The 56,468-nt window shown below is 72.5% G+C and carries 57 protein-coding genes; 27 read left to right on the top strand and 30 right to left on the bottom strand.

The annotated features are described in order from the left end of the window. Positions 1-296 precede the first annotated feature (296 nt). Positions 297-1,112 (bottom strand): NAD(P)H-binding protein, encoded by an 816-nt coding sequence (locus L2C96_RS30825; protein WP_237338700.1) that lies wholly within the window; start codon positions 1,110-1,112, stop codon positions 297-299. Positions 1,113-1,154: 42 nt separating this feature from the next. Between L2C96_RS30825 and L2C96_RS30830 the strand changes: the two genes are divergently transcribed. Together L2C96_RS30830 and L2C96_RS30835 are read left to right on the top strand one after the other, a co-directional pair. Beyond that, positions 1,155-2,162: an LLM class flavin-dependent oxidoreductase gene (locus tag L2C96_RS30830; RefSeq protein ID WP_237338701.1), complete on the top strand. Its 1,008-nt coding sequence runs from the start codon at positions 1,155-1,157 to the stop codon at positions 2,160-2,162. 53 nt (positions 2,163-2,215) lie between these two features. After that, entirely contained in the window at positions 2,216-3,034 is an 819-nt protein-coding gene (locus L2C96_RS30835) for an endonuclease/exonuclease/phosphatase family protein (RefSeq protein WP_237338702.1), read from the top strand. A gap of 793 nt (positions 3,035-3,827) precedes the next feature. Here the strand turns inward: L2C96_RS30835 and L2C96_RS30840 are convergent. Then, on the bottom strand, positions 3,828-4,568 hold the full coding sequence (locus tag L2C96_RS30840; protein ID WP_237338703.1) for a GAF and ANTAR domain-containing protein: 741 nt from the start codon (positions 4,566-4,568) through the stop codon (positions 3,828-3,830). Positions 4,569-4,744: 176 nt separating this feature from the next. On the opposite strand from L2C96_RS30840, the gene L2C96_RS30845 reads away from it, so the two are divergent. After that, positions 4,745-5,095, top strand: a complete 351-nt coding sequence (locus L2C96_RS30845; RefSeq protein ID WP_237338704.1) for an STAS domain-containing protein — start codon at positions 4,745-4,747, stop codon at positions 5,093-5,095. Positions 5,096-5,099: 4 nt separating this feature from the next. Here L2C96_RS30845 and L2C96_RS30850 read toward each other — a convergent pair whose 3' ends face one another. After that, positions 5,100-5,855, bottom strand: coding sequence for a GAF and ANTAR domain-containing protein (locus tag L2C96_RS30850; RefSeq protein WP_020422193.1), 756 nt, complete (start codon positions 5,853-5,855; stop codon positions 5,100-5,102). Positions 5,856-5,993: 138 nt separating this feature from the next. Next, a complete protein-coding gene (locus L2C96_RS30855) occupies positions 5,994-6,719 on the bottom strand; it encodes a class I SAM-dependent methyltransferase (protein ID WP_237338705.1) in 726 nt (241 codons plus the stop codon). A 101-nt stretch (positions 6,720-6,820) separates the two neighbouring features. Here L2C96_RS30855 and L2C96_RS30860 point away from each other — a divergent pair, with 101 nt between their 5' ends. After that, positions 6,821-7,243: a MarR family winged helix-turn-helix transcriptional regulator gene (locus L2C96_RS30860; protein ID WP_237338706.1), complete on the top strand. Its 423-nt coding sequence runs from the start codon at positions 6,821-6,823 to the stop codon at positions 7,241-7,243. Between the two features lie 176 nt (positions 7,244-7,419). Here L2C96_RS30860 and L2C96_RS30865 read toward each other — a convergent pair whose 3' ends face one another. The 4 genes from L2C96_RS30865 to L2C96_RS30880 form a co-directional block, all read right to left on the bottom strand. Further along, positions 7,420-8,412, bottom strand: coding sequence for an LLM class flavin-dependent oxidoreductase (locus L2C96_RS30865; RefSeq protein WP_237338707.1), 993 nt, complete (start codon positions 8,410-8,412; stop codon positions 7,420-7,422). Positions 8,413-8,433: 21 nt separating this feature from the next. Beyond that, the gene (locus L2C96_RS30870; RefSeq protein WP_020422191.1) at positions 8,434-8,724 is read right to left on the bottom strand and encodes an ArsR/SmtB family transcription factor; all 291 of its coding nucleotides are present in this window, start codon (positions 8,722-8,724) and stop codon (positions 8,434-8,436) included. Positions 8,725-9,098: 374 nt separating this feature from the next. Further along, a complete protein-coding gene (gene fgd, locus L2C96_RS30875; RefSeq protein WP_020422190.1) occupies positions 9,099-10,103 on the bottom strand; it encodes a glucose-6-phosphate dehydrogenase (coenzyme-F420) in 1,005 nt (334 codons plus the stop codon). A 59-nt stretch (positions 10,104-10,162) separates the two neighbouring features. Continuing rightward, complete coding sequence (locus L2C96_RS30880; protein WP_237338708.1) at positions 10,163-11,857, bottom strand: AMP-binding protein; 1,695 nt, start codon at positions 11,855-11,857, stop codon at positions 10,163-10,165. Positions 11,858-11,998: 141 nt separating this feature from the next. Between L2C96_RS30880 and L2C96_RS30885 the strand changes: the two genes are divergently transcribed. Then, positions 11,999-13,330 carry an MFS transporter gene (locus tag L2C96_RS30885; protein WP_237338709.1) on the top strand — a complete coding sequence of 444 codons (1,332 nt, stop codon included), beginning with the start codon at positions 11,999-12,001 and terminating at the stop codon, positions 13,328-13,330. Positions 13,331-13,366: 36 nt separating this feature from the next. On the opposite strand, the gene L2C96_RS30890 is transcribed toward L2C96_RS30885, so the two are convergent. The 8 genes from L2C96_RS30890 to L2C96_RS30925 all read right to left on the bottom strand — a co-directional run bounded on the left by L2C96_RS30890 (position 13,367) and on the right by L2C96_RS30925 (position 20,696). Further along, positions 13,367-14,176 (bottom strand): LuxR C-terminal-related transcriptional regulator, encoded by an 810-nt coding sequence (locus L2C96_RS30890; RefSeq protein WP_020422187.1) that lies wholly within the window; start codon positions 14,174-14,176, stop codon positions 13,367-13,369. Between the two features lie 159 nt (positions 14,177-14,335). Beyond that, positions 14,336-15,322, bottom strand: a complete 987-nt coding sequence (locus tag L2C96_RS30895; protein ID WP_027931236.1) for a transketolase family protein — start codon at positions 15,320-15,322, stop codon at positions 14,336-14,338. Continuing rightward, positions 15,319-16,179 carry a transketolase gene (locus L2C96_RS30900; protein WP_020422185.1) on the bottom strand — a complete coding sequence of 287 codons (861 nt, stop codon included), beginning with the start codon at positions 16,177-16,179 and terminating at the stop codon, positions 15,319-15,321. Before L2C96_RS30900 ends, L2C96_RS30895 begins: the two co-directional genes overlap by 4 nt. A 51-nt stretch (positions 16,180-16,230) precedes the next feature. After that, positions 16,231-16,914, bottom strand: a complete 684-nt coding sequence (locus L2C96_RS30905; protein WP_020422184.1) for a GntR family transcriptional regulator — start codon at positions 16,912-16,914, stop codon at positions 16,231-16,233. A gap of 23 nt (positions 16,915-16,937) precedes the next feature. Beyond that, a complete protein-coding gene (locus L2C96_RS30910) occupies positions 16,938-17,402 on the bottom strand; it encodes a ribose-5-phosphate isomerase (protein ID WP_237338710.1) in 465 nt (154 codons plus the stop codon). After that, positions 17,399-19,072 carry a dihydroxyacetone kinase family protein gene (locus L2C96_RS30915; protein ID WP_237338711.1) on the bottom strand — a complete coding sequence of 558 codons (1,674 nt, stop codon included), beginning with the start codon at positions 19,070-19,072 and terminating at the stop codon, positions 17,399-17,401. The genes L2C96_RS30910 and L2C96_RS30915 overlap by 4 nt, the downstream gene beginning before the upstream one ends. A gap of 14 nt (positions 19,073-19,086) precedes the next feature. After that, entirely contained in the window at positions 19,087-19,860 is a 774-nt protein-coding gene (locus L2C96_RS30920) for an SDR family NAD(P)-dependent oxidoreductase (RefSeq protein WP_237338712.1), read from the bottom strand. 23 nt (positions 19,861-19,883) lie between these two features. Then, a complete protein-coding gene (locus L2C96_RS30925; protein WP_237338713.1) occupies positions 19,884-20,696 on the bottom strand; it encodes a sugar phosphate isomerase/epimerase family protein in 813 nt (270 codons plus the stop codon). Positions 20,697-20,882: 186 nt separating this feature from the next. On the opposite strand from L2C96_RS30925, the gene L2C96_RS30930 reads away from it, so the two are divergent. Genes L2C96_RS30930 through L2C96_RS30940 form a run of 3 tightly spaced genes read left to right on the top strand, consistent with a single transcriptional unit; the run spans position 20,883 to position 22,841 of the window. Further along, entirely contained in the window at positions 20,883-22,226 is a 1,344-nt protein-coding gene (locus L2C96_RS30930; protein WP_237338714.1) for an MFS transporter, read from the top strand. A gap of 60 nt (positions 22,227-22,286) precedes the next feature. After that, entirely contained in the window at positions 22,287-22,478 is a 192-nt protein-coding gene (locus L2C96_RS30935) for a tautomerase family protein (protein WP_237338715.1), read from the top strand. Positions 22,479-22,529: 51 nt separating this feature from the next. Then, positions 22,530-22,841, top strand: a complete 312-nt coding sequence (locus L2C96_RS30940; RefSeq protein WP_237338716.1) for a hypothetical protein — start codon at positions 22,530-22,532, stop codon at positions 22,839-22,841. Here L2C96_RS30940 and L2C96_RS44770 read toward each other — a convergent pair whose 3' ends face one another. Then, complete coding sequence (locus tag L2C96_RS44770) at positions 22,842-23,450, bottom strand: TetR/AcrR family transcriptional regulator (protein WP_308191196.1); 609 nt, start codon at positions 23,448-23,450, stop codon at positions 22,842-22,844. Between the two features lie 52 nt (positions 23,451-23,502). Between L2C96_RS44770 and L2C96_RS30955 the strand changes: the two genes are divergently transcribed. Continuing rightward, positions 23,503-25,659, top strand: a complete 2,157-nt coding sequence (locus L2C96_RS30955; RefSeq protein ID WP_237338717.1) for a glycoside hydrolase family 3 C-terminal domain-containing protein — start codon at positions 23,503-23,505, stop codon at positions 25,657-25,659. 47 nt (positions 25,660-25,706) lie between these two features. Here the strand turns inward: L2C96_RS30955 and L2C96_RS30960 are convergent, their stop codons facing one another. The 6 genes from L2C96_RS30960 to L2C96_RS30980 form a co-directional block, all read right to left on the bottom strand. Further along, positions 25,707-26,831: an NDMA-dependent alcohol dehydrogenase gene (locus tag L2C96_RS30960; RefSeq protein WP_237338718.1), complete on the bottom strand. Its 1,125-nt coding sequence runs from the start codon at positions 26,829-26,831 to the stop codon at positions 25,707-25,709. 25 nt (positions 26,832-26,856) lie between these two features. Continuing rightward, positions 26,857-28,311 (bottom strand): phenylacetaldehyde dehydrogenase StyD, encoded by a 1,455-nt coding sequence (styD, locus tag L2C96_RS30965; protein ID WP_237338719.1) that lies wholly within the window; start codon positions 28,309-28,311, stop codon positions 26,857-26,859. Positions 28,312-28,437: 126 nt separating this feature from the next. Next, the gene (locus L2C96_RS44775; RefSeq protein WP_272883479.1) at positions 28,438-28,560 is read right to left on the bottom strand and encodes a hypothetical protein; all 123 of its coding nucleotides are present in this window, start codon (positions 28,558-28,560) and stop codon (positions 28,438-28,440) included. 105 nt (positions 28,561-28,665) lie between these two features. Beyond that, positions 28,666-28,977: an AAA family ATPase gene (locus L2C96_RS45230; RefSeq protein ID WP_237338720.1), complete on the bottom strand. Its 312-nt coding sequence runs from the start codon at positions 28,975-28,977 to the stop codon at positions 28,666-28,668. 9 nt (positions 28,978-28,986) lie between these two features. Beyond that, on the bottom strand, positions 28,987-29,901 hold the full coding sequence (locus tag L2C96_RS30975) for an AraC-like ligand-binding domain-containing protein (RefSeq protein WP_027936482.1): 915 nt from the start codon (positions 29,899-29,901) through the stop codon (positions 28,987-28,989). Positions 29,902-29,989: 88 nt separating this feature from the next. Beyond that, the gene (locus L2C96_RS30980; protein ID WP_237338721.1) at positions 29,990-31,297 is read right to left on the bottom strand and encodes an MFS transporter; all 1,308 of its coding nucleotides are present in this window, start codon (positions 31,295-31,297) and stop codon (positions 29,990-29,992) included. 110 nt (positions 31,298-31,407) lie between these two features. Between L2C96_RS30980 and L2C96_RS30985 the strand changes: the two genes are divergently transcribed. The 5 genes from L2C96_RS30985 to L2C96_RS31005 all read left to right on the top strand — a co-directional run bounded on the left by L2C96_RS30985 (position 31,408) and on the right by L2C96_RS31005 (position 36,415). Continuing rightward, entirely contained in the window at positions 31,408-32,313 is a 906-nt protein-coding gene (locus tag L2C96_RS30985; protein ID WP_017981535.1) for a DUF6772 family protein, read from the top strand. Continuing rightward, positions 32,310-32,645, top strand: coding sequence for a hypothetical protein (locus L2C96_RS30990; protein ID WP_237338722.1), 336 nt, complete (start codon positions 32,310-32,312; stop codon positions 32,643-32,645). Before L2C96_RS30985 ends, L2C96_RS30990 begins: the two co-directional genes overlap by 4 nt. A 16-nt stretch (positions 32,646-32,661) precedes the next feature. Then, positions 32,662-33,684, top strand: coding sequence for a LacI family DNA-binding transcriptional regulator (locus tag L2C96_RS30995; RefSeq protein ID WP_237338723.1), 1,023 nt, complete (start codon positions 32,662-32,664; stop codon positions 33,682-33,684). Positions 33,685-33,747: 63 nt separating this feature from the next. After that, the gene (locus L2C96_RS31000; RefSeq protein ID WP_237338724.1) at positions 33,748-35,559 is read left to right on the top strand and encodes a glycerophosphodiester phosphodiesterase; all 1,812 of its coding nucleotides are present in this window, start codon (positions 33,748-33,750) and stop codon (positions 35,557-35,559) included. Positions 35,560-35,617: 58 nt separating this feature from the next. Further along, entirely contained in the window at positions 35,618-36,415 is a 798-nt protein-coding gene (locus tag L2C96_RS31005; protein ID WP_237338725.1) for a crotonase/enoyl-CoA hydratase family protein, read from the top strand. A gap of 236 nt (positions 36,416-36,651) precedes the next feature. Here L2C96_RS31005 and L2C96_RS31010 read toward each other — a convergent pair whose 3' ends face one another. Continuing rightward, positions 36,652-37,572 (bottom strand): NAD-dependent epimerase/dehydratase family protein, encoded by a 921-nt coding sequence (locus L2C96_RS31010; RefSeq protein ID WP_237338726.1) that lies wholly within the window; start codon positions 37,570-37,572, stop codon positions 36,652-36,654. After that, positions 37,569-37,985, bottom strand: coding sequence for a MerR family transcriptional regulator (locus L2C96_RS31015; protein WP_237338727.1), 417 nt, complete (start codon positions 37,983-37,985; stop codon positions 37,569-37,571). Before L2C96_RS31015 ends, L2C96_RS31010 begins: the two co-directional genes overlap by 4 nt. Positions 37,986-38,036: 51 nt before the next feature. On the opposite strand from L2C96_RS31015, the gene L2C96_RS31020 reads away from it, so the two are divergent. The 5 genes from L2C96_RS31020 (at position 38,037) to L2C96_RS31040 (ending at position 43,350) form a co-directional block, all read left to right on the top strand. Next, entirely contained in the window at positions 38,037-39,113 is a 1,077-nt protein-coding gene (locus tag L2C96_RS31020) for an isocitrate/isopropylmalate dehydrogenase family protein (RefSeq protein ID WP_237338728.1), read from the top strand. A gap of 87 nt (positions 39,114-39,200) precedes the next feature. Continuing rightward, the gene (locus tag L2C96_RS31025; protein ID WP_237338729.1) at positions 39,201-40,793 is read left to right on the top strand and encodes a tannase/feruloyl esterase family alpha/beta hydrolase; all 1,593 of its coding nucleotides are present in this window, start codon (positions 39,201-39,203) and stop codon (positions 40,791-40,793) included. 858 nt (positions 40,794-41,651) lie between these two features. Further along, on the top strand, positions 41,652-42,107 hold the full coding sequence (locus L2C96_RS31030; RefSeq protein WP_039792033.1) for a nuclear transport factor 2 family protein: 456 nt from the start codon (positions 41,652-41,654) through the stop codon (positions 42,105-42,107). Next, entirely contained in the window at positions 42,104-42,910 is an 807-nt protein-coding gene (locus tag L2C96_RS31035) for a Rossmann-fold NAD(P)-binding domain-containing protein (protein ID WP_237338730.1), read from the top strand. Before L2C96_RS31030 ends, L2C96_RS31035 begins: the two co-directional genes overlap by 4 nt. Positions 42,911-42,933: 23 nt before the next feature. Then, positions 42,934-43,350 (top strand): DUF6292 family protein, encoded by a 417-nt coding sequence (locus tag L2C96_RS31040; protein WP_020422920.1) that lies wholly within the window; start codon positions 42,934-42,936, stop codon positions 43,348-43,350. Between the two features lie 114 nt (positions 43,351-43,464). Here L2C96_RS31040 and L2C96_RS31045 read toward each other — a convergent pair whose 3' ends face one another. Both L2C96_RS31045 and L2C96_RS31050 read right to left on the bottom strand, forming a co-directional pair. Beyond that, on the bottom strand, positions 43,465-43,842 hold the full coding sequence (locus L2C96_RS31045) for a DUF5994 family protein (protein ID WP_237338731.1): 378 nt from the start codon (positions 43,840-43,842) through the stop codon (positions 43,465-43,467). Positions 43,843-44,042: 200 nt separating this feature from the next. Next, positions 44,043-44,684: a TetR/AcrR family transcriptional regulator gene (locus L2C96_RS31050; RefSeq protein ID WP_237338732.1), complete on the bottom strand. Its 642-nt coding sequence runs from the start codon at positions 44,682-44,684 to the stop codon at positions 44,043-44,045. Positions 44,685-44,798: 114 nt separating this feature from the next. On the opposite strand from L2C96_RS31050, the gene L2C96_RS31055 reads away from it, so the two are divergent. Then, positions 44,799-45,578 (top strand): glucose 1-dehydrogenase, encoded by a 780-nt coding sequence (locus tag L2C96_RS31055; RefSeq protein WP_237338733.1) that lies wholly within the window; start codon positions 44,799-44,801, stop codon positions 45,576-45,578. Between the two features lie 94 nt (positions 45,579-45,672). On the opposite strand, the gene L2C96_RS31060 is transcribed toward L2C96_RS31055, so the two are convergent. Continuing rightward, the gene (locus L2C96_RS31060) at positions 45,673-46,467 is read right to left on the bottom strand and encodes a DivIVA domain-containing protein (protein WP_237338734.1); all 795 of its coding nucleotides are present in this window, start codon (positions 46,465-46,467) and stop codon (positions 45,673-45,675) included. A gap of 465 nt (positions 46,468-46,932) precedes the next feature. After that, the gene (locus L2C96_RS31065; RefSeq protein ID WP_237338741.1) at positions 46,933-48,216 is read right to left on the bottom strand and encodes an MFS transporter; all 1,284 of its coding nucleotides are present in this window, start codon (positions 48,214-48,216) and stop codon (positions 46,933-46,935) included. Positions 48,217-48,403: 187 nt separating this feature from the next. On the opposite strand from L2C96_RS31065, the gene L2C96_RS31070 reads away from it, so the two are divergent. From L2C96_RS31070 to L2C96_RS31090, 5 genes are all read left to right on the top strand, one after another. After that, positions 48,404-49,111 (top strand): 4-carboxy-4-hydroxy-2-oxoadipate aldolase/oxaloacetate decarboxylase, encoded by a 708-nt coding sequence (locus L2C96_RS31070; RefSeq protein ID WP_237338735.1) that lies wholly within the window; start codon positions 48,404-48,406, stop codon positions 49,109-49,111. Continuing rightward, the gene (locus L2C96_RS31075; RefSeq protein WP_027936605.1) at positions 49,108-50,148 is read left to right on the top strand and encodes a 4-oxalomesaconate tautomerase; all 1,041 of its coding nucleotides are present in this window, start codon (positions 49,108-49,110) and stop codon (positions 50,146-50,148) included. The genes L2C96_RS31070 and L2C96_RS31075 overlap by 4 nt, the downstream gene beginning before the upstream one ends. Before the next feature lie 18 nt (positions 50,149-50,166). After that, positions 50,167-51,132, top strand: a complete 966-nt coding sequence (locus L2C96_RS31080) for a catechol 2,3-dioxygenase (RefSeq protein WP_237338736.1) — start codon at positions 50,167-50,169, stop codon at positions 51,130-51,132. A 346-nt stretch (positions 51,133-51,478) separates the two neighbouring features. Continuing rightward, positions 51,479-51,838, top strand: a complete 360-nt coding sequence (locus L2C96_RS31085) for a hypothetical protein (RefSeq protein WP_237338737.1) — start codon at positions 51,479-51,481, stop codon at positions 51,836-51,838. Between the two features lie 610 nt (positions 51,839-52,448). After that, a complete protein-coding gene (locus L2C96_RS31090) occupies positions 52,449-52,643 on the top strand; it encodes a hypothetical protein (RefSeq protein WP_020422909.1) in 195 nt (64 codons plus the stop codon). A gap of 200 nt (positions 52,644-52,843) precedes the next feature. On the opposite strand, the gene L2C96_RS31095 is transcribed toward L2C96_RS31090, so the two are convergent. Next, positions 52,844-53,494, bottom strand: coding sequence for a TetR/AcrR family transcriptional regulator (locus L2C96_RS31095; RefSeq protein ID WP_237338738.1), 651 nt, complete (start codon positions 53,492-53,494; stop codon positions 52,844-52,846). A gap of 134 nt (positions 53,495-53,628) precedes the next feature. Here L2C96_RS31095 and L2C96_RS31100 point away from each other — a divergent pair, with 134 nt between their 5' ends. Then, complete coding sequence (locus L2C96_RS31100; RefSeq protein WP_272883481.1) at positions 53,629-55,302, top strand: MFS transporter; 1,674 nt, start codon at positions 53,629-53,631, stop codon at positions 55,300-55,302. Then, positions 55,299-56,054, top strand: a complete 756-nt coding sequence (locus L2C96_RS31105; RefSeq protein ID WP_237338739.1) for an MSCRAMM family protein — start codon at positions 55,299-55,301, stop codon at positions 56,052-56,054. The genes L2C96_RS31100 and L2C96_RS31105 overlap by 4 nt, the downstream gene beginning before the upstream one ends. Positions 56,055-56,468 lie beyond the last annotated feature (414 nt).

Below are 56,468 nucleotides of genomic sequence, written 5' to 3' on the forward strand. Positions count from 1 at the left end.
ACCACACGCCCCGCGACGCATCCCGCGCTGCCCCCCGCCCGAACCACACGCCCCGCCACGCCACCCGTGCTACCCCACGCCTCCGATGCGTCCCGCACTGCCCCGCCCGAATCACAGGCTCCGCGGTGCGATCTGCCTCCAGGCGCGAGCCGCGCCCACGCTGCCACGCGGTCTCACGTCTCGCACTGTCAGGCGCATCGCTCCGCAGTGCGAGTTTCCCGTCCTTGAAGGCGCCCCGAAGGTTGCGCCCGGGAGCGTCCACTTCAGACCCTGCGCGCGACATTTTCCCCAGCAGGTCAGCGGAAAGCGTCCGCGTTCTCCCGCGCCCACTGCTCGAACGTGCGCGGCGCCCGCCCGGTCACTTCGGCCACGTCGGGGTGCACCGTGGCCTCGTCCAGCTTGCCCTCGGCGTAAAACTGGGCGAACGCCTCCACGTAGTCGGCCGGCATCGCCGCTGCCATCTCGGCCCGGGTCTCCTCGTCGGACAGGCCCACCGCGCGCAGGTCCCGGCTCAGCACACGCCCGAGCACCGCCACCTGCTGGGCAGGCAACAGCGCCTCGGGACCGGTCAGATCGTAGATCCGGCCCTCGTGCCCGCCCCGCAGCGCCCGCACGGCCACCGCCGCGATGTCGCCCGGGTCGACGCACGCCGCGGGCACGTCCGGGTACTGCACACGCACCTCGTCGCCCGCCCGCAGCTGCGGCAGCCACCGCAGCGCGTTCGACATGAACGCCCGCGGCCGCAGGAACGTCCACGCCAGACCGGACTCCCGCACGGCCCGTTCGGACAGCGTCATGTACCGCGACACCGCGTTGTCCAGATCCGCGAGCGCGGCCGACCCACCGGACAACAACACCACCCGCTCGACACCAGCCGCCCGCGCCCGCGCCAGCAGCCCCGGCATGTCCGCGTACCCGGACAGCAGGAACACCCCAGTCACGCCCTCGAACGGGACGCTCGCCGGATCGTTGAGATCGCCGACCACCGGCTCCGCACCGGGGACCACGGCGTCCGGCTTCCGCACCAGCGCCCGCACCGGCTCACCAGTCCCGGCGAACTCGCGCACCACCGCCCCGCCCGCCGTGCCGGTCGCGCCAGTGACGAGAAACATCGTGCCCCCCAGATGCCGGTCGAGTCCTGGACAATACCCGGTGTGAAGAAGATCGGGTTCCTTTCGTTCGGCCACCACCAGCCGGGCACGCCCACCCCGACGGCCGGCGACGCGCTGCGGCAGATGGTCGAGCTCGCCGTGGCCGCCGAGGAGCTGGGCGTCGACGGCGCGTTCCTACGCGTGCACCACTTCGCGCCCCAGTTCTCGACACCCTTCCCGCTGCTGGCGGCGATGGCCGCGCGCACCGAGCGCATCGAGCTCGGCACCGGCGTGATCGACATGCGCTACGAGAACCCGCTCTACATGGCCGAACAGGCCGCGGCCACCGACCTGCTCAGCGGCGAACGGCTGCAGCTCGGCATCAGCCGCGGCTCCCCCGAACCCGCGCTGCACGGCGCGTCCGCGTTCGGCTACGTCCCGGCCGACGGCGAGACCGACGCGGACATGGCGCGCAAGCACACGGAGATCTTCCGGACCGCGATCGGCGGCAGCGGTGTCGTCCGGGCCGATCCGCGGATGACCGGCCGCGGCGGGATGCTCGCGATCCAGCCGCAGTCGCCGACGCTGTACGAGCGGATCTGGTGGGGCAGCGGCACCCGCGCCACCGCGAAGTGGGCCGCCGAGCAGGGGATGAACCTGATGAGCTCGACACTGCTCACGGAGGACACCGGGGTGCCGTTCGACGAGCTGCAGGCCGAGCAGATCGAGATCTTCCGCGCGGAGTGGGCGCGCCAGGGGCACGTCCGCGAGCCGCGGGTGTCGGTGAGCCGCAGCGTAATTCCGATCACCACCGACGTCGACCGGCGGTTCTTCGGGCGGGAACGGGACAGCCAGGACCAGGTCGGCTGGCTCGACGGCGGGGTGGCGCGGTTCGGGAAGACCTACGCGGGCGAGCCGGACGTGATCGCCAAGCAGCTCGCCGAGGACGCGGCCGTGCAGGCGGCGGACACGGTCCTGGTGACGGTGCCGAACCAGCTCGGCGTGGACTACAACGCGCACCTGCTGGAGTCGATCGTCCGCGACGTCGCACCCGACGCCGGCTGGCGCTGAAACGTTCGCCGCTCGTTCACCGGGTCCTCATGTGCACGGCCGAAGATCGCCGGGTGCGTAGAACACTGGCGATCGTGCTGATGCTGAGCGGAATCCTGCTGACCTCGGTGGCGCCCGCGAACGCGAGCGAGCCGCGGCAGCGGGTGCTGTCCGTGCTGAGTTTCAACATCCACCACGCGCAGGGCACCGACGACGTGCTCGACCTCGCGCGCGTGGCCGGGGTGATCCGGGACAGCGGCGCCGACGTGGTCGGGCTGCAGGAGGTGGACCGGCACTACTCGGCGCGCAGCGAGTGGGCCGACCAGGCCGCCGAGCTCGCCCGGATGCTCGGCTACCACGTGGTCTTCGGCGCGAACATCGACCGGGACCCGCCCGCCGCCGGCAGCCCGCGGATCCAGTACGGCACCGCGATCCTGTCCCGCTACCCGATCACCGCGTGGGACAACACGCACCTGTTCCGGTCGCCGAACCAGGAGCAGCGCGGGCTGCTGCACGCGGTGCTGGACGTGCGCGGCGTGGCGGTGCACGTGTACGACACACACCTCGCGGCCAGTTCCCAGGTGGACCGGCTGGAGCAGACCCGGCAGATCACGGAGCTCATCGGCGACACCACGCCTGCGGTGCTCGTGGGCGACCTGAACGCGCTCCCGGAAGCCCCGGAGATCGCCACGCTGAACGCGGCCTTCACCGACACGTGGCCGGTGTCCGGGAAGGGCGCGGGCGCGACGTACCCGGCGGAGGCGCCGGACCGGCGGATCGACTACATCTACGCGTCGCGCTCGGTGCAGCCGCTGGTGACGCGGGTGCTGGACGGGGCTCCCGTGGCCTCGGACCACTTGCCGCTGATGAGCCGCGTGCTCGTGCGGCACTGAGTTTCAGGCACGCTGGCAGCAGCGGCCCCTTTGCCGCCGTGGTCCGCGGATGTCTGCGCAGCGTGGGCAGTTCCGCGGACCCCGGCGCTCCAGGCGCGAGCGCCAACGCCAACTGGTCGAGGTGGACGGTCAACGGACCTTCCGCGCGCGGAAGGTCCGGCTGGCCGGCACGCCGAGGGTCGGCCAGCCGACGGCCCGCCCGGTGGGCGGGCATCGACCGCCTGGCGACCACGCCTGCCGTGGACGGTCAGCGGGCGGCCAGCGCCCGGCAGGCGGCGCGCGGTTGTGCCTTGGCCGACGAGCCCGCCCGGTTGACCTCCCAGCGCATCCAGCCGCATTCGCTGAACACGACGGCGAACACGGCGGTCGAGCGACCACACCGAGGCGGACGCCTCCGACACCTCCGCCGGCGGCCGGCAGTGGCGCGCCAACCTATGAAGCCTGCCCGATTGACCTCCCAGCGCCCCCAGCTGCGCTCGCCAGCATATTCCACCGCCGAACGACCAAGCCAAGGCCGATACTCAGCGGGACTCCAGCACCACCGCCCAACGGCAGTCACCCACCAACCAACAAAACCCGCCCGGCAGACCACCCAGCGCCCCCAGCCGCGCTCGCCAGCACATTCCACCGCCGAACGACCAAGCCAAGGCCGATACTCAGCGGGACTCCAGCACCACCGCCCAACGGCAGTCACCCACCAACCAACAAAACCCGCCCGGCAGACCACCCAGCGCCCCCAGCTGCGCTCACCTGCCCACATCACCGCCCGCCGAGCCACGCCCGAGGCGGACACTCAGCGCGCCCGCAGCACCTCCGCCAGCCGGCCCTCGTGGTGGGCCGTCACCAGCGCGGCCGCCACGTCGCGCAGTTTCACGTTCCGCTGCTGCGACATCCGCTTCAGCGCGGCGAGCGCCTCGTCCGCCGTCTGGTGGCCGTGGTGCATCAGCAGGCCCTGCGCCTGCGCGATGACCGTCCGCGTGCGCAGCGCTGTCTGCACGTGCCCCAGCAGGCGGATGTTGTCGTGGTAGAGCGCGCTGTTGTCGAACGCCACGCCCGCGTGGAGGGTGAACAACAGCGCCAGGTCGTGTGAATCCTCGCCGAAACGGCCGCGCTCGGCGGAGAGCACGCTGAACGCCGCCCCGGACTCGGCGCCGGGCAGTGGCAGCGTCAGCGCGCTGCCGAACCCGTGCCGGCGCAGGTGCGCGCTGTAGGCGGGCCACCGCTCGTCCGTCGCGGTGTCGTCCACCCGCCGCGGCTCGCGGTAGGTCAGCGCCTCCGTGACCGGGTCCGGCCCGGACCCGTCGGTCGGCGGCTCCGGCAACGGCTTGCCCGCGGACGCGAGCACCTCGGCCGTCCCCGCCGGCGTGCGGACCGTGATGGACGCGCGGTCGCAACCCGGCAGCAACGCGCAGGCACGCGCCACGTACCGGGACAGGGTCGAGGTGACGTCGTCGTCGTCCACCAGCCTGCCGATCTCGGCGAGTTCCTGCGCGATCGTGAGCACCGCGGGTGCGGACAGGAGCGATTCGCTCATGACACCTCGTCTCTTCCACACGACCTGCCGGTCCTCGTCCGGCAAGCCTAGCCGGGCGATGCGGTAGGGTCGGTTGCGTCACGGTTATACAAGCAGCTGTGGCTCGCCAGTTTCCGTCGGCAGCGCGGTGTCCGTGTCCTGCCCTGTTTCGCGAGCCCACGAGCTTGCCCCAGGAGATGCCAGTGACGAACCTGAAAGTGGAGTGGACCTACCGGCCCGACGCGCTCGTCGTGACCGTGACGGGTGAAATCGACGCCGGAACCGTCGTCCACCTGCGGGACGGGCTGGGGGCGGCCCGCGCGGGGGCGCCGGTGCCCCCGCCGCGCACGCTGGTTCTCGACCTCCTGCGCGTCGGATTCCTCGACTCGGGCGGCCTCGCGTTGCTGGTCGAGGTTTCGCGGGAGTGCGAGGCCGCCGGGCAGGAGTTCATCCTGGCCTGCACGAGCCGCCCGGTGCTGCGCCCGCTCGAGCTGACCGGGCTGGACCGGGTCTTCACGATCGCCTCGGCGGTGCCGTCGGCGGCCTGACGCATCAGTTCGGCAGGCTGTCGTCCGGGTCCACCACGTGCCCGGAGTGCTCGGCGACGAACCGCGCCGAAATGGTGTGCAGCTTGACGTTCTCCCGCTGGGACTGCCCCACCAGGAGCTGGAAGGCCTCGTCGGCGCTGATCCGCCTCGCAGCCATCAGGATGCCCTTGGCCTGCTCGATGACCCCGCGCGTGCGCATCGCCGCGCGCAGCTGGCGCACCTGTTCCTGGGTGCGCAACGCGCGTCTGGACAGGTGCAGCACCGTGTCCACGACCGTCGCGTACAGCTCCAGGTACTTCTGGTCGACGTCGCGGAACCCGTGCTCGCCGAACCCGAACAGGTTGATCGCGCCCATCGCCTCGTCGCGCACCTGCAGCGGCGAAGCCAGGTAGCTCGCCACCCCGTGCCCGGCTGCGACGGCGGAGAACCCGGGCCACAACTCCCGCGCCGTGCCGACCTCGACCCGGACCACCTGCCCGGTGCGCGCCGCGCGCAGGCACGGGCCGTCGTCCTCGTCGTACTGCGCCGCGTCGATGCGCGTGGCGCGGTCGTCGGTCGAAGCCACCGATCGCGCGCCGGAATCGTCGAGCACCGTGATCGAGGCCATGTCGGCCCCGGGCACCACGCGCACGACCTGCTCGCAGACCACCCGCAGCAGCACGTCGAAGTCGTCGGTGTTCCCGACCGTGCCGGCCAGTTCCTCGAGTGCACGGGTCACCTCGTCGAGGTGTGCGAGCTGGCCTGCCGCACCGTCGCTCATCCTGGTCGTGTCCCTTCCTGGCAACCATCCGGAGCGGGGCGAGCGACCAGCGACAGACAGCACCGGGCCCGCACCCGGTCGCTGTCTGCTCAACAACCCGGCCGATATTACCCGGCCGCCCGGCGGGCGGATCGCAGGTCAGGCGCGGGTGCGGCGCAGACGTGCCAGCAGGTACCGCGCCCGCAACTCGATCCCGCCCGCGCGGTGCGTGGCTCGGGCTTCGATCGCGTCGCCCACAGCGGCGTGCAGGTCGTCCCACCGGCCCTCGGCTTCCAGGCGCGGACGCTCGCGCTGGGCGTGGCCGGCGGTGTCGACGAAGAACCCGGCGGCCGTCTCCACGTCGGGGAAGATCAGGGGCAGGTCGTGCGCGTCGGCCGCGTCGAGCCGGAGGCGGTGGGGCGTCAGCAGATCGGCGAGGGCGGCGGGGTCACCCCAGCGGGAGGGCGGCGCGCCGGTGGGCGGTGGCAGGAAGGGCGCCATCGCGGCACCGGTGGCAGGCAGGAGGCTGCCCGGGACCCACGAGGCGAGCACGACGCGGCCGCCCGGTTTGGTGCAGCGGGCCAGTTCGCGGGCCGCGGAGCCGGGCGCGTACATGACGCCGAAGACCGACAGGACCACGTTCGCGGCGCCGTCGGCGATGGGCAGCGCGGCCGCGTCGCCGACCAGCCAGCCGACCGCGGCGCTCCGCGTGGCGCCGATCCGCACGAGGGCGGGTTCGAAGTCGACGGCGATGGTGCGTGCCCGGGTGGCGGCGAGCAGGGCCGCGTTGCCGGTGCCCGTGGCGATGTCGAGCACCATGTCCCGGGCGGTGATCGCGGCTTCGTCGACGACCTGCCGGGCGACCGGTTCGAGTCGGCGCGCCATCGACGGGTAGTCACCGTCGCCCCAGGTGGTACTACCCTGAACAGAAGCTTCAATGGCACTCATATTTAGTGCAGTCTAAGCATATGCGGCGGGAGGGACAAGTGGCACATGATCCGGCGCTGGTCGGCGAGGTGGCCGCGTTGCTGTTCGACGTGGTGGAGCGCGCGCGGCAGGTCTACGGCGAGGCGTACCGGGCGGAGGGGCTGACCGAGCTGCAGTGGCTGGTGCTGCGGCGGCTGCGGCAGGAGCGGGAGGCGCCGCCGATCGGGCAGCTGGCGGCCTGGCTGGACACGGAGCCGCCGACCGTCACGGCGCTGGTGGACCGTCTGCAGGCGCGGGGACTGCTCGAACGCCGCGCCGACGAGGCCGACCGGCGGGTGCGCCGCATCCACCTGACGGCGGCTGCCGAGACCGCGCTGGAGCGGATCGACAGCCACGCCGCGAGCGGCTCACCGTGCCGGGAGCTGGGGGCAGGGGAACTCGCCGAGCTGCGGAACCTGCTGATCCGCATGCGACGCGACTAGCGCTTGGGCGCCGCTGACCGCCCGGACCGGCCGCGCCAGCGCGGCACTGTCCAGGGGCAGCGCGCCGCCGATCCGCCTGTGGGCGGCACCCGCGCCTGCAGCCGACCTCCGGCTGCACCACGCGGGTCCGCGGCCGGCACCTGCGCGCCCCGGGCTGGGGCGGCCAGCCGGAGTTCCTAGGCGACCGCCGCCATGGCGTTCGCCGTCAGCTCCACCGACCGGACCCGGTCCGCGATGTCGTGCGCGTGGTGCGCCAGGATCAGCTCGTCGGCCTGGGCTTCGGTCGCGAAGTCCGCCAGGTAGGCGCGCACTTCGTCGGGAGTGCCGACCGCGGTGTAGCGCGTCATCGACGCCAGGCCGCGGCCGCGCGGCGAGGCCAGGAACGCGTCGATCTCCGCGTCGGTGAAGTTCGCCCCCGCGCGGCCCTGCGACAGCATCGCCCGGGTGCGCGCCCGGTACGCCACCGACCGCTGGGCCTCGGCCTCGTCGTGGTCCTCCGCCGCGAACACGTTCGCCCCGGCGATCACGTACGGCTCGGCGAGCTGCTCCGACGGCTGGAACCGCTCGCGGTACAGCGAGACGGCCTGGTGCAGGGAGTCCGGCGCGAAGTGCGACGCGAACGCGTACGGCAGCCCGAGCTGGGCGGCCAGCTGCGCCCCGAACAGCGACGAGCCCAGGATGTAGAGCGGCACGACGCCCTCGGCGCGCGGCACGGCCCGCACGCCCTGCACGGCCTTGCCGCCCAGGTACGCCTGCAGCTCCAGCACGTCCTGCGGGAACGAATCCGCCGACATCGGGTCGCGCCGCAGCGCCACCATCGTCTGCTGGTCGCTGCCCGGCGCCCGGCCGAGCCCGAGGTCGATGCGTCCCGGGAACAGGGTCTCCAGCGTGCCGAACTGCTCGGCGATCACCAGCGGCGAGTGGTTGGGCAGCATGATCCCGCCGGCGCCCAGCCGGATGGTCGACGTGTGCTCGGCGACGTGCCCGATCACCACGCTGGTCGCGCTGGAGGCGATGGACGCCATGTTGTGGTGCTCGGCGTACCAGACCCGCCGGTAGCCGCTGCGCTCGGCGGCCTGCGCGAGCGCCACGCTGGCCGCGAAGCTCTCGCGCGCGGTCTGGCCGGGCGCGATCGGCGCGAGGTCCAGTACGGACAGGACTGGGGACATGACGGGCTCACCTTTTCCGGGTCACAGGTCGCGGTGCAGTCGTTCGGTGAAGGCGCGGATGCGGTCCTCGTCGCGCCGGTAGTAGGTCCACTGGCCCTGTCGCGTGGCCAGCAGGAACCCGGCGCGCTGCAGGATGGCCAGGTGCGCCGAAACCGTCGACGCGGAGGTGCCTGCCTTCTGCTGGATCAGGCCGACGCACACCCCCAGCCCGGCCGTGTCGGCAGCCGCCGGGAAGCTGGCCGCCGGGTCCTTGAGCCACTCCAGGATGCGCAGCCGCGTCTCGTTCGCCAGGGCCTTGCACTCAGGGAGCACCCGCACCGTCCTTCGACATTTCGCTAATTCCCGAAATTACTCCCGCCGACGAGGGGTCCGCACCATGACGCCGCTCACGGGCGGCGACGACCGGTACCGCGACGCGGAGGCAGGAGCGATCGGCTAGTGGCCGGAGCACTCAGAGCAGGCAGCCGTGGCGGGAACCGCTCCGGCCGAAAGCCGCGCCGGCCAGGCGCCCAGGGCCGTGATCGCAGCGAGGCGGAGCACCGCTGCGATCACGGGCCCGCGGTCCGCGGCCGCGCACGGCACTCAGTCCAGGCATACAGCCACGACGGGAACCGCCCCGGCCGCAACCGGGTCAGGCCAGAACGGCGCCGCTCACGGACACGCGGTCCGTGAGCGGCGCGCGGGGCTCAGCCCAGTGCGCGCAGCCGCGGCAGGACGTCCTCGGCGAACTGCGTCAGGAACCGCTCCTGGTCGTGGCCGGGGCCGTGGAACACGAGGTGGTTCAGGCCCGCGTCCAGGTACGGCTTGATCTGCGCGACGGCCTCGTCCGGGTCGGAGGCCACGATCCACCGCTTGGCGACCTGCTCGATCGGCAGCTCGTCGGCCAGGCGCTCCATCTCCTCGGCGGAGGACACGCTGTGCTTCTGCTCCGGGGTCAGCGACAGCGGCGCCCAGAACCGGGTGTTCTCCAGCGCCTTCTCGTGGTCCCGGTCGTAGGACATCTTGATCTCGATCATCTTGTCGATGCCCGCGACGTCCCGCTCGGCTGCCGCGGCACCCTCGGCGACCGCCGGCATCAGCTTGTCGTTGTAGAGCTCCATGCCCTTGCCCGAGGTGCAGATGAAGCCGTCGCCGGCGCGGCCCGCGTACTTGGCCACCACCGGGCCGCCCGCGGCCACGTACACCGGCACCGGCTGCTCCGGCCGGTCGTAGATCTTGGCGTTGACCAGGGTGTAGTACTCGCCCTCGAACGACACGTTGTCGGTGGTCCACAGCTCGCGCATCAGCTTGATCGCCTCACGCAGCCGCGCGAACCGCTCCTTGAACTCCGGCCACTCCCGGCCCGACACCGCGATCTCGTTGAGCGCCTCGCCCGTGCCCACGCCGAGAATCACCCGGCCGCCCGACAGCAGCGACATCGTCGCGAACGCCTGCGCGATCACGGCCGGGTTGTACCGGAACGTCGGGGTCAGCACGCTCGTCCCGATCTGCACCCGGTTCGTCCGCTCGGCCACCGCCGACATCCAGGACAACGCGAACGGGGCGTGCCCGCCCTCGTGCCGCCACGGCAGGAAGTGGTCGGACACCATCACCGAGTCCAGGCCCAGCTCCTCGGCCCGCACGGCGTACTCGACCAGATCCCGCGGACCGAACTGCTCCGCCGAGGCCTTGTAGCCGACTTTCAGACCCACGTTCGTCCTCCCTCACACTGGTTGCTCACCTCCAACCTACTGCGCGCGGGAGGGACCGTTCAGCCGCGCAGGTCCGGGAACTGGTCGTCGCGCCACTCCGCGGGGCTGCCCGTGCCCAGCTCGTCCTCGCGGGACCGCAGCTCGACGCGCCGGATCTTGCCGGAGATCGTCTTGGGCAGCTCGAAGAACTCGAGCCGCCGCACCCGCTGCCACGGCGCGAGGTTCTCGCGGGCGTGCCGCAGGATCGACAACGCGGTCTCCTTGGTCGGCTCGTGGCCGGGCGCGAGCGCGACGTAGGCCTTGGGCACGGCCAGCCGCACCGGGTCCGGCGCGGGCACGACCGCCGCCTCGGCCACCGCCGGGTGCTCGATCAGGACCGACTCCAGCTCGAACGGGCTGATCTTGTAGTCGCTGGCCTTGAACACGTCGTCGGTGCGGCCGATGTAGGTGATGTAGCCCTCGGCGTCGATCGTCGCCACGTCACCCGTGTGGTAGTAACCGCCCGCCATGGCCTCTGCGTTGCGCTCGGGGTCGCCTTGGTAGCCGGTCATCAGGTTCACCGGCGAGCGTGACAGGTCCAGGCAGATCTCGCCCTCGCCGGGGCCGGAAAGCGGCTGTCCGCTCGCCGGGTCGACCAGCACGACCGGCACTCCGGGCAGGGCGCGGCCCATCGAGCCGGCCTTGACCGGCGAGCCGGGCGTGTTGCCGACCTGCGCGGTCGTCTCGGTCTGCCCGAAGCCGTCCCGGATCGTCAGCCCCCACGCCCGCCGGACCTGCTCGATCACCTCCGGGTTGAGCGGTTCGCCCGCGCCGATGACCTCGCGCAGCGCGGACGGCCGCTCGCCCAGGTCGGCGTTGATCAGCATGCGCCACACCGTGGGCGGGGCGCAGAACGAGGAGACTTCGCGCTTCCGCAGCTGCTCCAGCAGCGCGGCGGCGTCGAAGCGGCGGTAGTTGTAGACGAAGATCGTCGCCTCGGCGATCCACGGCGCGAAGAAGCACGACCACGCGTGCTTCGCCCAGCCGGGCGAGGAGATGTTGAGGTGCACGTCGCCCGGCCGCAGCCCGAGGAAGTACATCGTGGACAGATGCCCGACCGGGTAGGACACCTGGGTGTGCTCCACCAGCTTCGGCCGGGACGTGGTGCCCGAGGTGAAGTACAGCAGCAGCGGGTCGCCGGGCGCGGTGCCCGGGTGCTCGACCGGGACGTGCGGCGTGTCCGCGGCCTCACGCAGGTCGGCCCAGCCGTCCGCCGCGCCGACGCTGATCCGGGTGTACCCGCCGGGCACGTCGGCGAACTTGCCGGTGTCGGCGGCGTTGCAGATGACGAACTCCGCGCCGCTGCGGGTGATCCGGTCGGTCAGGTCGGCCGGGCCGACGGCGCTGGTGGTCGGCAGGATCACCGCGCCCAGCTTCATGATCGCCAGCATCGACTCCCACAGCTCGACCTGGTTGCCGAGCATCAGCAGCACCGGAACGCCGCGGCGCACGCCCCGCTCGCGCAGCCATGCGGCCAGCCGGTCCGAGGCGCGGGACATGTCGGCGAACGATCGCTGTGTGGTGGTGCCGTCCTCCTCGGCGATCACCAGCGCGGGCCGGTCGTTGTCGCGCGCGATCGCGTCGAACCAGTCCACCGCCCAGTTGAACCGCTCCCCCAGCTCGGGCCAGCGGAACTCGGCCACGGCGCGGGCGTGGTCCTCCCGCAGCGCCACCAGCTGGTCCCTGCTCGCACGGTAGGCATCGGTCGCGTTCACCGCTTTGTGTCCTTTCGCTCGGGCTGCCCGACATCATGCAATCGGCTGCCGCCGGGGCGATACCCACGGATGGGGGTAGCGCCCGTTTTGTCCATACCGGACGATTCCTGGCCAGTGAGACCTCAACGACGAGGAGAACCCGTGTCGAGCCAGACCCCGGCGGTCCCGATGCGCAAGGTGGCCGTGGCCAGCTGCGTCGGGACGACCATCGAGTACTACGACTTCTTCATCTACGGCACCGCGGCCGCGCTGGTGTTCCCGAAGGTGTTCTTCCCGGCGCTCGGCGCGACGGCCGGGACCGTGGCCGCGTTCGCCACGTTCGCCGTCGCGTTCATCGCCCGGCCGGTCGGCGCGATCCTGTTCGGACACTTCGGCGACCGCATCGGCCGCAAGCGCACCCTGATCTCCACGCTGCTGCTGATGGGCATCGCCACCGTCCTCATCGGACTGCTTCCGGGCGCGGCGACCATCGGGGTGGCCGCGCCGATCATCCTGGTCGTGCTGCGGTTCGCGCAGGGGCTCGCGGTCGGCGGCGAGTGGGCCGGGGCGACGCTGCTGACCGCGGAGTACGCGCCACCGGCCAAACGCGGCCTGTACGCGGTGTTCCCGCAGCTGGGCCCCGCGATCGCGTTCGCGTTGTCCAGCGGCACGTTCCTGGTGACGAACCTGGTGATGGGCGACGCGGACGCCGCGTTCCTGGACTACGGGTGGCGGGTGCCGTTCCTGGTGAGCATCCTGCTGGTGGCCGTCGGGTTCTACGTGCGGATGAGCATCGCCGAGACCCCGGCGTTCGTCGCGGCGGGCGGCACTGCGGGCCTGGACCGCCCGAAGCGGCTGCCGTTCCTGGAGGCGGTGCGCAAGCAGCCGCGGGAGATCCTGCTGTCGGCCGGTTCGCTGACGATGCTGTTCGCGTTCTTCTACATGGGCACCACGTACCTGACCAGCTACGGCACGAGCAAGACCGGGGCGGGGCTGACGCGGCCGGTGGTGCTGGGCATCGGCATCGCGGCGGCGGTGGCGTTCGGGATCGTCATCGTGGTCGCCGGCGTGCTGTCGGACCGGCTCGGGCGGCGGCGGGTGATCGTGTACTCCTCGGCGCTCGGCGTGGTGTGGTCGCTGGCGCTGTTCCCGTTGCTGGACACCGGCAGCCCGGTCGCGTTCGCCGTCGGTGTGCTGGTCACGCTGATGATCTTCGCGGTGGCGTACGGGCCGGCCGGGTCGTTCCTGCCGGAGCTGTTCCAGACCCGCTTCCGCTACACCGGCGCGGGCCTGGGTTACAACCTCGCGGGTGTCCTGGGTGGCGCGATTCCGCCGCTGGTGGCGCCCGGCCTGACCGCGAGCTTCGGCAGCATCGCGGTCGGCGTGATGCTCGCGGTGACGGGCCTGATCTCGCTGGTGTCCACGCTGGCGCTGAAGGAGACCCGCGGCACGGCGATGACGGCCGGGCAGGCCAGCGAAGCGACCGTGGCCTGAACCGGGGGCCGGTGGCGCCGCGCGGCGCCACCGGCCTCAGGGCAGCAGCATCAGCCGGCGCGCCTTGACGACGGCTTCGTGGCGGGTGTGGGCGTCCAGCTTGCGCATCACGGAACCGAGGTAGGCCTTGACGGTCTCCCGCGACAGCGACAGCCGCTCGGCGACCTCGCCGTTGGTGAAGCCGAGGGCGACTTGGGCGAGCACGTCGGTCTCCCGGGTGGACAGACGCACCCGCGGGCCCTGGACGGGTTTGCCCTCGCCGAGGTCGACGAGCCGTTGCGCGGCCGCGTAGATCCGGCGGCGGGCCTCGGGGTCGGGCAGCGCGCCGGCGATGGCCCGCAGCTCGGAGTGCACCGAGCGCAGCTCCTCGCGGGTGGCCCCGGGGGACAGCGAGTCGAGGCGCGCAGTCAGCTCGTCGCGCTCGCTCAGCTCACGGGCCAGGCGCTTGCCGGACTCCATGAGGGCGTCGCGGACGCGGTCGCCGAAGGTCACCGGCCGCCGCACCGCGCCGTACAGCACCCCGCGGCAGCGGCCGCCGGCCCGGACCGGCACGGCGATGATCGACGCCAGCCCCTCGGCGAGCACCGGGCGGTCGTAGTCGTGGGTGATGGTGCGGGCGCTGCCGTAGTCGCTCACGGCGATCGGGTGGCCCTGCATCAGCACGCGGCCGCCGAGGCCCGCGCCGGGCAGGACGTCCAGGTTGTGCAGCGCGGTCGTGCGTGTCCCGACGAAGCCCGACAGCCGCAACCGGCCGTCGACCACCTCACCACCGAACACGACGGGCAGACCCGCCACGCGGGCGGCGCCCTCCAACTCGACATGCAGCACCGAGCGGGCGTCAGACATCGGCGTCCGTCCTCCTCGCACCACACCATCGTCGGTCGCCCCACGGTACCCGCGTGACCAGGGCACGTCGACACCCGCGCGGTGGCGCTACCCCCGTCCGGGGGTAGCGCACGGCGTTCAACGGAGGTGGTCACGCAGCGGGCGTTCAGCCGAGGTGCCTCAGCCCAGCTCAGCCAGCACCCGCTCCACCACGCGGTCCGTGGCCAGCCCGTACCGGTCGTGCAGCGTGGGCAGCGCTCCGGCGGCCAGGAACTCGTCCGGCAGCGCGACCGGCACGATCCGGCCGGACACCCCGGCCCGCACCGCCGCCGAGGCCACCGTCTCGAACAGGCCGCCGACCACCGTGTGGTTCTCCAGCGTCACCGCGAGCCGGTCGCCGGCGATCTCGCGCAGCACGGTCTCCGAGTCGAACGGCTTGATCGTCGGCGTGTGCACCACGGCCACGTCGACCTTGTGCGCGGCGAGCTTCTCCGCCGCCTGCAGCGCACGCATCGTCATCAGTCCACTGGAGACGAACACGACGTCGTTCCCGCCGCGGAGCACGGCAGCCTTGCCGAGCTCGAAGGAGTAGTCGTACTCGTCCAGCACCGTCGGCACCTTGCCGCGCAGCAACCGCAGGTACGTCGGCCCCTCGCACGCGGCCAGCTGCGGCACGGCCTGCTCGATGTCGACCGAGTCGCACGGGTCCACGATCGTCAGGTTCGGCATGCCGCGGAAGATCGCGATGTCCTCGGTGGCCTGGTGGCTCGGCCCGTACCCGGTGGTCAGGCCGGGCAGGCCGCCGACCACGTTGACGTTGAGGTTCGGCTCGGCGATGTCCAGGCACAGGAAGTCGTACGCGCGCCGCGCCGCGAACACCGAGTAGGTGGACGCGAACGGCACCAGCCCGACCTCGGCCATGCCCGCCGCGGCGCCGAGCAGCAGCTGCTCGGCCATTCCCATCTGGAAGAAACGGTCCGGGTGGGCCTGGGCGAACACGTGCATGTCGGTGTACTTGCCGAGGTCCGCGGTCAGCCCGACGACCCGGGTGTCCTGCTCGGCGAGCGCGGCCAGCGCGTGCCCGAACGGCGCGCTCGTCGTCTTCTGGCCGGGGTCGGCGAACGACGCGATCATCGCCGACGTGGTCAGCCGTTTGGTGGTGGTCACGCCCGCGCTCCTTCGTCCAGCTGCCCGCGGCAGATGTCCCACTCGTGCTCGTCGATGCGCATGAAATGCGCCTTCTCCCTGGTCTCCAGCAGCGGCACGCCCCGGCCGATGCGGGTGTCGCACAGCAGCACCGACGGCTGCCCGTCCGGCCGCGCCTGCTCGGCGATCTCGTCGAACGCGGCGAGCAGGGCGGGGATGTCGTTGCCGTCCACGCGGCGGACGAACCAGCCCGCGGCCGCCCACTTGTCCACGACCGGCTCGGTGCGCAGCACACCGGCGGTGGGGCCGTCGGCCTGCAGCGCGTTGATGTCGACCATCGCGGTGAGCAGCCCGAGCCGGTGGTGCGCGGCGCCCATCGCGGCTTCCCACGTGGAGCCCTCGTCGAGCTCGCCGTCGGAGAGGAAGTTGAACACCCGCGACGACGAGCCCCGCAACCGCAGCCCGAGCGCCATGCCGACGGCGACGGTCAGCCCGTGACCGAGCGAGCCGCCGGAGATCTCCATGCCCGGGGTGTAGGTCGCCATGCCCGACATGGGCAGGCGCGAGTCGTCCGAGCCGTAGGTCTCCAGCTCCTCGACCGGCACCACCCCGGCCTCGGCCAGCGCCGCGTACAGCCCGATGGCGTAGTGCCCGGTGGAGAGCAGGAACCGGTCCCGCTCCGGCCACTCCGGGTCTTGAGGCCGCAGCCGCAGCTGGTCGGTGTAGACGGTGGCGAGCAGGTCGGCGGCGCCGAGCGCCTGCCCGACGTAGCCCTGGCCCTGGGCCTCGCCCATGTTCAGGATGTGGTGCCGCATGCGGTGGGCCGCCGCGGCGACGCGGTCGGCACGGGTCGCCGACGGCGCGATCGATGCAGTCATGGATTGCGTCGCTTTCGTGATCCGGGCGGAAAACACGCCCGGGGGGAAGAGTCAGTTCTCGCCGGTGATCTCGATGCGCGGGCGGGTGCGCACCGTGCCGAACAGCAGGGCCTGCGCGGTGGCGACCATGTGCTCGGAGATCACGCTCTGCGTCTTGACCGGGTCACCGGACTCGATCGCCGTGACGATCTCCAGGTGGCGGCCCGGGCTCATGTTGGACAGGGCGCGTTCCAGGCCGCGGTACATGATGCACATGCGGATCGGGCCTTCGAGGAGCTTCCACGAGCGCACCAGCGCGTCATTGTCGGTCAGCTCGACCAGCAGCTCGTGGAAGGCCAGGTCGGCCTCGATCTGGGCCTCCAGCGACACCCGGGTGGCGCGCGCCATCCGGTCCACCGCGGCCCGCAGGCGGCGGCAGTGCTCCTCGCGGTAGTAGCTCGACGCCAGCGTCTCGCCGGCCAGCGCCTCCAGCGCCGCCCGGACGGTGAAGGTGTTGATGATGTCCTTCTCGCTGATCAGCCGGACCGTGACGCGGCCGCGCTCGCCGTATTCGACGAGCCCCTCCTGCTGGAGCTGGCGGAACGCCTCGCGCAGGGTGCCGCGGCTGATGCCGAGCTGCTCGGAGACCTGCACCTCGCCGAGGTGGCTGCCCGGCGGGAACTCGCCGGTCGTGATGGCCTGGCGCAGCGTGTCGACAGCCATCTGCCGCAGGTTGCGGTTCGGCTCCTTCACCACGCGCGCCCTCCCCGGGCTGGTCGTCAGCACCGCTCGTACTCGCTGATCAACGATACCTTCGCCGCGCTGGCGGACCGCGCGTCGAAGGTGTATCCCAGCCACTCTGCCACGAGCCGCCGTGCCAGCTCCAGCCCGACCACCCGCTGCCCGAGCGCAAGCACCTGGCAGTTGTTGGACAGGATCGAGCGTTCGACGGAGAACGAGTCGTGCGCGGTGGTGGCCCGCACGCCGGGCACCTTGTTCGCCGACAGCGCCATCCCGATGCCGGTGCCGCACACCAGCACCGCCCGGTCGGCCCTGCCGTCGCGGATCGCCTCGCCCGCGGCGAGCCCGATCTCCGGGTAGGGCCGGTGCACGTCGTCCGCGCCGCGGTGCACGCCCAGGTCGATCACCTCCGCCACCCGCGGGTCGGCCCGCAGGTCGGCGGCGAGTTGTTCCTTGTAGTCCAGGCCGGCGTCGTCGCAGCCGACCACGATGCGGTAGTTCATCGCGTCCCTTCTCGCAGGTACTCGGAGACGGTGCGGGCGATCAGGGCCAGCGACACGGCTCCCGGGTCCGGGGTGCCGACGCTGCGCTCGGCGAGCGGGCGGGCCCGTCCCCTGCGCGGCACCAGATCGGCGGTGGCGCGGGCAGCGTCTTCGGCGGCGGCCGCGGCCTGCGCCCAGGTGCCCGAGGCGAGCCGCTCGCGGAACGGCACCAGCGCGTCGACCAGGGTCTTGTCGCCGGGCTCGGCGCCGCCGAGGGACATCACGCGCTCGGTGAACGCGTCCACGGCGGCGACCGCGTCGATCGTGCCGTCGCCGATGACCTCGCCCGCCGCACGCAGCCCGGCGCCCCACAGGACCCCGGACGTGCCGCCGGCGCGGGCAGCCCACTCGTCACCGGCGGCGGCGAGCACGTCGCCCGCCCCCGCGCCCTGGTGCCAGGCGGCTTCCGCGGCGGTGACGGCGGCGTCGATGCCGCGGACCATGCCACGGCCGTGGTCGCCGTCACCGGCCACCGCGTCGATCGCGCCCAGCTCGGATTCGGCTTCCCGCAACGCTTTCCGCACCGCGCGCAGCCCGTCGAGCACCGCCCCGGCCAGTTCCCGGGACTCCGCGGAGGCCTCGGCGAACCGCGGGCCGTCGTCGGTCACCTCCGCGACGGCCTCCTCGCCGGAGTCCGCGGCGATGGCGCCTCGGCGGAACGCGGGCGTCCACGCGGGCGCGGTCCACAGCCGTTCCAGCTCGTCGTCCAGCCAGGTCACGGTCAGCGACACCCCGGCCATGTCGAGGCTGGTCACGAGCTCGCCGACCTCCGGCAGCACCAGCGTGTGGCCGGATTCGCGCAGCAGGCGGCTCACGTCGGCCCACAGCACGAACAGCTCCTCGTGCTTGACCGAGCCGAGCCCGTTGAGCAGCACCGCGATCCGCTCCCCCGCCCCGGCCGGTTTCTCCGCGAGGACGCGCCGCACGAAATCCGCGGCGAGTTCCCGCGCGGCAGGCCGCGGCACGTCGCGCAGGCCGGGTTCGCCGTGGATGCCGAGCCCGAGGCCCATGTGCCCGTCCGGCACGGTGAACAGCGGGGCGTCCGCGCCGGGGAACGTACAGCCGGCGAAGGCGGCGCCGATCGTGCGGGTCGCGTCGTTGGCCTTGCGGCCGACGCGCACGACCTCGTCCAGGTCCATGCCCTCCTCGGCGGCCGCGCCCATCACCTTGACGACGGTGAAGTCCCCGGCGATGCCGCGGCGCTCGGCGGGCAGCTCCGCGCTGGCGATGTCGTCGGTGACCACGACGTTCTCCGCCCGGATCCCCTGCGCCCGCAGGCGTTCGGTGGCCAGGCCGAAGTTCATCACGTCGCCGGCGTAGTTGCCGTAGGTGAAGACGACGCCCGCGCCGGAGTGCGCCGCCCGCGCCACCGACACTGCGTCCTGCGCGGACGGCGAGGTGAACAGGTTGCCGCTCACCGCGCCGTCGGCCAGGCCGGGACCGATGACGCCGTAGAAGGCCGGGTAGTGGCCGGACCCGCCGCCGGGCAGCACGGCCACCTTGGGCCGCGACGGCCGGTTGCGGCGGACGGCCCCGCCGGGCACGCGCCGCACGGTGTCCGCGTGCAGCTCGCAGAACCCGGCGAGCGCGTCCTCGGCGAAGGTCGCCGGATCGTTGCTGAGGTAGGTCATCGCGCTTCCCGTCCTCAGTGGAGGAACGAGCCACCGTTGATGTCGATGGTCGTGCCCTGCAGGTAACCGGCGTCCTCGCTGGTGAGCCACGCGATCACGCCGGCCACGTCGGCCACGGTGGCCTGGCGGCCGATGGGGATGCTCTTGACGATCGCGGTCTCGAGCTCCTCGGTGGTGCCGACGCGGATGTCGGTGTCCACCGCGCCCGGCGCGACCGCGTTGACGGTGACCCCCGCGTCGCCCAGTTCGCGGGCCAGCGCCTTGGTGAAGCCGAGGATCGCGGCCTTCGCCGAGCTGTACGGCGTGCGGCCGAACACGCCGCCGCCCTGCTGCGCCGACACCGAGGACATGTTCACGATCCGGCCCCAGCCCGCCTCGATCAGGTCCGGCAGGAACGCCTTGGTGACCAGGTAGGTGCCGGTCGCGTTGACCGCCATCACCTTGTTCCACAGTTCGAGCGTGGTCTCCAGGAACGGCACCGGCGAGGTGATGCCGGCGATGTTGACGACCGCGCCGACGGTAGGCAGCCGCCCGGCGTCGACCTCGGCGCGCACGGCCCGGTAGGCGGCGAGCACGGACGGCTCGTCGGCCACGTCGACGCCGTGCGCGAACACCGGCGCGCCGGTCCCGGCGGCGATCTCGTCGGCGGCCTCTTTGGCGGCGGGCTCGTTCAGGTCGAGCACGGCCACGGCCCAGCCGTCCCGGGCGAGGCGGGCGGCGGTGGCCTTGCCGATCCCGCGGGGCGCGCCTGCCCCGGTGATCACGGCGGTGCGCTGCGTGTCAGGCATTTCGGTCTCTCCTTGCATGGGGTTCACAGGCCGGCGATGTAGGCCGCGGCCTTGACCGCGGCCGCCGGCCGTTCGTCGTCGGTGACGTCCCGGGTCTCCAGTTCCAGGGAGCTGGCGCCCTGGTAGCCGGTGGCACGCAACGCGGCGAAGGTGGCCGCGAAGTCGACCACCCCGTTGCCGATGCTGTGGTTGATGTGGCCCGGGGTGGCGTCGCGCAGGTGCACGTGGGCGATGCGCCCGGCGAACCGCTCGGCGTAGGCGGCGGGGTCGCCGCCGGAGGCGACGATGTGGCTGGTGTCGAGCACCAGGCCCACCGACGGGTCGAGCCGGTCGGCCAGCTCGGCGGCCAGATCGGTGTTCCAGCACAGGCGGTGGTAGTGCGGGGCCTCGACCCACAGGGCGACGCCGAGCCGCGCGGCGGCCTCGGCGGCCCGGTGCAGCTGCGCCGCGACCAGGTCGAGGTCCGCGTCCAGGGTCGCGACCGGGTCGTGGGACTGGGCACCGCAGGGCAGGACCAGTGCGTCGGCCCCGCAGGCCGCGGTGAGGTCGAGCAGGCGGCGCAGGTGGGCCGCCCGCTCGTCCTCGTCGTGCGGGCGGTTCAGGTCACCGATGTCGCCGTTGACCGAACGGACCCGCAGACCGGAGGCCGCCACCTCAGCGGCGACGGCGCGCACCGCGTCGTCGGTCAGGTCGTACGGCACGTGGTCGCACACCCCCGGCAGCGCGCCGAGGTCGATCTCGCCGAAGCCGCACTCCGCGATGACCGCCAGCGCCGCCGGCAGTGGCAGGTGCCGGAAGCTGATCGTCGAACAGCCCGGCCATCCGGTTCGTTTCATGGTCGGCAATGTTAACAGAGCTGTGTCAACAGACAAGATCTCCGCGGATTTTGCCTATGACAGCGAGGTATAGCGGGAAACACGGTGTTGACATCACCGGGAGAGCGACGCACGATGTCCTGCATTGTTAACAGGAGGGCACGGCGACATAGGGTCGTGGTGGCCCTGACAGGAAGGCAATCGACAATGCGCAGCGAAGCGCTCACCATGCGCGGTCCGGTGCACGGCACGCCCGATGCGCGCCGCGTCGCGTGGGGCTCCACCGCGGGGGCCGTGATCGAGAGCTACGACTTCATCGGCTTCGGCACCGCCGCGGCGCTCTACTTCGGACACGCGTTCTTCCCCAGCGCCTCACCCGTCATCGGCACGCTGTCCGCGTTCGCCACGCTCGGTGTCGGGTTCGTCGCGCGGCCGATCGGCGGCATCATCGGCGGCCACCTCGGCGACAAGATCGGCCGCAAGCCGGTGCTGGTCGCGTCCCTGATCGTGATGGGACTGGCGACGTTCGCGATCGGGCTGCTGCCGACGTACGAGACGGCCGGCGTGCTGGCCCCGGCGCTGTTGGTGACCGTGCGGATCATCCAGGGTGTCGCCTACGGCGCCGAGTGGGGCGGCGCGATCCTGATGACCTACGAGCACGCGCCGTGGCGCCGCAAGGGCGCGTTCACCGGCATCGTGCAAGCGGGGTTCCCGATCGGGCTGCTGCTGGCGAACCTGGTGTTCCTGGTGTCGGTGAACCTGTCCGGCGACTGGGCGTGGCGGGTGCCGTTCCTGGCCAGCCTGATCCTGGTGATCGTCGGCCTGATCGTGCGCGCGAAGGTGCCCGAGTCGCCGGTGTTCGAGGACGTGCGCGACAGCGGCGACATCGTGAAGGCGCCGATCGTGCAGGTGCTGCGCGAGGACTGGCGCAACGTGCTGCGCGGCATCGGGCTGCGGATCGCCGAGACCGCGGGGTACGCCGTGGCCATCACGTACATGATCTCGTACCTGAAGTCCGAGGAGCTGGCGACCAGCGGCGAGACGATCATGGCGCTGTGCATCGCGTCGGCGGTCGGCATCGGCGCGACGATCGCGTGGGGCGGGCTGACCGACCGCATCGGACGGCGTCCCGTCTACCTGTGGGTGACACTGTTCGGCGCGCTGTGGGCGATCCCGATGTTCCTGCTGGTGAACACGGCGTCGCTGATCGCGATCGCGGTCACGGTGATCGTGTCGTACGCGGTGTGCCAGAACGCGCTGGCCGGCGCGCAGGGCGCGTGGTTCCCGGAGCTGTTCCAGGCCAAGACCCGCTCCTCGGGGGCGTCGCTGGCATACCAGATCTCGGCGATGATCTCGGGTGTCACGCCGTTCGTGACGACGCTGCTGTTCCTGTGGCTGGGCTGGCTCGGGCCGGCGCTGCTGTTCCTCGCCTACTCCGCGCTGGGCCTGGTGTCGGCGCTGCTGACGCGTGAGACGTGGGGCCGGGCCGAGCGCGAAGCCGCCGACCGCGCGACCGCGGAAACGCCGGCCGAACCGGTGCGGCTGTCCTGACCTCCCGCGCCGGGGTCCGCGATGATGGGAGCCCGGACCCCGGCACCCGAGGAGGCTTCGATGCCGTTGATCCAGGTCAGCCTGCGCGAAGGCCGCGACCCGCAGCGGATCCGCGCGCTGATCACCGCCCTGACCGAGGCCACGGTGGCGGCACTGGACGCGCCGAAGGAGTCGGTGCGCGTGATCGTCACCGAGGTGCCCGGCAGCCACTGGGCCGCGGGCGACGTCACCCTCGACGAGAAGGACGCTTGACTCCCGCCGCCGGTGATCGATAATCACGGGCGGCGGTGAGGGGGTGGGCCGGTGGTTCCGGTCGGTGCGGTCCGGTGGTCCGGCGCGGGCTGCCTGGTGGGGCCGCTGCTCCTGCTGGGCCTGATCGCGGGCGCGGTGGTCCAGAACCTGTTCGACGGGCACTCGCTCGTCACCGACATCGGCTGGGTGGCGGGTTTCGTCCTCAGCGCGGTGCTGATCCGGGTGATCGGCCGCCGGCTGAACCGCCACGGCAACGTCCACACCCTGTACGACTCGCCGATGCAGAGCTACATGTGGCTGGCGGTGGCGTGCGCCGTGCTCACGCTCGGGATCATCCTGCTGTTCCGCCTGCTGCCGGACTAGTCACAGCCCCGCGAACAAGCGCTCCGCCGCGGCTTGCCACTCCGCCACCAGGTCCGTGCCGTCCGGGTCGCGGAGCCACTGGATCTGCAGCCCGTCCATCGTCGCCATCACCTGGCGCGCCAGCGACGCCGGGTCGGGCACGCGGCCGGACACCATGGCCGTGAACTCCGCCAGCACCCGCTCCTGCCGCGCCGCGAAGTAGGCCGCCGCGGGGTGGCCCGGCGCCAGCGATTCCGCCTGCAGCACCGAAAACAGCCGCACGATCTCCGGTTGCGTGGCGTTGCGCCGCACCAGCGCCTCGCACGCCTCGGCCAGTGAGATGTCCCGCGGCCAGCCCGTCGCGTCCGCGCCCAGCCCCAGCTGCTCCGCGAGCGACCGGAAGTCCTCGGCGTCCCGGTGGTCGAGCACGGCCAGCAGCAGCCCGTCCTTGGATCCGACGTGGTGCAGCAGCCCGGGCACGGTCAGCCCGCACGCGTCGGCGACGTCCTGCATGGACAGCGCCCAGAACCCGCCCTCCCCGATCAGGCGCGTCGCCACGTCGAGGATCTGCCGCCGCCGCTGCGCCGCGGGCAGCCGCGTCCGGTCCCGCTTCGTGTTGACCGCCTCCACGCGCCCATCCTAGGCTACCGAGTACTTAGTAGGTACTAGGTAAGGACGCTCCGTGCAGCCTGATCCCACCGTCGCCGAGCAGGCGGCCCTCACCAGCGGCAACGACTTCTGGCACACCACCCCGGCCGCCGGACTCCCCTCGATCACCGTCACCGACGGCCCGCACGGCCTGCGCCTGCAGGCGAGCGAGGACGACGTCGTCACCGGCCGCCCGGCCACCTGCTTCCCGCCCGCCGTCGCGACGGCCTCGACCTGGGACCCGGAGCTGCTGCGCCGCATGGGCGAGGCGCTGGGCGACGAGTGCCGCGCGATGGACGTCGCCGTCCTGCTGGGCCCCGGCATCAACCTCAAGCGCACCCCGCTCGGTGGCCGCAACTTCGAGTACTTCTCCGAGGACCCGCTGCTGACCGGCGTGCTGGCGACCGAGTGGGTGCGCGGCCTGCAGAGCCGCGGCGTCGGCGCGTCCCTGAAGCACTTCGCGGTCAACAGCCAGGAAACCGACCGCATGCGGATCAGCGCCGACGTCGACGAGCGCACCCTGCGGGAGATGTACCTGCGCGCGTTCCAGCGGGTGGTGACGCAGGCGCGGCCGTGGACGGTGATGTGCTCGTACAACCGGATCAACGGCGTCCACGCGAGCCAGAACCGCTGGCTGCTCACCGAAGTCCTGCGCGAGGAGTGGGGGTTCGAGGGCCTGGTGGTGTCGGACTGGGGCGCGGTCGCGGACCGGGTCGCCGCCGTCGCCGCCGGGCTGGACCTGGCGATGCCCGGCCCGGACGACGCCGGCGACCGGGCACTGGCCGAGGCGGTCGCGGACGGGCGGCTCGATCCCGCCGCGCTCCGGGCGGCCGCCGACCGGGTCCGCGCGCTGGTCGAGCGCGCCGCGGAGCGGGAGCCCGCCGAGTTCGACGCGGACGCCCACCACGCCCTCGCCCGCGAGATCGCCGCGCGGGCCATCGTGCTACTCAAGAACGAGGGCGGCCTGCTGCCGCTGTCCCAGGGCCGGTCGCTCGCGGTGATCGGCGAGTTCGCCCGCACCCCGCGCTACCAGGGCGGCGGCAGCTCGCACATCACCCCGACGCGGCTGGACGACGCCCTCACCGCGCTCTCCGAATCGGCCGAGGTCCGCTTCGCGCCCGGCTACGACGACATCGACGAGGCGGTGGCGCTCGCCGCGGAGAGCGACGTCGCGCTGGTCTTCGTCGGCAGCGAGCACGAGACCGAGGGCGCCGACCGGGAGAGCCTGGACCTGCCGCCCGCGCACCGCGAACTGGTCGAGCGGGTCGCGGCGGCGAACCCGCGCACCGTGGTGGTGCTGTCCAACGGCGGTGTCGTGCTGACCCGCCCGTGGGAGGCGGCGGTGCCGGCCATTGTGGAGGGCTGGCTCCTCGGACAGGCCGGCGGCAGCGCGCTCGCCGACGTCCTCTTCGGACGGACCAACCCGTCGGGCCGGCTGGCCGAGACGATCCCGGTGCGGCTCGCCGACCACCCGTCCTACCTGGACTTCCCCGGCGAGAACGGGCACGTGCGCTACGGCGAAGGCCTGCACGTCGGCTACCGCGGCTTCGACGCCCGCGAGCAGGAGGTGGCCTACCCGTTCGGGTTCGGGTTGTCGTACACCACTTTCGAGTACGGCGCCGCGGAGGCGACCGCCACGGACGCGGGGATCGAGATCCGGGTCCCGGTGACGAACACCGGACAGCGGGACGGCCGCGAGGTCGTGCAGGTGTACGTGAGCGTGCCCGGTTCGGCGGTGCGGCGGGCTCCGCGCGAGCTGAAAGCGTTTGCGAACGTCCCGATCGCGGCGGGCGAGACGGCCGAGGTGGTGTTACGCATCGCCCCCGGGGACCTGGCCTACTGGGACACCCGCGTGAACCGGTGGATCGTGGAGGGCGGCGAATACCGCTGCGCGGTGGGCTCGTCCTCACGCCACCTGCACACGACCGCGGTGGCCGAGGTGCCCGGCGACGAGGTGCGGGTACCGCTCACCGGGGAATCCACAGTGGCCGAATGGTTCGCCGACCCGCGCGGCGCGGAACTGCTCGGACAGGCCTTCGCCGCGGCCGACGGGCGGATCGGACGACTGGTGGCCGACCCGTCGACGATCTCGCTGGTCGGCAGCCTGCCGCTGAGCCGGATGTCCGCCTTCCCGGGCAGCCCGCTGACGGCGGAGACATTGGCGAAGCTGATCGACGAGGTCAACGGCTGAACACGGACGGCCCGGCGCCCCCGTCGAGCGCCGGGCCGTCCGCCGTCTCAGTCGAACACCACCAGGCCGCGGATGTTGCGGCCCGCGTGCATGTCCTCGTACGCCTGGGCGACCTCGTCGAGTGTGTACTCGCGCGTGATCAGCTCCTCGAGCTTGAGCTGGCCCGCCTGGTACATGCGCAGCAGGTTGGGGATGTCGCGGCGCGGGTTGGACTCGCCGAACAGCGAGCCCTGCAGCCGCTTCTGCATGAGCGTCAAATCGCCCAGCGCGATCGGCGCGCCGGCCTCGGTGATGTTGCCGAGACCGGTCAGCACGACCGTCCCGGCCTTGCGGATCGACGCCAGCGCCTGGCCGACGTGGTCGCCCTGCACGACACCGATCGTCACGATCGTGGCGTCCGCGCCCTGCCCGTTGGTCAGCGAGCGCGCGAGGTCGGCGGCCTCCTCGATGGTGGCGAACGCGTGGGTCGCGCCGAACACCTTCGCCTTGTCCCGCTTGAACTGCACGGGGTCCACGGCGATGATCGTCTTCGCGCCGGCGTGCGCCGCGCCCTGCAGGGCGTTCGCGCCGATGCCGCCGATGCCCATGACGATCACGACCGCGCCGGGCTTGATGTCGGCCGAGTTGACCGCCGAACCCCACCCGGTCGGCACGCCGCACCCGACGAGCGCGGCCGCCTTCAGCGGGATGTCCTTGCCGATCTTGACGACCGAGTCCACCGACGCGGTGGTGTACTCGGCGAACGTAGAGATGCCGCACTGCTGCCCGACCGGGTTGCCGTTCTCGGTCATCCGGAAGCTCGTCGGGTCGTCCGCGCGGGCGCCGGTGAGCAGCGACGCGCCGAGGTCGCACAGGTTGGACAGCCCCTGCGCGCAGAACTCGCACTTGCCGCACGCGGGCAGGAACGAGAACACGACGTGGTCGCCCACCTCGTAGCCGGGCGTGTTCGGGCCGACCGCGGTGACGACACCGGCGCCCTCGTGTCCGCCGACGTACGGGTACACCGCGACGGGCACGTCACCGGTGGCCACGTGGTCGTCGGAGTGGCACAGGCCGGACGCGGCCAGCTTGACGGTGACCTCGCCCTGGCGCGGGTCGTCCAGCTCGACGGTGGCGGTTTCGTAAGTGCCTGGGGCCTGGCGGACCAGGGACACCTTGGTGGTGATGGGCATGCTGCTCCTCCTCGAGCGAGCGTCCTTACAGGACGACGGTGACGACCTTCTCCTCGGTGTTGGCGAGGATCCCGCTCCAGCCGAGCTCGCGGCCGACGCCGCTGGACTTCATCCCGCCCCACGGCAGGGCGGCGTCGATCGGGGCCCAGCCGTTCACGCCGACCGCACCGGCGCGAACCTGCGCGGCGAGGGTGTACGCGGCGGTCACGTCCCGGGTCCAGATGGTGGCGGCGAGGCCGTAGGTGGTGTTGTTGGCGATGCGGACGGCGTCGGCCGGGTCGTCGAACGGGATCACCGAGCCGACCGGGCCGAAGATCTCCTCGCGCGCGATCGTCATGTCGTTGTCCACGTCCGCGAAGATGGTCGGCTGCACGAAGTAGCCGGGCCGCTCGGGGCGGGCGCCGCCGGCGACGAGCCGGGCGCCCTCGGCGCGGCCCTTCTCGATGTAGCCGAGCACGCGCTCCTGCTGCTTCTTGTTGACCAGCGCGCCCATCGTGGTGACGGGGTCGAGCGGGTCGCCGAGCACCTGCTGCCGCGCGGCGCCGGCGAGGGCGTCGACCACGTCGGAGTACAGCGAACGGTGCACGAGCACGCGGGTGCCCGCGGCGCAGACCTGGCCCTGGTTGAAGAACAGGCCCATCGCGGTGCCGCCGATGGCCGCTTCGAGGTCGGCGTCGGCGAGGATGATCTGCGGCGACTTGCCGCCCAGTTCCAGGGTGATGCGCTTGAACGACTGGGCCGCGGCGACGCCGACGTGGCGGCCGACCTCGGGGCTGCCGGTGAAGCTGATCTTGTCGACGTCCGGGTGGTCGATCAGCGCCTGGCCGGTGACCTCGCCGAGGCCGGGCAGCACGCTGACCACGCCGTCGGGCAGGCCGGCCTCCTTGAGGAGCTTGGCCAGGTGCAGGATCGACAGCGGCGCGTCCTCCGGCGGCTTGACCACGACGGTGTTGCCCGCGGCCAGCGCGGGGGCGAGCTTCCACGCGGTGATCATCAGCGGCGTGTTCCACGGGATGATGGCGGCGATGACGCCGACCGGCTCGCGGCGCGTGTAGGAGTGGGTGGGGCGGCCGAGGTAGCCGTCGGTGGGGATGACCTGGCCGGTGATCTTGTCGGCCCAGCCGGCGAAGTGCCGGAACGTGCGGGCGGCGTTGGGCATGTCGAGCACGGTCGGCTGGCCGACGGGCTTGCCGATGTCGAGTGCTTCGAGGCGGGCGAGCAGCTCGGCGTCGCGGTCGATCAGGTCGGCGACGCGGTTGAGGATGAGGCCCCGCTGGGAGCCGGGCAGGGCGGCCCACTCGCCGGACAGCTGGGCGCGGGCGGCCTTGACCGCGGCGTCCACGTCCTGCGCGGACGCGGCGGCGACGTCGACCAGCTTCTCCTCGGTGGCCGGGTTGAGGTCGGCGAACGTGCCCCCGGTGCCGTCGCGCCACTGGCCGGCTAGGAAGAGCTGGCTGGGGAAGGTCTCGGTGGTGGTCACGGGCGGTGCTCCTCGGCGATCGGCGTCGACCACGACCCGGACGGGCCGTCTGTCCCGAGGATGCGCCACGTCACAGTGGCCGGTCTTGCGTCTGCGCGCACGGCTCTTGTGCGTGCGCGCACCAGATCAGCTCTCGGCGAGCAGGTGCCGCAGGTACCGCTGCGGCGCGGCGAGGAAGTCGCGGGTCAGGCGCACCGGCAGCCGCGCTGCTCGGTGAGTTCGGCCAGCCGCGCCAGCACCGCCGCGCACCCGCGCACCCGCGCACCCGCGCACCCGCGCACCCGCGCACCCGCACCGAGAGCGTCGCTTCCGGCTCATCCGGCAGGTGTCGGCCGTGTGGCCCGAACCGGTGCCTCACCAGGCCCAGGAACGACTCCCCGTGCGAGCGTTCGTGACGAAACACCCCAGGTGATCACCCAGGGCCGACTCGCTGGCGCGGGTCGCGAAGTTGAAGTTCCGGCTGCCGCCCTCGGGGTTGAAACCCGCGGCTACCGCGAGCGCCTCCACCAGGGTCGACTTGCCGCTGCCGTTCTCGCCGACCAGGAAGGTCACCCCGGGCGCCAGCGGCAGACCGCCGGAGCGGGCCAGGTGCGCCACCACGGGCAGGGTGAACGGGTAGCTGCCCAGATCCGCGCCCGGGGCGAGCCGGACCCGCTGCACGAACACCGGCGCGCGCTACCCCGCCACCAGCTGCGCCCGGTGCTCCCGCGGCGTGCGGCCGTACTTGGCGCGGAAGGTGCGGCTGAACTGCGCCGCATCCACCAGGCCCCAGGACGCCGCGATCGCCGCGACCGGGCGGGCCGCCAACGCCGGGTCGGCCAGGTCGTGCCAGCACCGCTCGAGCCTGCGGTCCCGGATCCAGCCGGTGATCGTCGCGCCGCGGCGTTCGAACAGTTTCTGCAGCTGGCGCAACGAAACGTGCACCGCGGCGGCCACTTCGGACGGGGACAGCGCCGGGTCGGACAGGTGCTCCTCGATGTACCGCTGCGCCGCCGTGACCACCGTGTCCGCGGGCGGCTCGGCCTGCGCGGCGAAACACGCGGCCAGCATGTCGACCGCCGCGTCGGACAGGAAACCCGCCTCCGGGCCGGGCCGCGCCACCCGCGGGTCCAGCCCGCGCAGCAACGCCGACGTCAGCGCGCCACTGCCGGCCGAACCCGGGATCGTCACCGCCGTCAGATCGTCCACCCGCGGCGCCCGCGGCTTCAGCCGCCGCCGCGGCACGAGCAGCACCAGCATCTCGAAGTCGTCGTCGAAAACCAGCTCGTACGGCCGGTTCGTGTCGTACACGGTCAGATCGCCGGGCGCCAGCCGCGCGGTGCGGCCGTCCTGCTGGACGACGCCGTGCCCGCGCAGCTGCAACCCCACCTTGTACAGGTCGCCCGCCCGGCGCCGGATCAGGCCGCGGGTCCGCCGCGTGACCTGGCGCGTCGAGCTGACCACGGAGACCTGCAGGTCGGCCATCGGCCGGGCGTGCACCCGCCCGTGGAACCGGTTCCCGACCGAGACGACGTCCAGCGGCACGAACGCGCTGGCCAGCACGTCGCGCCAGGACTCCAGGCTCGTCGCGGCGCCGGCGTCCAACGTCATCGGGAACGCGCCCACCTCGGCCTCCTCGCCTCGAATAACCGAACGCCCGGTCGGATTGGCGCCATGGTACGTGGCGGGGTGCCGGGCGTCACCCTCCCGCCGGGGCCGTCACCCGCGCGGCGCCGCGGCGGCGCAGGTGCTCCGGCTCGGCGATGAACCGGGCCCCCAGCACCGAGAGCAGGCACAACAACCCGCACACCAGCGCGATCGGCCAGGTCTGCCCGCCGGACGCGGACGTCAGCGCGGCCGCCACGAACGGGATGCAGCCGCCGACCACCGCGCCGGCGATCTCGCGGGTGAACGTGACGCCGGTGTAGCGGTAGCCGACCGGGAACAGCTCGGACATCATCGTCGCCTGCGAGGCCAGCGTCAGGTCGTTGCACAGCGTGTAGAGCAGGACCAGCGCCGCCCAGATCACCACCGGCGTGCCGGTGTCCAGCAGGAAGAAGAACGGGTAGAACAGCAGCGCCGCCGCGGTCGCCCCGGTCATCATCACCGGCCGCCGCCCGAAGCGGTCGCACAGCCAGCCCGCGGTCGGCACGGTGACCACCTTGAGCGCGTTGGCGATGACGATGCCCAGCAGGCCGACCCACGCCGCGGTGCCGACCTCCTTGGTCAGGTAGCTCAGCGCGTAGACCGAAGGCAGGTAGCTGATCACGTTGGGTGCGACGGAGATCAGCATGCCGGGCAGGATCTTGCGCCCGGAAGTGGCGAACAGCGCCCGCAGCGGCGCCCGCGTGGCGCGGCCCTCCTCCTTGGCGCGTTCGAACTCCGGGCTGTCCGGCACCTTGAGCCGCACGATCACGCCCGCGACACCGACCAGGCAGCTGAGCAGGAACGGGATCCGCCAGCCCCAGCCGGTGAAGTCCGCATCGGACATCAGCGCCGAGGTCAGGAAGAACACGCCGGTCGCGACCAGCGAGCCGACCGCGTTGCCGAGCGTCGGCGCGCTGGCGTTGATGCCACGCGCCCTGGTTTCGGCGTGCTCGGCGGACAGCAGCATCGCCCCGGCGTACTCGCCGCCGGCGCCGAGCCCCTGCACGACCCGCAGCAGCACCAGCGCCACCGGCGCGAACACGCCGGCGGTGGCGTAGCTGGGCAGCAGGCCGATCAGCGTGGACGCCACGGCCATCACCATCAGGGTCACGAACAGCATCGTGCGGCGCCCGACGCGGTCGCCGAGGATGCCGATGATCACGCCGCCGACCGGGCGCGCGAAGAACCCGACGGCGAACGTGGCCAGCGACGACAGGGTCGCGACGACGGGGTCACCGGAGGGGAAGAACACCTGCGGCAGCACGAGTGCGGCGGCCGTGCCGTAAAGGGAGAAGTCGTACCACTCGAGCGCCGTGCCCACGGTCGAGCCCACCGTGGCCCGGCTGATCCGGAGTCTCATCGCAGACCCTTCGTTGCGTCTGACGAACGTCTACATTAACGTTCATGGTGGCGACAGGCTACGAGTTCGCTTTCCCTGCGGTCAAGAGACAAGGAACCGCTTTGACTTCCATGAACGTTAATGAGACGGCCCTGTCGAAGTACAACCCGCTGTCCCGCGTGCTGTGCTTCGACCGGTTCGACTCCACCACGCACGGCTGGACCGAGCTGCTCGGCAACTACGACGGCCGCGGCGACCTGGACACCGTGGACGACCACATGCGCGACTTCCGCCCGCCGCAGCTGTCCTCGTGCACGTTCTTCGACGTCGGCACGCACGGCACGCTGAGCGGCAACTACGCGCTCAAGCTCGCGACGCGCCCCTACCCCGGCCACACCGCGACCGGCATCCGCCGCCTGACGATGGCGGGCCGCGGCCGGGTCCGCATCGAGACCCACTTCGCGTTCAAGGCCGAAGCCACCGTCGGGCACGAGGCGCCCGCGTCGGTGCCGTGGGACGGCAACCGGCACCCGTCGGAGTCGCAGTTCGGGGCGTTCACCGTGGCCACCGACATCTGCTCGGACGGCGGCCTGCGCTACCACAACGTCATCCGCTACCAGAACACCAACCTGGACGGCGAGATGACGAACCGCTGGATGTACCCGGTGGTGCCGGAACCGACGCCGCGCGACCACCAGGAGGGCAAGTTCGCCCTCCCCTACGCCGCCGACTTCACCGCCCCGGACCCGGACGACTGGCGCACCTTCGGCGAGCCGCTGGAGATGTGCGTCAACGAGGTGCCCACCAAGATCAACTGGCACTACCTGCGCTGGGACATCGACACCAGCACCCGGTCCAATGTGGAGCTCCAGCTCAACGACCGCGTGATGGACATGCGGGACGTGCCAGTGCCGCCGTACCCGGACCGCTACGGCACGCTGGACAACCTGCTCAACTTCTACTTCTCGGTCCGCACGCACTGCGGCGTCCGCAACTTCCTGTTCCTGGACTCGGTCCTGATCTCGGTGGATTGGTGAGGCACGACATGCGCTCGACGACGACGGCTGTCCTGGAACGCAACACCGTGGTGCGCGAGGACTTCGCGACCGAACCCTACGAGCTGCCGTGGGCCGCCGAGGCCCGGTTCTTCGTGCAGGCCCTCGACCTGGACGGCCCGCTGGTCTTCCGCACCGAGATCTCCCCCGACGGCCTGCACTGGTGCCCGCTGGACGACACCGAGCACCGCATCGACGCGCCGGGCCTGATCACCTGGGCGGTGAGCGGGTTCGGCCAGTGGCTGCGGGTGCGCTGCGCCGTGGGTCCCGGCACGACCGGGAAGCTGCGCATCTATCTTGTTGGCAAGGGTTGATCCGGAGGTCAGGCTGGTGGTGCGCGCTCGGCGGGTCACGTTGCGTGACGTCGCGGACAGGGTCGGCCTGTCCGCGAACACGGTGTCGCGCGCGCTGTCGGGCAAGGACCAGGTCAGCGAGGCCACGCGGGAGATGATCGTCGCCGAGGCCCGGCGGCTGGGGTACGTGCCGAACAGCCACGCCCGGTCGCTGGTCTCCGGCACCACGATGGTGCTCGCGCTGGTGATCACCAACCCGTCCAACCCGTTCTACGCCGCGCTGATCTCCGCGGTGGAGCGGCAGTGCCGTCTCGCCGGGTACTCGGTCCTGCTGCTGGTCACCGAGGAGAACGAGGACAACGAGGAACGCGCGGTGCAGCAGCTGCTGCGCTTCGGCGTCGACGGGGTGCTCGCGGTGCCGATCCAGCACCGGCCCGGGGTGTGGGCGGAGCTGTCCGCGGCCGGGCTGCCGGTCGTGCTGCTCAGCCGCGACATCCCGGAGCTGGGGTTCGACTTCGTCGGCATCGACGTCGAGCAGGCGGTCGCGGACGCGGTGTCGCGCGTGGCCGTGCCGGGGCGGGCGTGGCTGTTCGAGGAGGACCTGGAGATCAGCACGGTCGCCCAGCGCATCGCGGGTTTCCAGCGCGCGCTCGGCGGCGATTCGCTGGTGCTGAAGGTGCCCGGGCACCGGACGCGGGACGCGGCACTGCCGTGGCGGCCGGACGACGCCCACCGGCTCGCGGCCGGGCTGATCAGCCGTGAGCACCACCCGGAGCTGGTGGTCACCGGCAACGACTACTTCGCACTCGGGGTCTACAAGGCGGTCCGGGAGTGCGGGCTGACCGTCGGCGAGGACGTGCGCGTGCTCGGCTACGGCGATCACCCGTTCGCCGCCTACCTGGAGCCGGGGCTGACCACGATCCGGCTGCCCGCCGACGAGGTCGGCTCGGCCGGGGTGGAGTTGTTGCTGCGGCGGGTCGCGGACCCGGACCGGCCGCGGGAAACCGTGCGGTTGAGCGCCGAACTCGTCGAGCGCGGCTCGGCGCGCGTCGTGCGCTGATCGTCGCCGTCCGTCCAGGAAAGATCAACCTTCCCGCCACAATCCGGACATAGCGTCCGCCGCATGAGACGCACTCCCCACCGGTGGACGGCGGCCGCGCTCGCGCTCGGCCTCGCCGCCGCACTCGTCCCCACCCTCGCCGCCGCCGCGCCCGGCGACGTCGTCGTCCGCGAATCCTTCGACAGCGGCGCGCTGCCCGCCGGGTGGACGCCGGTCGCCGGCACCTGGCAGGTCAGCGGCGGCAAGCTGACCAACACCGCGCCCGGCACGCTGTCCCGGATTACCTTCGGCACGCACCTGGAGGACTTCCGCGCCGAGGCCACCATCCGGTTCGACTCGGTGACCAACTCCAGCCGCTGGGCCGGCATCGTGCTCGACACCGCGCCCGGCGGGGCCGTGCCGTGGAGCCAGGCGGTCATGCGGTCGGCCTCCACCGCGACCAACGGCATCGAGTTCGCGCAGCGCACCGAGGCGAACACCTGGAACGTCACCGACACCGCCGCCGCGCCGCACGACGCGGGCACCGGGCGCGACGTCCGAGTGGCGATCGAGGTGCACGGCAGCCGCGCGAGCTGGAGCTTCGACGGCAAGACAGTCCTGACCACGACCAAGCTGCGGCGCAGCGCGTCGGGCGTGTTCGGGTTCATCGCCGACGGCGCGAAGATCAGCGTCGACGACGTGGTGGTCACCCAACTCGAACCGCTGCCGGTGACCCAGCCGGACGGCGCCCTGCCGCTCACGGTCGCGCACCGCGGCTACTCCGCGGTCGCGCCGGAGAACACCCTCGCCGCCGTCGAGGCGGGGATCCGCGCCGGCGCCGAGTACGTGGAGATCGACGCGCAGACCACCCGCGACGGCGTGCCGGTGGTCATGCACGACAACACCGTCGACCGGACCACCCCGGGCACCGGCGACATCTCGACGCTGACTGCCGCTCAGGTCACCGCGCTGGACGCGGGGTCGTGGTTCTCGCCCGCGTTCGCCGGGCAGAAGGTGCCGACGCTCGGGCAGGTGCTGGACCTGGTCCGCACCAGCGGGTCGACGCTGCTGCTGGAGATCAAGGGCCCGGAGACCCGCGCGGAGACCACGCGGATCCTGGACGAGGTGCGCAGTCACGGCATGGCGCGGCAGGTGCTGGTGCAGAGCTTCGACGAGCAGGTCCTGCGGGACGCGCGGGCGGTCGCGCCGGAGATCCCGCTGGGGCTGCTGCGGGGCGCGGTGGACGCCGATCCGGTGGCGACGGCGAAGGCGTTCGGGGTGGTGACGTACAACCCGTCCGCCGCCGCGCTGCTGACGCGTCCGGACGCGGTGTCCCAGCTGAACTCCGCCGGGATCGCCGTGATGCCCTACACGGTGAACGACGCCGCGACCTGGCGGAAGCTGGCCGACGCCGGGGTGGACGCGATCATCACCGACCGGGCGGGCGAGCTCGCCGGCTGGCGGTCGGGGCACGCGGCGCCGTCTGTGTCGATTTCGGTGCCGGGTGAGCTGCGGCGGTTCGTGCCTGCGCCGGTCGCGGTGTCGGCGCGGGACGCCTCATCGGTCTCGGTGACGCTGGACGGGACGCGGATCGACCCGGCGGTGCCGCTGGACCCGCGCTCGCTGGCCGCCGGCGCGCACGAACTGGTCGCCACCGCGACCGGCCCTGGCGGGACGGCTTCGGCGTCGGCGAAGTTCGAGGTCGTGGTCGACGTGACAGGCGTGCGAGTGCTGGTCGCCGAGGCCGGGACGCGCCCGGAGGAGACGGCGACGATCCTGCGCCACCTGGACGCCGGGCGCTTCGACCAGGCCGCCGACGCGGTGCGCCGGGCCGGATTCGCGCCGGAGCTGGAGCGGATCCTGCTGGCGGACCTCGCGTTGATCGCGGGTCGCTGAGGGCCGGGGTGGCGGGGCGATCTTGTCCCCGCCACCCCGTCCGGGTGAGACTGGCGCGGTGGATCGCGTGCGCATCGAGATCAGTCAAGGCGTCGCCGACGTGCGGCTCAACCGCGCCGACAAGCGCAACGCGCTGGACCCGGCGATGTTCGCGGCCCTGGTGCGGGCGGGCGAACGGCTGAAGACCGAGCCGGGGTTGCGGGCGGTCGTGCTCTCCGGCGAAGGGCCGGACTTCTGCGCCGGCCTGGACTTCGCGGCCTTCCAGGCGATGCGCTCCGGCGACCGGATCAGCGCCGACGTCGACCTGCCGCCCGCCGACGGCCCGGCCAAGGAGACCGGGCAGCGCGCCGCCTACGTGTGGACCGAGCTGCCGGTGCCGGTGATCGCCGCGATCACCGGGCACGCCCTGGGCGGCGGGCTGCAGGTGGCGCTGGGCGCGGACATCCGGATCGTCGCGGCGGACGCGAAGCTGTCGGTGCTGGAGATCAAGTGGGGGCTGATCCCGGACATGACCGGCACGCAGGTGCTGCCCGAGCTGGTCGGCCGGGACGTGGCGAAGGAGCTGACCTTCACGGGACGGATCGTGAACGGCGCCGAGGCGGTGTCGCTCGGCCTGGCGACGCGCGTGGCCGACGACCCGCGGGCGGAGGCGCTGGAGCTGGCCCGGTCGATCGCCGGGCGCAGCCCGGACGCGGTCCGCGCGGCGAAGCGCCTGCTGGACCTGCCGCGTGACCACGAGGCCGGGTTCGCGGCGGAGCAGCGGGAGATCACCGCGCTGATCGGCAGCCCGAACCAGGTCGAGGCGGTGACCGCGTCGTTCGAGAAGCGGGCGCCACGCTTCACCGACCCGGCCTGAGCCGCGAGTCCCACGCCCCGGCGCGCGAGTTCCACGCTCACGCCCGGGCTCCACGCTCAGGCCCACAGGACCCACACCCACGCGCACCCGGGCCCCACACCCACGCACCCAGGCCCCACGCCCGTGCCCGCACGACCCACCCCACGCGCCCCAGCCCCACGCCCGCGCCCGCCGCGCCCCGTCGACCCGGGCGAACACCCCAGCCGCGCACACTGCCCGGATCCACGGCTCCGGCCTCAGCCCCGGAGCAGGCCCGACCGCCGCAGGTTCTCCGCCGTCTCGCGGATGGTCGTCGCGGGGTCGCGGGGTACCCAGCCCAGGACCTCCCGCGCCTTGTCCGTGCGGATCACCGGCACCTCGGCCTCGCCAGGAGCCTCGCGCACCGGCACGCCCAGCAGCTCGGCGATCTGCGCGAAGCTCATCGCCGGCCCGCTGCTCACGAGGAACCGCTCGCCGGCGGCCGACGGCGCGGTCATCGCACGCACATGCGCGTCGACCACGTCGCGGACGTCGACCACGCCGAAGTACGACCTCGGCACCACCGGCATCGTCCCCTCCAGCATCGCCTTGATCAGGCCGGTCGAGGTGGACAGCCGGGGGCTCAGCACCGGCCCGAAGATGCCGGTCGGGTTGATCACCGCCAGCTCCGGCCCGCCGTCGCGCGCGTAATCCCACGCCGCCCGCTCCGCGACGGCCTTCGACTTCACGTACGCGGTGTTGTCGTCCGCCGGGTCGGTCCAGTCGGTCTCGTCGTAGAAGCCGCGGGGCGTGCCGCTGTATCCGACGGCGGCGAACGACGAGGTCAGCACCACGCGCCGCACCCCCGCGTCCCGGGCGGCGCGAAGCACCCGCACCGCGCCGTCCCGCGCCGGGCGGATCACCTCGTCCTCGTCGGCCGGGTCGTCGGCCGGGAACGGGGAGGCGACGTGCAGCACGTACTCGCAGCCGTCGGCCGCCTCCGCCCAGCCCGCGTCGCTGTCCAGGGTGGCGACGGCGAACTCGGGGTCCCCGCCGACCGCCTCGCGCACCTCCCCGGCCCGATCAGTCGACCGGACCGTCGTCCGCACGGCCCACCCGTCGCGCAGCAGGCGGGCGATGACGTGCGTGCCGACGAACCCCGTCCCGCCCGTGACCAGGACGGGGCCGCGCGCGGTCACTTCAGCCGGGGCAGCAGGCCCCGGATCTCGTCGACGGCCCGTTCTTCGGCGGCCGCGTCCCGGCGGTCCCGCGCGTCCCACAGCTCGGCCTTGAGCCGCAGGTAGTCGCGGCGCACGCGCAGCCGCTCGATCTCGGCGTCCAGCCGTTCGACGTTGCGGGCGAACAGGTCACGCTGCTCGGCCGGGTCGCCGCCGTCGAGGTGGCGCAGGTAGACCCGCATGTCGGCCAGGCTCATGCCGGTCGAGCGGAGGCAGCCGAGCGCCTCGATGGTCTCGACCAGCTCGGGCGGGTACCGGCGGTGCCCGCTGGACTCGTCGCGGTCGACCGGTCCGATCAGGCCGATCTTCTCGTAGTAGCGCAGGGTGGGTTCCGGCAGTCCGCTGCGCCGGGAGACCTCCTGGATCGTGCTCATACCGGCCAGTGTCGGATAGTTGAAGCGCTTGAAGTCAAGGGAAGGGCTGACATGACGCAGGACACGTACCGCCTCGGGGTGATGGACGGGGACGGCATCGGGCCGGAGATCGTGCCGGCGGCGGTCCGCGTGGTGGACGCGGCGGCGCAGGAACTCGACATCGAATGGGTACCGCTGCCGGTGGGCCGATCGGCGATCGACGAGTTCGGCACTCCCCTGCCGGATTCCACGGTCGAGGCACTGTCCGGTGTGGACGGCTGGCTGCTCGGCCCGCACGACAACGCGTCCTACCCGGAGCCACACCGCTCGCGGCTCAACCCGAGCGGGTTCCTGCGCAAGCACTTCGACCTGTTCGCCAACATCCGCCCGGCCAGGGCGTTCGACGGGACGCGGGCACTGGTCCCGGGCACCGACCTGGTGATCGTGCGGGAGAACACCCAGGGTTTCTACGCCGACCGCAATACCTTCGCCGGGGCTGGCGAGTTCATGCCGACGCCGGACGTGGCGATCGCGCACGCGATCTTCACGCGCGAGTCGGTGGAGCGGATCGCGCACGAGGCGTTCCGGCTGGCGCGGCAACGGCGGCGCCGGGTGACGGTGGTGCACAAGGCGAACGTCCTGCGGCTGACCAGCGGGCTGTTCCTGGACGTGTGCCGTGACGTCGCGCGGCAGTACCCGGACGTCGAGGTCGGCGACGCGCACATCGACGCGATGGCCGCCGCCCTGGTGCGGCGCGCGCCGGAGTTCGACGTGATCGTCACGGAGAACATGTTCGGCGACATCCTGTCCGACCTGACCGCGGAGATCGCGGGCTCGCTTGGCATCGCCCCGTCGGTCAACGTGTCGGCCACGCGCGGGATGGCGCAGGCCACGCACGGTTCCGCGCCCGACATCGCGGGGCGGGACGTGGCGAACCCGGTGGCGATGATCCTGTCGGCCGCGATGCTGCTGGAGTGGCTGGGCGAGCGCCACGACGACCCGGCGCCGGCCCGGGTCGCGAGCACCATCCGCGAGGCGGTCGCCGACACGATCCGCGGCGGCGTGACGACACCGGACCTCGGCGGCTCGGCAGGCACCCGAGCGTTCACCGACGCCGTGGTGGTGTCGATCAAGCACATGACGGGCTGACCGACGCTGTGGTCCGCCGACATGGTGGACCGTCCCGGGCGCTGCCTACCCTGGCGATCTCGCAACGGTGCGCAGGGAGGATCGTCCATGAGAAGGTCTGTTGCCGTGCTCGTCCCGGCGCTGGCGGCCGCGGCACTCGCGGCGCCGGCGCAGGCGGATCCGGCCGCGTCGTGCGCCGGGCTGGCGGGGCTGGCGATCCCGGCCGCCGTGATCGGCCTGCCGACCAGCGGCGGCACGGTGACGTCGGCCCAGGTCACGGGCACCTACTGCCAGGTGGACGCGGCGCTGCACCCGGTCGACCCGGCGGCGCCGGACATCCGGATGCGCGTCGCGTTGCCCGCGGAGTGGAACGGCAAGGCGCTGATGTTCGGCGGCGGCGGTTACAACGGCACGATCCCGAACGTGGCAGGCAACGTCCCGTTCGGACCGGTCGGCGGGCCTACTCCCCTGGCGCGCGGTTACGCGATGTTCGCGAGCGACTCCGGTCACCAGGCCTCGCCGGCGCACGTCCCGGCGACCTCGCTCGACGGCTCGTTCGGGGTGAACGACGAGGCGGTGCGCAACTTCTCGGGTGACGCGCTGAAGAAGACCCGTGATGCCGCGATGTTCCTGATCGCCGAGAGGTATTCGGCGCGCCCGTCGCACAGTTATTTCGCGGGCGGCTCGACCGGTGGCCGTGAGGCGCTGGCCGTGGCGCAACGGTGGCCCGCGGATTTCGACGGCGTGATCTCGGCGTACCCGGCGTGGAACGCGGCGAGCCTGGACCTGTTCTTCGGTTACGAGGCGCAGGTGCTGTCGCAGCCCGGCGCGTTCCCCAATCCCGCCAAGCAAACCTTGTTGTACCGCAGTGTCATTCAGGCTTGCGACGGCCTCGACGGCCTGCGCGACGGCGTGATCTCGAACGAGCCCGGTTGCCGGTTCGATCCTAGGTCGTTGCGCTGCCCCGACGGCGCGGACACGGGCGACACGTGCCTGTCCGACGCGCAGATCCGTGCAGTGAAAGCGATTTCGTCTCCGCTGCGGTGGAACTACCACCTGGACAGCGGCGAGCGCGGCTACCCGGGTTTCCCGTTCCTGTCCGGCGCCGCGATGACCACCCCGCTGCTCGGCATGGGCACGGTGGCCCCCACCACCCCGATGCCGACCGCCGCTGGTTACGGTGTCCAGTTCTGGGACCAGTGGGTGCGGTACTTCGTGACCCGCGACCCCGGTTTCGACGCCCTGTCGGTTGATCCACGGCACCCGGGCCCGTGGCGGGAGCGGATCGCCGAGCTGGCCGGACTGCAGGACGTGAACAACCCGGACCTGAGCCGGTTCGCCCGGGCCGGCGGCAAACTCCTGCTGCTGCACGGAACAGCGGACGAGCTGGTCAGCCACCGGTCCACAGCGGACTACTTCGAGCGGGTGGAGCGCACACTGGGCAAGCGGGCGACGGACGCCTTCGCGAGGTTTTATCTCATCCCCGGCGCGAACCACGCGAACGTGAGCGCGGCCTTCCCCGCCGCATGGGATTCGCTGACCGCACTGGAAAACTGGGCTGAACACCGGGAGGCGCCCGTCGACCCGGTGGTCACCGACGCCACCACCGGCCGGGCCCGCCCACTGTGCGAATACCCGGCCTGGCCCCGCTACCGGGGAGGCGACCCGGCCGCAGCAGCAAGCTTCACCTGCACCGGGTGATCTTCGCACCCAACCCGAGCCGGGTGGTCATCCCGGAGCCTGCCCGTGCGGCGAGGACTCTCTTTTGATCTTTTTCCTGCGCTTCGCGCAGGTGCGCCTCACGGCGCCGGAAGGTCACCTTTCGACCACCCCCGCCCCCTCTCCCTGATTGTGTTTCAGTCGCCGAGCAGCCGTGTCAAGGCGGGAAAGCGTGCCTTGACACGGCTGGTCGGCGACCAAAGATCGGCTGTGGATCGGGGGCGGGGGAGGTCTGGTTGGGGTAGTCGGTCTTCTTGCGTTGCCGGCCGGCGGTTGCGAGAGCAGGGAAGGCCGGTCCGTTGGTCGGGCCGCTTCCGCTGCCGCCTCCCGCCACACGGACCGAGCGCGCCCACACAGAGCCAGTCCGCTCCAACTACCGCCCCCGCCACGCCCACACACAGCCACTCCACTCCCACCACCGCCCCCGCCATACGGGCCACCCCGACATATAGCCAGCCCACTCCCGCTACCGGCTCCCGGCATGCGGGCCGCATGCGCCCCGGCACAAAGTCCACTCCCGCTGCCACCTCCCGCCACGCCAGCCGCACCCGCCCCGGCGCAAAGCCCACTCCCGCTGCCACCTCCCGCCCCGCCATGCGGGCCGAGCGCGCCCCGGTACAAAGCCCACTCCCGCTGCCACCCTCCGCCACGCCAGCCGCACCCGCCCCCACACGCAGCCAGCCCACCCCCGCTCCCACCTCGCACCACGCCAGCCGCACCCGCCCCCACACGCAGCCGATCCACCCCCGCTGCCACCTCCCGGCAGCCAGGCGGATTCGCGCTCACCGCGCGCTATGATGGACGAGACGGTATCGTCCCAACCATCTCAGGAGCGTTGTCATGACTCTCTCTCCCGAGGACCGGCGCCGTCGCGCTCATGAGGCTGTGGATCGCCTTCACGAGCGCGTGCTGGCGCACGACATGGACGGCTTCGCCGACGTCTTCGCGCCCGGCGGGGTCATGGAGTTCCCCTTCGCGCCGCCCGGGTGGCCCACCCTCCAGGGCCGGGAGGCGGTGCGCGAGTACGTGCGCGACTACACCGACAACGTCGACATCAAGGCGATCACGTCCCAGACCCGCCACGAAACCACCGACCCGGACGTGCTGATCGTCGAGTGGGAGGTCGACGGCACGGCGCTGCGCACCGGGCGGCCCTACCGGATTCGGTACGTCAACGTGGTCCGCGTGGGCGCCGACGGTATCGAGTCGCTGCGGGACTACTGGAGTCCGCTCGCCGCCGGGCACGCTCTCGGGCGGCTCGGCGAACTGGTCGCCATGCAGGAGGGTGCTCAGTGAAAGTCCTGGTCACGGGCGCGTCCGGGAACACCGGGCGTCCCCTCGTGCAGTTGCTCACCGAGGCGGGTGCGACGGTCCGCGCGGCGAGCAGGCGCACCGGGTTCGACTGGTCCGACCCGGCCACCCACGACGCCGTACTGGACGGCGTGGAGCGCATGTACCTGGTCGCGCCGGTCGGGATCGCCGAGCCGGAGCCGCTCGTGCGCCCGTTCCTCGAGCGCGCCCGGGAAGCGGGGGTGCGCCGCGTCGTGCTGCTCAGCTCGTCGGCGGTGGCGACCGGCGATCCGGGGCTGGGCCGGGTGGACAGCGCGGTCCGGGAGATCATGCCGGAGCTCGCCGTGCTGAAGCCCTCGTGGTTCATGCAGAACTTCACCGGCGACCACCCGGTGGCCGAGGGCATCCGGTCCCGCGGCGAGATCGTGACCGCGACCGGCGAGGGGCGGGTCGCGTTCATCGACGCCGCCGACATCGCGGCCTCCGCCGCGGCGCTGCTGCTGGCCGACGAGTGCGGCCGCGACGAGCACGTGATCACCGGCCCGGAGGCCATCAGCTACGCCGAAGGCGCCGCGATCTACAGCGAGGTGACCGGCGCCGAGGTGCGCCACACCAGCGTCGGGACGGCGGAGCTGGCGGACCGCTTCGTGGCCGCGGGCTACCCGGCCGACTTCGCGGCCGCCCTCGCCGCCCTGGACGAGGGCATCCGGCACGGCAGCGAGGACCGCGTGACTGGCACCGTGCACCGCCTGACCGGCCGCCCGCCGAAACCGCTGCGCCGGTTCCTGGCCGAGCAGCTCAGGAGCTGACGCGGCCCAACTAGGCTGGGCACATGGATTCTCCCGCCGCCGGCCTGACCGAACTGAGCCGCGGACTCGCCGGATACCTGCGGGCAGTCGCCGAAGCCGTCGGCGTGCCGGCGGAAGCGACGTCGTTCGAGCTCAGCGACACGGCCACCGCGTACCTGGGCCTGACCCGGCGGTGGCCGACCCGGCCGGCCGAGGACCTGATGCTGGTGTGGAGCGAACGCAGCGGCTGGGCGGTGGCCGTGGAGACCGAGCCGGGCGAGACGCCGATGGTGCTGGCCTGGTTCGCCGGGGACGACGTGGTCCCGGAACCGGCGGCCGTGGCGCGGTTCGTGACCGAGGTGATCGCCGCCGACCGCTCCGACGCGCCCCGCCCGGTGTTCGCCGTGGACGTCGGCCGCACCGAACTCGCCGCGCGGCTGGCGCGGTACGTGGAGCCCTAGGCGGGCGGCACACCAGGACGGGCCGATCACCCGCCGAAGTCGTCACGTCCACCGTGTCCGAACAGGCGGCAACCGCAGCCAGCGCGCCACGCGGCTGGCGCGGTACGCAGAACCCTAGGACCGGGCGGGCGGCACCACCACCAGCACCAGGCGGTCACCCGCCGAGGTGGTCACGTCCACCGTGTCCGACTCCTGCCTGCGGTAGCCGACGACCGGGGCCAGCGAGCCTCGCCGGTCGAAGTGGCGCACCGCGGGGTCCCAGGCGGTCGTGTGGTAGGCGATCCGGTCGATCGGCCCCAGGCGGGCTGCCAGCACCGCACGCAGTGCCGGCAGCTCCGCGGACAGGTCTCGCGACCGTGGCCACCAGGCCCCGTCGACGTACCCCGGGGTGGGCGCCGACGGGTTCTGACTCGCTCGGAGTTTCAGCCGCGGCGGCCCGGCGGCCATACCGGCCTTCGGGGTGGTGGTGCGAACGTGCGGGCCCGACGACATGCCGGTGCTCCTGCCCCCGGCCCGTGACCGGGTCGGCTTCAGCGGCCGAGAACGGCGCCGGCTTGACCGCCCGCGCGCGAGATGCTCCCGACCCCCCTGACGCTACACCCTCCAGCGCCCGATGGCGGCGTCCGCGAGCGGATTTCCGCGCACGGACACCGGAAAGGGGGACGAGCCATTCCCAGAGGTCCACAATGTACTTAGCAGGAACCGGCGGCGGGTCCGGTCGTCGCGTAGCGGGCGGCGATGGTGCGCACGGCCTCGTCGACGACCTGAGCCACGCGGTCGGCGCTCACCTCCCAGCCCGGCACCAGGAGCTTCGGCCAGAAGACGTAGTTGGAGATCATGCCCAGGAACTGGGTGGCCACGAGGTCGACGTCCTCGACCCGCACCGTTCCCGCCTCGTGCTCGGCCAGGAGATAGCTGCGCACGGACTCGAAGTAGGGCATCTTCCCGTGCGAGAACTGCGCATTGGCGAGTTCGGGGAACCGCGGCAGCTCGGCGATGACGATCCGGAACAGATCGGTCATCTGGGGACGGCCCAGCAACTCGGCGTACCGGCGACCGATGGTGCTCAGCCCGTTGACGATGTCGCCCGCCGGCGGTGGCTCCTCCTCGTCGGCGGCCGACCAGGACTCGGTCACGATGGCGTCGAACAGGGCGGCTTTGCTCGGAAACTGCTTGAACAAGGTGGCCCGCGAAACGCCTGAGCGCTCCGCGATCCGCGCCAGCGACGTCCGGTCGTAGCCCAGCTCGAGGAACAGTGCGGTCGCGGCCGTCACGATCAGCGCGCGCTTCTCCTCGGCGACGCGCTGGTGATAGGTCGTCACGGCCCTGCTCATGAACCGAGCATACGAGGCGAGTGGCTTGACTCACCACCGCGGCCAACCTAGTGTCGAAGTGGATGGTGAGTCGACCGGCTCACCACTCGTCGCCCCCGTCCGGAGGAACATCCGATGCCCCGCTTCGACAACCAGACCGTGCTCGTGACCGGCGGGACCGGCGGCCAGGGCTCGAGCCACGTGCGCGCCTTCCACGCGGAGGGAGCGAACGTGGTGATCGGCGGCATCGACGCACGACGCGGCGCCGCTCTCGCCGATGAGCTCGGGGCCCGCGCCCGCTTCGTCCGGCTGGACGTCACCGACGAGAGCTCGTGGTCCGCCGCTGTGCTGGCCGCCGAGGACGCCTTCGGCGCCCTGAACGTGCTCGTGAACAACGCGGGCGTGCAGAATCCGCCCGCGACGATCGCGGACACGGACCTGGCCACGTGGTCGCGCATCCTCGACGTCAACCTCACCGGGACCTTCCTCGGCATCAAGGTCGCCGCCCCCGCTCTGCGCCGTGCGGGAGGAGGAGCCATCGTCAACATCGGCTCGACCATGGGCCTCGGCGGCACGGCGCACTACGCGCCGTACGTCGCCGGCAAGTGGGCCGTGCGAGGCCTCACCCGAACAGCAGCACTCGAACTCGGCCGCGACCACATCCGGGTGAACGCCGTCCACCCCGGCGTGATCTCGACCCCCTTCATCAACGAACCAGCAGCCGGCGCCACCGCGGCGATCGCCGACTTCTACTCCCCCGAGCCGTTCGCCATCCCCCGGCTCGGTGAGCCGGCCGACGTCACCCGGCTTCTGCTGTTCCTCGCGTCCTCTGACGCGTCGTTCATCACGGGGTCGGAGTACGTCGTCGACGGTGGACTCCTCCTCGGCCCCGCCCTTCCGTCCGAGGCCGCATGAGCAATGGACATCCGGTGAGCTGACGCGGCGGTCCCAGACCAACCAGAAAAGGGGTGCGACGCCTCGCGCCGCACCCCTCTTGCCGGGCCGGGTGTCAGTTCTCGGCCGCCGCGGCGGCCTTCTCCTGCTTCGCCTGGCGACGGGCCTTCGCCGCCAGGATCGCGGGGCTGATCTTGCCCGTTTCGGCCGGCTTGCGGGGCTCCGGCGCGTCCGGGATCTCGTCCGCAGGGGTCTCGGTCTCGTCCACATCGGACTCGGGTGCCTCGGCGGTCTCCGCTTCCACGACCTCGGCGACCGCATCGTCCTCATCGGACTCCGCCGCGACCGCTTCCTCGGTCCCGGTCGGCAGCAACGGGAGTGCGGGCGGGTGGAGCTCCGGGGTGCGCGCCGCCTGCTCGGCTGCCGAGTCGATGATCTCGCCGATCCGCACCAGCTGCGCGAGCAGCGTCTGCCGGGTGCCGCGCAGGCGTTCGACCTCCTGCTCGGCCCGGCGGATCATCGCCAGCGCCTCCTCGTTGGCCTGCTTCGCCAGGTCTTCGCGCTGGCGGCGGGCCTCGTCGGCCTGGTCCTCGTACGCCTTGCGGATCTCCGCGGCGTCCTTTTCGGCCTGTTCGCGGATCTCCCGCGCCTCCAGCTCGGCCTGGGCGATGATCCGCTCGACGCGGGCGCCGATGTTGCCGGAGCCCACCACCTGCAGCGGCACCGACGTGTCACCGCCCAGCTCGGACAGGCGCCGCTCCTTCTCCTCCAGCTCGCTCGCCAGGTGCCCGGCCCGCGCGCGCAGCCGGCGGATGTAGGCGTCGACCTCCCGGCGGTCGTAGCCACGCAGAGCCGACGAGAAGTCGATCTCGCGATCGGCCAGGATGTCATTGCCACCGCTGTTGACCATGCCCCGAGTCTCGATCGCGCCGCCTGCCCCTGCAAACGACTGTTCCCCGTTCGGCTGAAGATCAACGCCTGCCGGCCACCCTCGCGGCACCGCCACCGGCCATCGCACCGTGACGACCGGGCGTTCCGCGCAGTCCGTTCGTGCGGCCGACGGCCCGGAACACCCGGAAGCGACTGCCCGCCGTGAGCACGAGACCGGCCACGGTCACCGGTGCGGGTGGTATCACGCTTCCTGCAAGCCCCGCGGGCCGTCCGGGTGCGGCGCGGCGCGGTAGAGGTGCACCGAGGCGACAAGGAGAACCCGTTCACCGGGATCGGACGCGGTCGACGTGTTCCTCGCCGCCTACGCGGTGCCCCCTACCGCGCCTGCGCGAGCCGGAGGACAGTGGACCCAGGTCTCGTCATTGCCCGGGCAGCGACGCCGACCAGGTCCCCGGTGGTTCAACCCGCGTGCCCCGGGGACCGCCTACCCGGCGCCCGCCACGACCGGCGGCTTGCGCACCAGCGCCACCATCGCGGCGCTGAGCAGGCCCGCGACGGCGAACACCGCAAACCCGAGCCCGGACAGCCGGCTCGCCACCAGGACGCCGCCCAGCCACGGCCCGAAGACCGCGCCGAACCGCCCGATGCCGGACACCCAGCCCAGCGCCGTCGCGCGCACGCCGGCCGGGTAGTGGGCGCCGACGCTGGAATAGATCAGCGTCTGCGCGCTGAACAGCCAGCCGCCGGTCAGGAACACCACGACGTAGGTCAGCGGCAGCGGCATCCTGATCGCCAGCAGCCCGACCCCGGCCGCGGTGAGCGCGAACCACAGGATCGCCACCGGCCGCGCCCCGAACCGGTCCGCCAGCCGCCCCGCGACGAGCATGCCCGCGATACCGCCGACGTTGATCACCAGCAGGAAGCTGACCGCGGACCCGAGCTGGTAGCCGTTGCCGCGCATCATCGTCGGCAGCCAGGTGTTCACGCCGTAGACCAGCAGCAACCCGCCGAACGAGGCGATCCAGAACAGGATCGTGGTGAGCGCGACGGACGAGGTGAACAGCGCGCGCAGGCTGCCCGGCCGCTGCTCGGTCCGCTCCGGCTCGAACGGCTGGAGCGCGACCCCGTGGCGGTCGGCGATCGCCTGCGCCCGCGCCCGCCGGCCCCTGGCCAGCAGGTAGGTCATCGACTCCGGCAGCATCAGGTGGACCACCGGCAGCACCACCAGCAGCGGCAGCGCGCCGAGCCAGTACACCGAGCGCCAGCCCAGCGACTCCACCACCGACATCGCGAGCGCGCCGGCGATCGCGCCGCCCGCCTGGTGCGCGGTCATCACGATGGTCACGCTCAGGTTCCGGCGCCACGGCGGCGCGTACTCCATGACCATCGCGATCGCCGACGGCAGCAGCCCGCCGAGGCCGACGCCGGCCACGAACCGGGCGGCGCCGAACACCTCGACCGACGGCGCCACCGCGCAGGCCGCGGAGGCGAGCGAGAAGACCACGACACCGGTCAGGATGATCTTCCGTCTGCCGATCCGGTCGGTGACGATCCCGGAGCCGAGCGCGCCGAGCAGCATGCCGAACGTGGTGAGGCTGCCGATCGTCCCGCCGGTCACGGCGGTCAGGCCGAAGCCCTCGTCGGCGAGCACCCCGGGCAGGGTCGCGCCGTAGACGAACAGGTCGAGCCCGTCCAGCAGCACGAGCACCCAGCACAGGGCCGTGACCCGGACCGACAGCCGGGCGATCGCCGGATCCCTCTGTTCCATCACGGACATCGGTGTCCCTCTCGTCGTCGAGCCAGTGGAAAGTGACGGCGAAAGTACCCGGTGCACGATCGTGCACACAAGATTGTTGACAATTTTGGCCGCAAAAAGCATGCTGGCTGGAGCACGAGCCGAAGCGAGGAGAGGAAGCCATGCCACAGCAGGCAACCGGCGCCGAGGAGGTCCCGGCGTGAACAAGGTGATCGTCACCGACCCGCCCCGCGCCGACGGCGACGACGTCGCCGCGCTCGCGGAGTTCGGCGTCGCGACCGTGCACGAGGCGCTGGGCCGCACGGGCCTGCTCGGCCCGGACCTGCGGCCGATCCAGGACGGCGCCCGCATCGGCGGCACCGCTGTGACGGCCCTGTGCTGGCCGGGCGACAACCTGATGATCCACGCCGCGGTCGAGCAGTGCCGCCCCGGCGACGTCCTGGTCGTCACGACCACGTCGCCCTCGCGGGACGGGCTGTTCGGCGAGCTGTTCGCCACCGCGTTGCAGCACCGCAGGGTGCGCGGGCTCGTCATCAACACCGGGGTGCGCGACGTCGCGGACCTGCGGGCGATGGGTTTCCCGGTGTGGTCGGCCGCGGTGAGCGCGCAGGGCACGGTGAAGGCGACCGCGGGCGCGGTCAACGTGCCGGTCGTGATCGGCCGGCAGACCATCCGCCCCGGCGACGCGATCCTGGCCGACGACGACGGTGTGCTGTGCGTGCCGCGCGAACTCGTCGGCGAGGGGCTGCGGGCGTCGCGGGCCCGCGCGGACAAGGAAGAGGCCACGCGGCAGGCGTTCCGCGCCGGCGAGCTGGGGCTGGACCGCTACGGGCTGCGGGAGAAGCTCGCCGATCTCGGCGTCCGGTACCTGACGGCCGAGGAGTACGCGAAGCTGGAGCGCGAATGAGTGTGCGCTGCATGCTGATGCGCGGCGGCACGTCCAAGGGCGCGTACTTCGTCGCCTCCGACCTGCCCGCCGATCCCGCCGAGCGCGACGACCTGCTGCTGCGGATCATGGGCACGCCCGACCCGCGGCAGCTCGACGGGCTCGGCGGCGCGCAACCGGTCACCAGCAAGGTCGCCATCGTCTCCCCCGCCGGGGGCGACCGGGACGTCGACTACCTGTTCCTGCAGGTCGGCATCGAGGATGCGACCGTTTCGGACCGGCAGACGTGCGGGAACCTGCTCGCCGGCGTCGGCCAGTTCGCCGTCGAGCGCGGCCTGGTGCCCGCCGGCGGCGACCGCACCAGCGTGCGCGTGCGGATGGTCAACACCGACTCGATCGCGGTCGCGACGTTCGCCACGCCCGGCGGCCGGGTCGACTACAGCGGCACTACGGCGATCTCCGGCGTGCCCGGTACCGCCGCGCCGGTCGAGCTGGAGTTCACCGGCACCGAGGGGTCGGTGTGCGGCAGCCTGCTGCCCACCGGGAACGTCGTCGACGAGATCGGCGGCATCCCGGTGACCTGTGTGGACAACGGGATGCCGGTCGTCGTGGCGCGCGCCGCGGACTTCGGGATCACCGGCTACGAGGCGGCGGACGAGCTGACCGGCCTGGCCGGCCGGATTCAGGACCTGCGGCTGGAAGCCGGGAAGCGGATGGGGCTCGGCGACGTCAGCGGCGCGTCGGTGCCGAAGACGACGCTGGTGGCCGCGCCGCGCGACGGCGGCGCCATCTGCACCCGGACGTTCATCCCGCTGCGCCCGCACCCGTCGATCGGTGTGCTGGGCGCGGTGAGCGTGGTGACCGCGCTGATGCTGGACGGCGCGGCCGGGCACGAGCTGTTCGCCGCGCCGCCGCCCGGTTCGCCGGTCGGCGTCGAGCACCCGAGCGGCACGCTGGAGGTCGGCGTCGAACTGGCGCCCGGGCCGCGCGTGGCGCGCTCGACCGTCATCCGCACCGCGCGGAAGTTGTTCGACGGCACCGTTTTTCCCCGTCCCTGACAATCCTGGAAGGCACCGATGCCCCACCTCGAACCCTCGCCCCGGCACGAGATCGCGCACCTCGGCCACGTCGAGCTGTTCACCCCGGAACCGGAGAAGAGCCTGGAGTTCTTCGTCGACGTCCTCGGCCTGACCGAGAACGGCTCGCGGGGCGATTCCGTCTACCTGCGCACGTGGGACGACTACGAGCACCACAGCGTCAAGCTGACCGCCGCGAAGACCTCGGGCGTGGGGCGGACCGCGATGCGCGCGTCGAGCGAGGCCGCGCTGAAGCGGCGGGTCGCGGCGATCGAGGAACGCGGGCTGGGCGTCGGCTGGGCCGACGGCGACACCGGGATCGGGCCGACGTACGTGTTCCGGGACCCGGACGGGCACGAGATGGAGATCTACTGGGAGACCGAGAAGTACGACCCGCCCGAGCACCTGCGGCCGTCGCTGAAGAACCAGGCCCAGGCGTACCCGGCGCGCGGGGTGTGCGTGCGGCGGCTCGACCACGTCAACTACCTGGCCCAGGACGCGGCGGCGAACGGCGGCTTCATCTGCGACGCGCTCGGCGGGCGGGTGACCGAGCAGATCCGGCTCGACAGCGGGGTGATCTCCGGGCAGTGGACGCACTTCGCGCAGAAGTCCTACGATCTGGTCTACACCAACGACTGGACACGCTCGTCCGGGCGGCTGCACCACATCGCGTTCGCGACGGACACGCGCGAGGACATCCTGCGCGCGGCGGACATCGCGCTGGACAAGGGCGTGTTCATCGAGACCGGGCCGCACAAGCACGCGATCCAGCAGACGTTCTTCCTGTACGTCTACGAGCCGGGCGGCAACCGGATCGAGCTGTGCAACCCGACCGCGCGGCTGATCTTCGCGCCGGACTGGGAGCCGGTGACGTGGACCGAGGCCGAGCGGGCGAAGGGGCAGGCGTGGGGCCTGAAGACGATCGAGTCGTTCCACACGCACGGGACGCCGCCCGTGGAGGCTTGAGGCTGTCCGGTTGGGCTGCGTGTTGCGTCGGGGCCGTCCCGTTTCGGGGCGGCCCCTTTCACTTGCGCCCAGCCGGAGACGTGAATCTTGTTCAGATGTTTCTGATTATCTGAGGACCGCGATTATTTGCGTTCAAATTGGCTGCTCTAGCGCGGCGAGTCGTTCTGGATTATTCATCCGTGACTAGTGCATGATGCCCCGTACGGCCCAGCAGCTCTGGGCCGACATGGAGGCGCGGGCCCTGCGGCAACAGGAGCCCGCGCCTGATTCGCCCTGTCCACTCACGATTGGATCGAGACAGAACATGCGCACCCTACCGCGCCACCAGCGACCTCGACGCCATCTGATGCGCGTCCTCCAGCCGTCCGCGCTGGAGCGCCCAACCGTGCACCAACTGGTGCGCCGATCTGGCAATCCGACCGTCGACGGCGGCGCCCGCCGCCACGCCCAACCGGCCCCCACCGCAGGGCAACTGCTGCGCCGCAACGGTCGCCCGATGACCGGCCATCACACTGGGGTTGATGGCACAAGCCTGGCCGGGATCGTGGTTCTCAGCGGCTGGTCCGCGACGTTCCGGCTGGCCTTCCTGCTCGCGGGCCCGGCGGCCGCGGTGGTGGCGTTGGCGCCATCGTCCCGGGAAGCCGTCGCGTTGCCGCTCGCGGCCGGGGTCCTGTGGTCGCTGCGGTCCCGATCGCTGACAAGGTGAGCCGGGCGCTCCCGGGCCCGGCCCTACCTTCCCGGCCCGGGAGCGCTGGACCAGTGTTCCGGCTCAGTCGCCGTGCCAACGCCACGGACGCACCAGGACGCGCCCGCATAGCCGGTGCACAGGTTGTTCTGCGGGTGCTCTCAGGCCGGCACGTCACGATGTGAGCCCGGACAGGAGGACGCCCGTGCACGACGACAAGCCCCGCGACGAATCCGCGAGCAGGCCGGCCGGCGATGCGACCACGCCTGCGCAAGCGCCGCCCGCGGCTCCGGCCGGCGATGCTGCGGCGCCTCCTGCCGCAGCATCGGGCGAAACCGCGCCCACGCAGGCACCGCACGCCACCCCGGCCGAAACTGCGGCGGGGGCCGCACCTCCCGCCGCAGCCCCTGACGGGACCGCGCCCGCGCAGGCATCGCATGCGGTGCCTGCAGGCGAAGCCGCGCCTACGCAGGCACCACCGGGCACGCCTTTGGCGACACCTCCCGCCCCAGTCGCCAGAGGGGCCACGCCCGCCCAGGCGGCACACGCGGCTGCCGCCGCGGCCGCTGTTCCTGGCGCGCCGTCCGGCACTTCTCCTCGGCCCGGGAAGCGCCGCCTGGGGGTGGGCGTTGTGGCGGGGATCGCCGCGGCTGTGCTCGTTCTCGGGGGCGTGGGTGGCTTCACGGTCGGGCGGGCGACCGCCGGTTCCGATGACGGCGGGCGTCCCGGCTACGGGCAGTTCGACCGGGTGCCACGCGGCTACGGCGAGCCGCCGGGCTTCGGGGAGCGCGAGCGCGGGTCGGACAACGGCGGGTCCGACACCTGAGTCTGCGCCCCGGGCCCACCGGACCGTCACCACCCGACCTCACGACGCGGCCGACGCCCTAAACCGGCCGGACCGCCGCAAGCCAGCCGCGCCGCCGCAAGCCAGCCACACCCGCCCCAAGCCGGCCGCACCGCCCCAAGCCAGCCGCGCCGCAAGCCAGCCGGACCGCTCCAAGCCGGCCGCACCGCCGCAAGCCGGGCTCAGGACGCGGGCGTCACCGGGGCCATCCAGATCCCCACGATGGCGTCGATCATGCCGGTCGCCGCGTCGTGCCAGTTCTGCCGCGGCGTCGCGGTTCCGTCGGCGAGGGCGCGCTCCCGCTCCGCGTTCATGTGCACCATCAGCTGGCGCATCATCGCGCTCCGCTCGGCACGCACCTCCGGCGGCAGCTCCGGCAGGCACCGCTTCAACCCCTCCAGCGTCTTCACCATCGACGGGGACGACAGGGCGTCCTCGGCGAAGATGTCCCGCAGCGCGGGATCCGTGGTGACCTGCGCGCTGAACCGGGCGAACCACGTCGGGTTTCCCAGCGCCGCCAGGTGTTCCGCGGCCGGCCGCACCATGCACGCGATCCAGTCGCGCGGGTCGTCGGACTCGCCGGCCTCGGCCACCATCCGGTCGCGGATCCGCTCCATCTCGGCGGTGTGCTTGCGGACGATCGCGCGCACCAGGTCGGCCTTCGTGCCGAAGTGGTAGCCGACCGCGGCCGTGTTGCCCTGCCCCGCCGCCTCGCTGATCTGCCGGTTGGACACCGCGTTCACGCCGTGCTCGGCGAAGAGCCGTTCGGCCGTCGTGAGGATCGCCTCCCGCGTGGCGGTGACGCGATCGGACCGGGCTGTCTTCGTCGTCATCGTCACCACCTGCCGGTCCCAGGACGGGCCAGGCAGCCCGTATCCAGGCATTTTACCGATCACCCGCCTGCGCCCTGACCAGGCCTGTTAGGCTAAGTCAATCGATTGATTTAAACCGACCGGAGGCCCCGGCAATGTCCTCTGCCCCTGCCCGTCACGTGGGCGACCCGGCGCCGCCCGTGGCCCGGACCGGCCGCGTGGTCGCGGTGCTGGCGTTCACCGGCATCGTCGTCTCACTGATGCAGACCCTGATCATCCCGCTGGTCCCCGAGCTGCCCGGCCTGCTGAGCGCGTCACCGGCAGACGCCGCGTGGGCCATCACCGCCACGCTGCTCGCCGCCGCGGTCGCCACCCCGACCGTCGGGCGCCTCGGGGACATGTACGGCAAGCGGCGGATGCTGCTGGTCAGCGTCGTCCTGCTGATCGCGGGGTCGGTGACCTGCGGCCTGTCGAGCAGCCTGGTGCCGATGATCGTCGGCCGCGCGTTGCAGGGCCTGGCCTCCGGCGTGATCCCGCTGGGCATCAGCATCATGCGCGACGAGCTGCCCGCCGAACGGCTCGGCTCGGGGACCGCGATGATGAGCGCCTCCCTCGGCGTCGGCGGCGCGCTCGGCCTGCCCGCCGCGGCGCTGATCGCGGAGAACGCCGACTGGCACGTGTTGTTCTGGACGGCTGCCGGCCTCGGCGTGGTCGCGTTCCTGCTGGTGGTGTCGTTCGTGCCGGAGTCGTCGGTGCGCACCGGCGGGCGGTTCGACCTGCCCGGCGCGCTCGGCCTGTCGGTCGCGCTGCTGTGCCTGCTGCTGGCGATTTCCAAGGGCGGGGACTGGGGCTGGGGCGACGGGCTGACCATCGGCCTGTTCGTCGGCGCCGTCGTGGTGCTGCTGGTGTGGGGCTGGTGGGAGCTGCGCACGAGGGAACCGCTGGTGGACCTCCGCACCACCGCGCGCAGGCAGGTGCTGCTGACCAACATCGCGTCGGTCGTGTTCGGGTTCGCCATGTTCGCGATGTCGCTGGTGCTGCCGCAACTGCTGCAGCTGCCGACGGCCACCGGGTTCGGGCTCGGTCAGACGATGCTGATGGCCGGCCTCGTGATGGCGCCGTCCGGTCTGGTCATGATGGCGACCGCGCCGGTCTCGGCGAAGATCTCCCGGACACGCGGCCCGAAGGTGACGCTGATGCTCGGCGCGCTCGTGGTCGCGATCGGGTACGGGCTCGACATCGTGTTGATGGGCGAGGTCTGGCAGCTGCTGATCGCCTCGTGCGTCATCGGCGCCGGGATCGGGCTGTCCTACGGCGCGATGCCCGCGCTGATCATGTCCGCGGTGCCGGTGTCGGAAACCGCGTCGGCGAACAGCCTGAACACGCTGATGCGCTCGATCGGCACGTCCACCTCCAGCGCGGTCGCGGGTGTGGTGCTGGCGCAGATGACCGTGTCGCTGGGGCCGGTCACCGTGCCGTCGCAGGACGGGTTCCGGGTGGTGCTGGCGATCGGCGCGGGCGCGGCGCTGGTGGCGCTGTTCGTCGCCGCGTTCCTGCCCGCGCGGCGCCGGGCCGCGGCCGAACGGAGCGTGTCGGGCACCGTGCGCGGGGCGAGTGGCGCGGCGGTGGTCACGGTGACCGCGCACCGGGCCGACGGGAGCGTCGCGGCGAGCGCGGCGGCCGGTTCGGACGGCGCCTTCGCGCTGGCGGCGCTGCCCGCGGAGCCGCTGTCGCTGGTGGCGGTGGAGCACCCGGCGGTGCACGAGACGGTTTCGGTCGGCGCCGGGGTCACGCAGCGGCACGACATCGACTTGGCGGAGCGGGCATGACCACGACGGCAGAGGTGACGCTCAGCGGAGGGGTGCGCAGCGGGCGGCGGGCGCTGCCGGACGTGACCCTGACGTTGACCGACCGGGTCGGCGCGCAGGTGGCCCGTGCTCGTACCGCGGCGGACGGATCGTTCCGGCTCGGCGGGCTCGCGCCGGGCAACTACGTGCTGATCGTGGCGCGCGCGGGGTTCCAGCCGCAGGCGACGGTCGTCGCGGTCGAGGCCGGGGCCGCGCCGCTGGACGTGACGCTCGAACCGGCGACCAGCGTGCGCGGGGTGGTGCGGGACCGGCACAGCGGGCGGCCGATCGCGACGGCGGCGGTGACGGCCGTGGGCGCGGGCGGGGAGGTCATCGCAAGCACGGTGTCCGATCCGGACGGTGGCTACCGGATCACCGGTGTCGACGCGGGTGAGATTACGCTGGTGGCGGCCGCGCCGGGCGCCGATCCGGTGGCGACGGTGGTGCCGCTGGGTGGTGGGCGGGAGCACGAGGTCGACCTGGAGCTGGACACGCACAGCACCCTCACCGGCAGGGTGACCGCCGGTGGCCGCCCGGTCGCCGGGCTGGCGCTGGAGCTGCGGGACGCGTCCGGCCGGGCGGTGGCCGCGGCGGTGACGGGCGCGGACGGGACGTACCGGTTCGAGCGGGTGAGCGCCGGGCAGTACACGCTGACGAGCGCCGCGGGCCGCCCGGTGGTGACGACGATCCCGGCGGACGCCGTGACCGCGGAGCTGGTGCTGGAAGGTCCTTAGTGGAGGGTTGAGGCCGGCTGCAGCGGTGGTCTTGTGGCGGGCTGGCAGCGCGGCGATCAAGCGGCGGCTGCGGAGACGGCGGTCCGTGGCGGGGCGGCGGGCCGCCGGACGGCGGCCAGATCGTCGCAGTGTCTCGTGAGTGCGGGCACGCACGAGCCGCCGAGGCGGCGCAGCTGCACGGCCCGCGGCAGGGGCGCGCGGGTCGCCGAACCGCGGCCAGATTGACGAAGTGGCCCGCGAGGGCGGACACGCGCGGACCGCCGAGGCAGTGCAGCCGCACGGGCCCGCGGCAGGGGCGGGCGCGCCGCCAAGCCGCGGCCAGATCGACGCAGTGACCCGCGAGGGCAGGCACGCACGGACCGCCGAGGCGGCGCAGCTGCACGGCCCGCGGCAGGGGCGCGCGGGTCGCCGAAC

It is taken from the genome of Amycolatopsis tucumanensis, from assembly GCF_021654135.1.
Lineage (GTDB): Bacteria > Actinomycetota > Actinomycetes > Mycobacteriales > Pseudonocardiaceae > Amycolatopsis_E > Amycolatopsis_E tucumanensis.

Bases quoted from the DNA above. Each gene is read 5' to 3' on its own strand.
- L2C96_RS30825 (WP_237338700.1), bottom strand. From the start codon at position 1,112: ATGTTTCTCGTCACTGGCGCGACCGGCACGGCGGGCGGGGCGGTGGTG.
- L2C96_RS30840 (WP_237338703.1), bottom strand. From the start codon at position 4,568: ATGAGCGAATCGCTCCTGTCCGCACCCGCGGTGCTCACGATCGCGCAG.
- L2C96_RS30845 (WP_237338704.1), top strand. From the start codon at position 4,745: ATGCCAGTGACGAACCTGAAAGTGGAGTGGACCTACCGGCCCGACGCG.
- L2C96_RS30850 (WP_020422193.1), bottom strand. From the start codon at position 5,855: ATGAGCGACGGTGCGGCAGGCCAGCTCGCACACCTCGACGAGGTGACC.
- L2C96_RS30855 (WP_237338705.1), bottom strand. From the start codon at position 6,719: ATGGCGCGCCGACTCGAACCGGTCGCCCGGCAGGTCGTCGACGAAGCC.
- L2C96_RS30865 (WP_237338707.1), bottom strand. From the start codon at position 8,412: ATGTCCCCAGTCCTGTCCGTACTGGACCTCGCGCCGATCGCGCCCGGC.
- L2C96_RS30890 (WP_020422187.1), bottom strand. From the start codon at position 14,176: ATGTCTGACGCCCGCTCGGTGCTGCATGTCGAGTTGGAGGGCGCCGCC.
- L2C96_RS30900 (WP_020422185.1), bottom strand. From the start codon at position 16,179: ATGACTGCATCGATCGCGCCGTCGGCGACCCGTGCCGACCGCGTCGCC.
- L2C96_RS30910 (WP_237338710.1), bottom strand. From the start codon at position 17,402: ATGAACTACCGCATCGTGGTCGGCTGCGACGACGCCGGCCTGGACTAC.
- L2C96_RS30915 (WP_237338711.1), bottom strand. From the start codon at position 19,072: ATGACCTACCTCAGCAACGATCCGGCGACCTTCGCCGAGGACGCGCTC.
- L2C96_RS30920 (WP_237338712.1), bottom strand. From the start codon at position 19,860: ATGCCTGACACGCAGCGCACCGCCGTGATCACCGGGGCAGGCGCGCCC.
- L2C96_RS30925 (WP_237338713.1), bottom strand. From the start codon at position 20,696: ATGAAACGAACCGGATGGCCGGGCTGTTCGACGATCAGCTTCCGGCAC.
- L2C96_RS30930 (WP_237338714.1), top strand. From the start codon at position 20,883: ATGCGCAGCGAAGCGCTCACCATGCGCGGTCCGGTGCACGGCACGCCC.
- L2C96_RS30935 (WP_237338715.1), top strand. From the start codon at position 22,287: ATGCCGTTGATCCAGGTCAGCCTGCGCGAAGGCCGCGACCCGCAGCGG.
- L2C96_RS30960 (WP_237338718.1), bottom strand. From the start codon at position 26,831: ATGCCCATCACCACCAAGGTGTCCCTGGTCCGCCAGGCCCCAGGCACT.
- L2C96_RS30975 (WP_027936482.1), bottom strand. From the start codon at position 29,901: ATGACGTTGGACGCCGGCGCCGCGACGAGCCTGGAGTCCTGGCGCGAC.
- L2C96_RS30980 (WP_237338721.1), bottom strand. From the start codon at position 31,297: ATGAGACTCCGGATCAGCCGGGCCACGGTGGGCTCGACCGTGGGCACG.
- L2C96_RS30985 (WP_017981535.1), top strand. From the start codon at position 31,408: ATGAACGTTAATGAGACGGCCCTGTCGAAGTACAACCCGCTGTCCCGC.
- L2C96_RS31000 (WP_237338724.1), top strand. From the start codon at position 33,748: ATGAGACGCACTCCCCACCGGTGGACGGCGGCCGCGCTCGCGCTCGGC.
- L2C96_RS31015 (WP_237338727.1), bottom strand. From the start codon at position 37,985: ATGAGCACGATCCAGGAGGTCTCCCGGCGCAGCGGACTGCCGGAACCC.
- L2C96_RS31020 (WP_237338728.1), top strand. From the start codon at position 38,037: ATGACGCAGGACACGTACCGCCTCGGGGTGATGGACGGGGACGGCATC.
- L2C96_RS31025 (WP_237338729.1), top strand. From the start codon at position 39,201: ATGAGAAGGTCTGTTGCCGTGCTCGTCCCGGCGCTGGCGGCCGCGGCA.
- L2C96_RS31030 (WP_039792033.1), top strand. From the start codon at position 41,652: ATGACTCTCTCTCCCGAGGACCGGCGCCGTCGCGCTCATGAGGCTGTG.
- L2C96_RS31040 (WP_020422920.1), top strand. From the start codon at position 42,934: ATGGATTCTCCCGCCGCCGGCCTGACCGAACTGAGCCGCGGACTCGCC.
- L2C96_RS31045 (WP_237338731.1), bottom strand. From the start codon at position 43,842: ATGTCGTCGGGCCCGCACGTTCGCACCACCACCCCGAAGGCCGGTATG.
- L2C96_RS31050 (WP_237338732.1), bottom strand. From the start codon at position 44,684: ATGAGCAGGGCCGTGACGACCTATCACCAGCGCGTCGCCGAGGAGAAG.
- L2C96_RS31055 (WP_237338733.1), top strand. From the start codon at position 44,799: ATGCCCCGCTTCGACAACCAGACCGTGCTCGTGACCGGCGGGACCGGC.
- L2C96_RS31060 (WP_237338734.1), bottom strand. From the start codon at position 46,467: ATGGTCAACAGCGGTGGCAATGACATCCTGGCCGATCGCGAGATCGAC.
- L2C96_RS31065 (WP_237338741.1), bottom strand. From the start codon at position 48,216: ATGGAACAGAGGGATCCGGCGATCGCCCGGCTGTCGGTCCGGGTCACG.
- L2C96_RS31075 (WP_027936605.1), top strand. From the start codon at position 49,108: ATGAGTGTGCGCTGCATGCTGATGCGCGGCGGCACGTCCAAGGGCGCG.
- L2C96_RS31080 (WP_237338736.1), top strand. From the start codon at position 50,167: ATGCCCCACCTCGAACCCTCGCCCCGGCACGAGATCGCGCACCTCGGC.
- L2C96_RS31085 (WP_237338737.1), top strand. From the start codon at position 51,479: ATGCGCGTCCTCCAGCCGTCCGCGCTGGAGCGCCCAACCGTGCACCAA.
- L2C96_RS31095 (WP_237338738.1), bottom strand. From the start codon at position 53,494: ATGACGACGAAGACAGCCCGGTCCGATCGCGTCACCGCCACGCGGGAG.
- L2C96_RS31100 (WP_272883481.1), top strand. From the start codon at position 53,629: ATGTCCTCTGCCCCTGCCCGTCACGTGGGCGACCCGGCGCCGCCCGTG.
- L2C96_RS31105 (WP_237338739.1), top strand. From the start codon at position 55,299: ATGACCACGACGGCAGAGGTGACGCTCAGCGGAGGGGTGCGCAGCGGG.